The sequence below is a fragment of the Roseovarius nubinhibens ISM genome (genome assembly GCF_000152625.1).
GTDB classification, from domain to species: domain Bacteria; phylum Pseudomonadota; class Alphaproteobacteria; order Rhodobacterales; family Rhodobacteraceae; genus Roseovarius; species Roseovarius nubinhibens.
On sequence record NZ_CH724156.1, the window covers coordinates 1473369 to 1529289 of the forward strand.

Here is a 55921-nt window from a genome sequence, read left to right on the forward strand (position 1 = left end):
GGCGCCGCCGGATCGGTGGGATCGTCCGCGCGCGCCCCGGTTGAAATCACCTGCCAGATCGCAGGGATCGTTCGGGAAATTCTGTCGCGGCTCAGGCCGCGATGCGCGGGCTGCCCGAGGGCAGGCTCAGCGTGCCGCTGGCGAGGATCTGGGCCACGCGGGTCTGGTACTCGGCGCTGGTGGTGGCGCGGCGCGAGCGCATGGCGGGCAGGTTGTCGCTATGGGCGCGGGCCGCCGCATCATGCAGGCGGCGCACCACCACGTCATATTCAGCGGTCAGCGGCGCGGTGGCCTGTGTCGGATAGCTGTAGGTGATCCCGTCTTCGTGGATTTTGACCAGGGCTTCGAATGCGCCGGTTTCCGGGTTGTAGCGCACCTGATCGAATTGGATTTTTTCGATCTGCATTGCCTAATTCCTTCTGCTCTAGGCCGGGGGATTTCCCCTGTGGATAACTTGGGAACGGCCAGTGAAATTTAAACGGGGAAACGGCTTTTTTGTTCCCCTCTGGGCAAATTCAGGGTCTGATCGCTTGAAGATCGGCGGGATGCTGCCCATCTGTCAGGTCGAGGTTCCCGACCGCCGTATGCCTAATGCTGGGTGCGGCACCGGGGGTACGCTTATAGAGGAGAGTTGGGATGGACTTTGAAAAGTTCACCGAGCGGTCGCGTGGCTTTGTTCAGGCAGCGCAGACGATCGCCATGCGGGAAAGCCATCAGAAGCTGGCGCCCGAACATATACTGAAAGCATTGATGGATGATGACCAGGGGCTTGCGAGCAACCTGATCAAACGCGCGGGCGGCGAGCCGGCACGGGTGGTTCAGGCCTTGGATATCGCCATCTCGAAAATCCCTGTCGTCACCGGCGACGCGGGCCAGACCTATATGGATCAGCAGACCGGCAAGGTCCTTGCCGAGGCCGAAAAGCTCGCCAAGAAGGCGGGTGACAGTTTCGTGCCGGTCGAGCGCATTCTGACGGCGCTTGCCATGGTCAAGAGCCCGGCGAAAGAGGCGCTCGAGGCCGGCGGCATCAGCGCGCAGAAGCTCAATGAAGCGATCAATGATGTCCGCAAGGGGCGCACCGCCGACAGTGCCAGCGCCGAGGACACCTATGAGGCGCTCGAGAAATATGCGCGCGACCTGACGCGGGCCGCCGACGAGGGCAAGATCGATCCGATCATTGGCCGCGACGATGAAATTCGCCGCGCCATGCAGGTTCTGTCGCGCCGCACCAAGAACAACCCGGTGCTCATCGGCGAGCCGGGGGTCGGCAAGACCGCCATCGCCGAGGGGCTGGCGCTGCGCATCGTCAATGGCGATGTGCCCGAGAGCCTCGCCGACAAGCGGCTGTTGTCGCTCGACATGGGGGCGCTCATCGCTGGGGCGAAATACCGTGGCGAATTCGAAGAGCGGCTCAAATCCGTGCTCAACGAGGTGACGGATGCGGCGGGCGAGATCATTCTCTTTATCGACGAGATGCACACGCTCATCGGGGCCGGGAAATCGGATGGCGCGATGGATGCGGCCAATCTGATCAAGCCGGCGCTGGCGCGCGGCGAGCTGCATTGTATCGGGGCCACCACGCTCGATGAATATCGCAAGCATGTGGAGAAGGACGCGGCGCTGGCGCGGCGGTTCCAGCCCATCGTGGTGCAGGAGCCGACGGTCGAGGACACGATCAGCATCCTGCGCGGCATCAAGGAGAAATACGAGCTGCACCATGGGGTGCGGATTTCGGACAGCGCCCTGGTGACCGCCGCGACGCTCAGCCATCGCTATATCACCGACCGGTTCCTGCCGGACAAGGCGATCGACCTGATGGACGAGGCCGCCAGCCGGTTGCGGATGGAGGTGGACAGCAAGCCCGAAGAGCTTGACGCGCTCGACCGTGAGATCCTGCAAAAGCAGATCGAAGCGGAGGCGCTCAAGAAAGAGGATGATGTCGCGTCGAAGGACCGTCTCGAGAAGCTCGAGAAAGAGCTGTCGGATCTGCAGGAGCGATCGCGCGAGATGACCGCGCAATGGCAGGCCGAGCGGGACAAGCTCGCCGGGGCGCGGGACCTCAAGGAACAGCTCGACCGGGCGCGGATAGAGCTCGACCATGCCAAGCGCGAGGGTGATCTCGCCAAGGCGGGTGAGCTCAGCTATGGCGTGATTCCGGGGCTGGAAAAGCAGCTGGCGCAGGCCGAGAGTGCCGAGGCCGATGGCGTCATGGTCGAAGAGGCGGTGCGGCCCGAGCAGATCGCGCAGGTGGTCGAACGCTGGACCGGGATTCCGACGGCAAAGATGCTCGAGGGCGAGCGCGAGAAGCTTCTGGGGATGGAAGAGAACCTGCATCGTCGGGTGATCGGCCAGAACCAGGCGGTGAAGGCCGTGGCCAATGCGGTGCGCCGGGCGCGCGCCGGGCTCAATGACGAGAACCGGCCGCTGGGCTCGTTCCTGTTCCTCGGGCCGACCGGTGTCGGCAAGACCGAGCTCACCAAGGCGGTGGCCGAGTTCCTCTTTGACGACGACAGCGCCATGGTGCGCATCGACATGTCGGAGTTCATGGAGAAACATTCGGTGGCCCGTCTGATCGGCGCGCCTCCGGGCTATGTCGGCTATGACGAGGGCGGTGTCCTCACCGAGGCGGTGCGGCGCAGACCCTATCAGGTGGTGCTGTTCGACGAGGTGGAAAAGGCCCACCCGGATGTGTTCAACGTGCTGTTGCAAGTGCTCGATGATGGCGTGCTGACCGATGGTCAGGGCCGCACCGTGGATTTCAAGCAGACGCTGATCATCCTGACTTCGAACCTTGGGGCGCAGGCGCTGAGCCAGCTGCCCGACGGGGCCGATGCCAGCGACGCCAAGCGCGACGTGATGGATGCGGTGCGGGCGCATTTCCGGCCCGAGTTCCTCAACCGGCTCGACGAGACGATCATCTTTGACCGGCTCAAGCGCGAGGATATGGCCGGGATCGTCACGATCCAGATGGGGCGTCTGCTCAAACGGCTGGCGGCGCGGAAGATCACGCTCGATCTCGACGATGCGGCGCGCAAATGGCTGGCCGATGAGGGCTATGACCCGGTGTTCGGGGCGCGGCCTCTCAAGCGGGTGATCCAGCGTGCGCTGCAGGATCCGCTGGCCGAGGCCTTGCTGGCCGGGGATATCCTCGACGGCAGCACGGTGCCGGTGAGCGCCGGGACCGAGGGCCTGATCATCGGCGATCGGGTCGGCAGCACCAAGCGCCAGCCGCCCGAGGATGCCGTGGTGCATTAAGGGTGCATTAAGAGCTGTGAGGCGCAAATCACCCCGGTAGCGGGCCTCTGACGGGGCTGCGCACGGGATGCCAAGAGATTGGGCCGCGGGACACACCCGCGGCCCATTTTTTCCGCGAAGCTATGATGATTCTTGGGTGGAAAGCCCATCCCGGCGGGTCTATATAAGGGGCAGGGAGGAGTTCACTTACTCAGAAAGGTGACCTCCAATGGCATTTCTAACTCAACGTCTGGTTTCTCTCCCCGATCTTGCGGGTGCCGTGCATCGTGGCTTTGCAGCCTTTGGTGACGCGCTGGTGTCGATCGTCGAGCACAACGGCCGTCTGCGCCGGATGCAGATGCTTCAGGATATGAGCGATGACGAGCTCGCGGCCTGCGGCATCAAGCGCGAAGACATCGTGCGCATCGTCTTTGACGCCTGAACCGGGACGCAAGACCCGGGGCCTCATCGAGGGGCAAATGACCGGGGCTTTTGACCCATGCCACCTGCCCGGCAAAGGCCGGGCAGTGGCCTGAAAACCGAAAACTGAGAGCTGAGGCCTGCGACCTCAGAGCCCTGACATGGCTTGGCCCGGGTCAGATGACGCGGATCACATCCTTGTCGATGGCCAGCACATAGCCCTTGCGGGCGATGTTCTTGACCAACAGCTCGCTCACCATCTGATTGCCCAGCGTGTCGCGCAGCCGCTTGATGCGGGTGGCGCCGGCGGCCTCTTCGCAGTCCGAGGCGTCGCGCCCGGAAATCATCGCCTCGATTTCAGAACCCGAAAGAATGTCGCCATCCATCCGTGCCTCGGCCAGGATCGACAGGGTTTCCATCGCCGCATCGGTGAGCTTGAACCCCATATTGTTGAGATAGACCGATTTCTCGGCCCGGCTGATCAGGAGTGAACTCACCTGAATGCCCGAGCGTTCGATCTGCGCCATGCGCCGGTTGAGCGCCACCAGCATAATGAGAAAGACCACCGCCGCGATGAGCAGCGCCGCGGCAAAGACCAGCAGCACGAAAATCACCATCCGGTAGCTGGTGAGCGTCTCGGAAAAGGCGGTGCCGGAGAGGGCGAGAATTTCCAGAAGCTTGATCTCGCCATCGCTGGTCAGCGTGTCGTTTTCGACAAAGATCCGTTCGACGCGGGCGTTGAAGGCATTGGCGTCGGGCAGCGAGACAAAGAGAAAGATCGCCGCGAGGGTGAGGATCACCACGATGGCGGCCACCCCCAGCGTGACGACGAGATTGCCCGAACGCCGTGCCTCGGTGACGGTGGTGTCAGCCGGTTGCATACTCGCCCTCCCCCGGGATCAGGATTCCTTGACGGACAGAACCTTGAGCAGGGTCAGCCCGGCCGCGGCGAGCCGCGCGCGCAGCTCGACCGTGGCGGCGGGCACCGTACAGGGCCCGCTGATCTGGGCAACATCATAAAAGAGCTCAAGCGGATTGTCGCGCTTGGCCTTGTATTCGGCCTGACATCCGGCATGGGCGGCAGAGGCGCCGAGCGCGAGGATGAGGCTGGAGATGAGAGCGATCTGTTTCATGGCGCCACCTTGCGCGGAAATGCGGGCGCTATTCAATATCTCTTGGGCATCCGGGGGCGGGGCGGCGCGTGTTATCGGATAACAGGCGGGTGTTATTGCGTGGCGCAGAGGCTCGGGGTGAGGCTGATCCTGTCACTGCCGTGCCTTGCTGTCCTTGTTGGGTGCAGCGGGCGGGGCATCCGTAAAATGTAAGCTGCTCAAGAAAGGATACAAGCCATGTCCAGACGTTTCATCACCCTGATCTCGGCCGCGGCCATCGCGCTCTCTGGTCTGTCGTTTTCGGCCTCGACGGCCCGCGCCGACGACCGCAAGACCGCGCAATGGATCGCCGGCATCGCCGCCGCCGCCATCGTCGGTGCGGTGATCATCGACCAGAAGAAAGACCGCGAACGCCGCAAGCGCGAGGCGGTGCAACGCCAGCGCTATTACGACCAATACGGTCATGGACAGTATCGCAACGACCAGCGCCGCGCCCATAAATATCATGAGAAGCAGCGCAAGGAACGGATCAAGCAGCACCGCAAGGCGCATAAGCACGGCCATAAACATGGTCACGCCCATGGCCATCAGCACCGGGATCATCAGACCCATCGTCAGAGCACCCGCAACGATCCTTATAACCGCTACGACAATTCGCACCTGGCCCGGCCTCTGCCGCGATCGGTGCGCAACAGCCAGCACGCCAAGTAAGATCTGGGCACCAGCGTAACGAGTGCCGAGCAGCGAGATCGAGCAGATCAGGAGAGGGGGGCCAAGCGCCCCCCTCTTTCATATGCCCGGGGTGGCCCGCGTCAGAGAGGGAGGGCGCGGGTGTTTTTATATTCGTGGAGCAAGACGCTCGATTGGATTTCCTGCACGCCGGGGAGCATGACGAGCTTGTTGTTCATCAGCTGATGATAATGTTCGAGGTCGCGGACGATGATCCGGAGGCGAAAGTCGATGTCGCCGAGCAGCAGCTGGACGACCTGGACCTCGGGGATCTTCGAGGCTTGGGCGGCGAAGTCTTCGAGGGATTTGCGGCCGTGTTCCGAGAGTTTGATGCGGACAAAGACGACGGTCTCATAGCCCAGCTTCTTTGGGTCCAGCACGACGACGCGGTCCTGGATGATGCCCTCTTCTTCCATGCGCGACAGCCGTCGCCAGACGGGCGATTGCGACAGGCCCACGCGTTTCGCGAGCTCGGCGGCGTTCAGGTTTCCTTCGCTTTGCAGGACGCGGAGGATTCGGAGATCGGTATCATCGAGAGACTGCATTCTTATTCCTCATAAATGGCCATGTCGGCATTAGTAATGCAGGCGCGGGCCGCGGTCCACGCAAAATAGGCCAAAAAATCCTCAAACCTCTAATTATAAGACTGTCCAACGCGGATAAATGGCGATGACGGGCAAGACCATGCGCCCAGCCAGAGTTCGCTGCATGATCCATGCGCTTATTTGGAGGGGAGACTATGCCTTTGACAGACCCATGGCAGACGGGTCGTGTGCGCACCTTGCAGCATCCGGGTCGCTTTGACCCGGTGCGCATCAAGAGCAAGCATTCGGACAGCGCGCGTCACTTCAGGGTGACGTTGCAGCCGGGGAAATCGCTCTATGATGGGCTGGTCGAACCGATGCGGGCGGCGAATATCGAAGCGGCCTCCACCACCATTCTGGGGGGCTGGTATGCGGAGCTGAACTATTGCGTCGCGCCGCCGGACCCGCAGAAAGAGGCCATCGTGCGCTATTCAGCGCCGATCTATGGCGGCGAAAGCTATATGGTGTTCGGCAATGCGACGCTGGGCGTGAGCATGAAGGGCACCCCGATGGTGCATTGTCATGCCGCCTTTGTCCGCGAGGACGGGGCGCTCAAGGGTGGGCACATCATCCCGGAGACGACCATTGTCGGGCGTGACGGCATCTCGGTGCTGGTGACGGCGATGGACGATTTCGTGCTGCGTCAGGCCTATGACCCCGAGACCAAAATCCCCCTTTTCCAACCATTTGCGAGAACATGACATGACCATTGTTGAACATGGCGCCATGGGCCGCGTCGCCTATGCGCGGATCGCCCCGAATGAAGACCTCGTGCAGGGCATCGAGAAAACCTGTCTGGCCGAGGGCATTCGCAATGCGTTCGTGCGCGGCGCGCTGGGAAGCCTCGTCGATGCGACGCTGGTCACCAAATCCGACGGCACGCGTGTGCTGGTCAATGGCCCGGCGGTCGAAGTGGTGAGCATCGCCGGCGAAGTCCGGGCGGGGCCGGACAACACGATTGCCGCCGCCCTCTCGGGGGTTGTGGCGGACACCGACGGACAGGTCTTTGGCGGGTTTTTCGTCCCCGGGGGCAACACCGTCTGCATGACCTTTGAAGTGACCTTGGAAGAATGGCTGCCCGCCGACGCAAGCGCGTAAGGCCCGGCACCGAACATGACAAAAAGGGATATCTAAAATGACCTCAGCAATCGTGGGTTGGGCCCACACGAAATTTGGCAAATCAGAGGCTCCGGATGTGGAGGCCTTGATCGGTGAAGTCGCAGGCGCGGCGCTCGAACATGCGCAGATCGATGCGGCGGATGTCGACGGCATCTTTGTCGGCGTCATGAACAATGGCTTTTCCAAGCAGGGGCTGGAAGGGGCGCTGGTGGCGCTGAACCAGCCGGAGCTCAGCTATACGCCGTCGGTGCATCTGGAAAACGCCTGCGCGACGGGGTCGGCGGCGCTCTATGCGGCGATGGATTTCATCGCAGCGGGCCGTGGCAAGGTGGCGCTGGTGGTGGGTGCGGAGAAGATGACCGCGACGCCGCTGAACGAGGTGGGCGATATCCTTCTCGGGGCCTCCTATCGCAAGGAAGAGGCCCATGCGGGCGGCGGCTTTGCCGGCATCTTTGGCCAGATTGCCCAGACCTATTTTCAGCAACATGGCGACAAGTCGCGCGAGCTTGGCATGATCGCGGCCAAGAACCATGCCAATGGCGTCGGCAATCCTTATGCGCATCTGCAAAAGGATCTGGGCGTCGCCTTCTGCACCACGGTGTCGGACAAGAACCCCTATGTCGCGGCCCCGCTGCGGCGCACCGATTGTTCGCTGATCTCGGACGGGGCGGCGGCGATCGTGCTGGTGCATTCCGATCTGGTGCCGGAGGCGGCGCGCGCGGTGACCTTCAAGGCGCGGGTGCAGACCAATGACATCCTGCCGCTGTCGCGGCGTGATCCCACCGCCTTTGAGGGCGCGCGGCGGGCCTGGCAAAAGGCCCGCGAGGTCTCGGGGCTCGAGATGGAGGATCTGGATCTCGTGGAGACCCATGACTGTTTCACCATCGCCGAGCTGATCGAATACGAGGCCATGGGGCTTGCCGAGCCGGGTGAGGGCTATCGGCTGGTTCAGGAGGGGTACACCCAGAAGGATGGCAAGCTCCCGGTGAACCCGTCGGGCGGGCTCAAGGCCAAGGGCCATCCGGTCGGTGCCACGGGCGTGTCGCAGCATGTGATGGCCTGTCTGCAGCTCATGGATGAGGGCGGCGACATGCAGATCGCCGGGGCCGAAACCGTTGGTGTCTTCAACATGGGGGGAGCGGCGGTCACCAATTACGTCTCGATCATGGAGCGCGCGAAATGAGCACCGTGGCACCAAAGGGCGGCGTTGCGCCCTATTCTAAACGGGTGATGAACCTGTCGCATGTCCTGCGCCAGTCGGCGCGTCGCTTTGGCGATGAGATCGGCTTTGTCTGGGGCGACAAGACCTGGACCTGGAAAGAGGTCGACGCCCGTGTCGACGCGCTCTGCCATGTGCTCGCGGCGCAAGGCGTGACCAAGGGCGACCGGGTTCTCGTGCAATCGCCGAATTGCAACCAGATGTTCGAGACCATGTTCGCCTGTTTCCGGATGGGGGCGGTGTGGGTTCCGACGAATTTCCGCCAGACCCCGCCGGAGGTGGCCTATCTCGCCCAGTCGAGCGGCGCGGTGGCGATCATCTGTCACAAGGATTTCGGCGCGCATTACGCGGCCTGCCGGGAGGAGGCGCGCCAGCTGCGGGTCGCGCTCGCCATCGGCGAGGCGAGCTGGGCCGAGGATCTCGATGATCTGGTGGCAGAGCACATGGGCCAGCCCTTTGCGGCGGCGGATGTCGAACATGACGACCCGTGCTGGTTCTTCTACACCTCGGGGACCACGGGCCGCCCCAAGGCAGGCGTTCTGACCCATGGGCAGATGGGCTTTGTGATCACCAATCACCTCTGTGATCTGATGCCCGGCACCTCGCAAAAGGATGCCTCTATCGTGGTGGCACCGCTGTCGCATGGCGCGGGCATTCATCAGCTGGTGAACACCGCGCGGTCGGTGAAAACCGTGCTGCCGCAGAGCCCGGGGTTTGACGGGGATGAAATCTGGTCGCTTGTTGAAAAGTGGCAAGCGAGCAACCTTTTCACCGTGCCGACCATCGTCAACATGCTGGTCGATGACAAGGCGGTGGACCGCTATGACCGCAGCTCGCTGCGCTACATGATCTATGCCGGTGCTCCGATGTATCGCGAAGATCAGAAACGCGCCCTGCGCACGCTCGGGCCGGTTCTGGTGCAATATTACGGGCTGGGCGAAGTCACCGGCAATATCACCGTGCTGCCGCCGATGCTGCATTCGCTCGAGGATGGCGAGAATGCCAAGATCGGGTCCTGTGGCTTTGAGCGCACCGGGATGCAGGTCTCTATTCAGGATGCGGCGGGCCAAGAGCGCGCCCCCGGAGAGACGGGCGAGATTGCGGTTTGTGGGCCGGCGGTCTTTGCTGGCTATTACAACAATGACGAGGCCAATCAGAAATCCTTTCGCAACGGTTGGTTCCTGACCGGGGATCTGGGCCATCTCGATGACGAGGGGTTCCTCTATATCACCGGGCGGGCCTCGGACATGTATATCTCGGGCGGGTCGAACGTCTATCCCCGCGAGATCGAGGAGAAGATCCTCGAGCATCCGGCGGTGGACGAGGTGGCGATCCTCGGCGTGCCCGATCCGAAATGGGGCGAAGTGGGCCTCGCGATCTGCACCCTCAATGCCGAGCTCGATCAGGAAACGCTGTTGAGCTGGCTTGAGGGGAAAGTGTCCCGCTACAAGCTTCCGAAAACCGTGCTGTTCTGGCCGGAGCTTCCGAAATCGGCCTATGGCAAGATTTCCAAGAAGATCATCAAGGAAAAGCTCGACGCGCTTGCGCTGATGGAGGACGCGTCATGAGTGAGACGGTTCTTGTCACCGGCGGCCCTTCGGGGATCGGGCGGGCGATCAGCGAACGCTGTCTCGCCCGGGGCTGGACGGTCATAGCGGCGGATGTGTCGGAGCAGGTGCTCGCAGAGTTTCAAAGCGAAATGTCCGGGTTTGGCGATCGGCTGATCTGTCGGCAGTTGGATGTCTCGGATGAGGCGGCGGTCAACGCGCTGGTCGATGGTCTCGAGGCCGAGGGGCATGAGATCACCGGGCTGGTCAACTCGGCGGGGATCGGCACCGATATTCCGGCGACCGAAACCAGCGTCGAGCTGTTTCGCAAGGTGTTGGACGTCAATCTGATCGGTAGTTTCATGGTGGCCCGGGCGGTGGCGCGGCACATGATCCCGCGCGGGCGTGGCTCTATCGTCAACATCTCGTCGATCTCGGGCATGACCGGCAACAAGGGGCGCGTCGCCTATGGCTCGTCCAAGGCCGGGGTGCTGCAGATGACCCGGGTGCTGTCGACGGAATGGGCGCCGCATGGTCTGCGGGTCAATGCGGTCTCGCCGGGGCCGGTCGAGACGCCGCTGGTCGAGCGCATGCATGAGACAAGTTCGCGCAAGCTCTGGACCGACCGGCTGCCGATGCATCGCTATGCGAGCCCGTCAGAGCTCTCGGGGGGGGTGGTGTTCCTGCTCGACGGCGACATGTCGTCCTTTGTCACCGGCCAGAACATCGCCATCGACGGCGGCTTTACCACTTCGGGCATCTTGAACCCGCAGCCTGCGGAATGAGCGCGCAGGCCCTCTGCCGCGCCCCAATCGGACGAAAAAGGAAACCAACCGGGTCTCGGCCACTGCTTGGCCGATCCCATTCTCAGTCTCTTCAAACATAGAGGCAACTCAAGTCATCAAAGGGAGGAACCTATGACTTTCAAACCCCTAACGGCGGGTGTATCCGCCATTGCCATCTCTTTCGCAGCCACTGCGGGACAGGCGGAAACCATTGATATGCAGGCCTATGTGCCGCAATCCCTGCCGGTGCTCGGCACCGCGGGTGTTGACCTCGGCGAGCGGGTGGCCCGGCTCACCGGGGGCGAGGTGGAGATCGTCTATCATGATCCGGGGGCCTTGGTGCCGTCGAATGAAATCTGGGACTCGGTGTCGACCGGCGCGATCTCGGCCGGTTGGTTCACCCCCGGCTCGGCGCAGAATGTGATCCCCGCAGCGCCGCTGTTCACCGCCTTTCCCTTTGGCCCCGATGCGGTCGAATACACCGCCTGGTGGTATGAGGGTGGCGGCGAAGAGCTTTGGGCCGAATTGTCGGCGCCGTTCAACATCCATTCCGAGCTCTGCGCCGTGCTCGCACCCGAGGCCTCGGGCTGGTTCTCGAAAGAGATCAACTCGCCGGAGGATCTGGTCGGGCTCAAGATGCGGATCTTTGGCCTCGGCGCGAATGTGCTCGAGAAACTCGGGGCGCAGGCGCAATCCCTCGGCACGGGCGACACGATCACCGGGCTCAACCTCGGCACGCTCGACGCCGCCGAGATCAGCTTTCCGGCGCTCGATCTTCAGCTTGGGATGAACGAGCACGCCTCGCATTACTATTTCCCCGGCTGGCATCAGCAATCGTCGCTGATCACCTTCATCATCAACCAGGATGTCTGGGACGGTCTCGAAGAGACCGAGCGCGCGGCCATCGAAGAGGTCTGCGCCGCCAATGTGGTCAAATCCATCGCGCAGGGCGAATCCATTCAGCTCGGCCCGCTCGAAGAGCTCAAGGCGCAGGGCACGACGATCCACCAGTGGTCGGACGAGATGCTGGCCGCCTTCCAAGGGGGCTGGGACGAGGTTCTGGCCGAGCGGTCACAGGATGCCGATTTCGCCCGTGTCTGGAAGAGCGTGTCGGAGTTCCGGACGCGCTATGCCGAATGGGCGACGCTTGGCTACATCGACTGAATTCAGCTCGACCGCCTGAATTTTGTCCCGACGGGGGGCGTGATGCCCCTCGTACCATCCAGAAAGGTCAAACATGCTTAGATTAGCGCACATCATGGAGCGCATCTGCACCTATGCCGCACGTGTGGCTGGGCTGTTGCTCTTCGCTCTGACGGCGGTGATCCTCTACGAGATCATCGGACGACAATTCTACAACACGAACTCGGTGGCCCTGGGGGAGCTGCAATGGCACCTTCACGGGATCATCGCCCTGCTGGGATTTGGCTACGCCTACACCCGCGACGCCCATGTCCGGATTGACCTCGTCTCGCAGAATTTCAGCCAGCCCTTCCGCATGAAGTTGGAAATCCTCGGGATCATCCTGTTTCTGACCCCGTTCATGATCCTGATCATTCAGCACGGGTCAGATTTTGCCTACCGCTCCTACATCCGTTCTGAGGGCTCGAACGGCGGGCTCGGGCTTGATCATCGCTTCATCATTAAATCGATCATTCCTATCTCGGCGATCCTCGCCTTGATGGGCGCGTATTCTGTTGTGTTGCGTATGATCGTCGTCCTTCGCGGCAACCTGAAGGACCCCTACGAGAGTAAAGAGTTATGGAAATCCTGATCGAACTACTTCCGGGGCTCATGTTCGGGGCCCTTGTCATCGGGCTGTTCAGCGGCCTTCCAGTCGCCGTTGTGTTAGGGGGCATTACAATCGCCTTTGCGATGATTGCAATTGCCCTCGGAGAGATGCGGCTTGTGCAAATCTCGCTCATTCCGAACCGGATCTATGGCGGCTCTATCGAGAACCAGGTTCTGGTGGCCGCGCCAATGTTCATCTTTATGGGCGTGGTCCTCGAGAAAAGCCGGATCGCCGAAGATCTTCTCGTCACCTTGCAAAAACTCATGAGCTCGGTGCCCGGTGGGCTGGCTCTGGCGGTGACGGCGATGGGCACGATCCTCGCGGCGGCGACCGGCATTGTCGGGGCCTCTGTCGTCATGCTCACCTTCATGGCGCTGCCGACCATGCTCAAACGCGGCTATTCCCCGGAACTGGCCAGCGGCACCATCGCCTCGGCCGGGACACTCGGCATTTTGATCCCGCCGTCGGTCATGCTGGTGTTCATGGGGGATATCCTGTCGATCAACCTCGCGCGGCTGTTCGTGGCGGCGCTGATGCCGGGGCTTCTCTTGGCGGCGATCTACATGATCTATATCGTCGTCTCGACCCTCTTGAACCCCAAGAAGGCACCGCCCTCGCCGCCCTTGAGCGAGGCGGAAAAGGCCGGGCTCTGGAAAGAGGCGGCGCTGTCTTTCGCGCTTCCTTGCGTCTTGATCCTCGCGGTGCTCGGCTCGATCCTTGGCGGCATTGCCACCCCCACCGAAGCGGCGGGCATCGGCGCCTTTGGCGCGATCCTTCTTGGCGTGCTGCGCGGGCGGCTCAACCTCACCACATTGGCCGAGGCGACCGATGGCTCGATCCGCACGCTGGCGATGCTCTTTTTCATCTTCATGGCGGCGACTGCCTTTGCCTATGTGTTCCGTCTCAACGGCGGCGAGCATTTCATCGTCTCGCTCGCGGAGAGCCTGAACATGGGCGATTGGGGCATTCTTGCGATGCTCATGCTGATGATCTTTATCCTCGGCTTCTTTTTCGACTGGGTGGAGATCACGCTCATCATGCTGCCCATCGTGTCGCCGATCGTCGGGCTGATGGATCTGGGAGAACATGTCGCCAAGACCGACCTGATCTATTGGTTCGCCGTGCTGATGGCGGTGAACCTGCAGACTTCGTTCCTGACGCCGCCCTTCGGCTTTGCGCTGTTCTTTTTGAAAGGCGCGGCGGGGGATCTCGTCACCATTGGGCAGATCTACCGGGGCATCATCCCCTTTGTGCTGCTCCAGATCGGCGTGCTGGCCCTGATCACCTGGCAGCCCTGGATCGTGATGTGGCTGCCCAACACGCTGTTGCAATAGCGGCCTCTCCGCATGGCTTGCCCCCCGCGCGCCTCGGCTGTGCCGGGTCAGGGGGGCAAGCGCCCTCAAAGCCCTCTCACCTTAGGAAAGACTGACATGACGATATACGCACTCAAAGACACAGCGCCGCAGCTTGCCGAGGATGTCTGGATCGCGCCGAGCGCCGAGTTGATCGGGAAGATCGTGCTGGAAGAGAAAACCAGCATCTGGTTCGGGGCGATCCTGCGCGGCGACAATGAAGAGATCGTCGTCGGCGCCGGGTCGAACCTGCAAGAGCAGGTCATGTGCCACACCGACCCGGGCTATCCGCTCCGGATCGGGGCCAATTGCACCATCGGCCACAAGGCCATGCTGCACGGCTGCACGATTGGCGAAAATTCCCTGGTCGGCATGGGGGCCACGGTGCTCAACGGGGCGCAGATCGGCAAGAACTGCCTGATCGGCGCTGGCGCGCTCGTGCCGGAGGGCCGGATCATCCCCGACGGCAGCCTCGTCGTCGGCGTGCCGGGCAAGGTCATCCGCGAACTCGACACAGCGGCCATCGACGGCCTCAAGGCCTCCGCCCTCAGCTATCAACGCAACGCCGCGCGGTTCCGCGAGGAGCTGAGGCGGCTGGGGTGAGGGGGCGCGCGTTCCCGTTTTTCTGGGTCAGCCTTTAGGCCACATGTCGGCAAAATTCTTTGCAATGCGCGGGGGGCTGTGATTTCTGGCGGCATGGGACCGGATTACAGATTTGAAGATGAGGCTATCGCGCAAGGGTTTGGCGTGGTGGCCGGGGTGGATGAGGTTGGGCGCGGGCCGTTGGCCGGGCCGGTGACGGCGGCGGCGGTGGTGCTGGATCCGGCGCGCATCCCGGCGGGGCTCAACGATTCCAAGGCGCTAACTCCGAAGCGGCGCGAGGCGCTCTTTGATGAGATCGCCGCGGTGGCGCATGTCTCGATCGCCCATGCCAGCGTCGAGGAAATCGACGAGATCAACATCTTGCGCGCCTCGCATCTGGCGATGGAGCGGGCGGTGGCGGGGCTGCCGGTCGCGGCGGGGTTCGCGCTTGTTGATGGCAATCTCTTGCCGCGCGATCTGCGCATCCCGGCGCGGGCGGTGATCAAGGGCGACGCATTATCTTTGTCGATTTCGGCGGCCTCAATTATGGCCAAAATATGTCGCGACCGGATCATGTGGGATTTGGCGCAACACTATCCGGGTTATGGCTGGGAGACCAACGCCGGATATCCGTCGAAAAGCCACAAGGAGGCGCTCCGAAATCTTGGTGTGACCCCTCATCATAGGCGTTCGTTCAAACCCGTCCACAATATCTTGTATCAAGACAATTTTGTAAGTGATTGATTCAAAAAGAATTTGACCGCGAATCAGCTTTGACTCATCCTTGTCCTCAATGACCAGAGCGCACAAAGCGCCGGCAACGAGGCAGTACAGATGACGACGAAAACCAAAGCAAAGAGCGCGCAAGCGCTCCCTCTCAACACGATTCTTTCCGGGGATTGCATCGAGGTGATGAATTCCCTGCCGGAGGCGTCGGTCGACCTGATTTTCGCTGATCCCCCTTATAATCTTCAGCTCAAGGGCGAGCTGCACCGGCCCGACAACAGCCAGGTGGATGCGGTCGACGATGCTTGGGACCAGTTTTCGTCCTTTGCCGCCTATGACAAATTCACCACCGAATGGCTGCGCGCCGCGCGCCGCCTGCTCAAGCCGAATGGCGCGATCTGGGTGATCGGGTCCTACCACAACATCTTCCGGGTTGGCGCGTCGCTGCAGAACGAAGGGTTTTGGATCCTCAATGATGTGGTCTGGCGCAAGTCGAACCCGATGCCGAATTTCCGTGGCAAGCGGCTCACCAATGCCCATGAGACGATGATCTGGGCGAGCAAGGAAGAGGGTGGCAAATACACCTTCAACTATGAGGCGCTCAAATCGCTCAATGAAGGGATCCAGATGCGCAGCGATTGGGTGCTGCCGATCTGCACCGGGCATGAGCGGCTCAAGGATGCCAATGGCGACAAGGCGCATCCGACGCAAAAACCCGAGAGCCTGTTGCACCGTATTCTGGTCGGGTCGACCAATCCCGGTGATGTGGTGCTCGACCCGTTCTTTGGCACTGGCACGACCGGCGCCGTGGCCAAGATGCTCGGCCGCGATTACATCGGGATCGAGCGCGAGGCGGCCTATCGCGAGGTGGCCGAGAAGCGGCTCGCGAAAGTGCGCAAATATGACCGCGAGGCGCTACAGGTGAGCCAGTCGAAACGGGCCGAGCCGCGCGTGCCCTTTGGTCAGCTCATCGAGCGGGGCATGCTGCGCCCGGGCGAGAACCTCTATTCGATGAACCTGCGCCACAAGGCCAAGGTGCGCGCCGATGGCACGCTCATCGGGGATGATATCAAGGGTTCGATCCATCAGGTCGGGGCCGCGCTCGAAGGCGCGCCGAGTTGCAATGGCTGGACCTACTGGTGCATCAAGCGCGATGGCAAACAGGTGCCGATCGACGTGTTCCGCCAGCAGATCCGCGCCGAGATGGCCGATCGCCCGAACTGAGCGACACCCCACACAAGAATACCAAGAACACCGCCGGTGCCTGTGGCCTGACACATGGCACTACCAACTGGCCCCGCCTCGATGGCGGGGCTTTTTTGTTCTGGGGTGTTGTTGAGGGCGGGGCCCGTCCGCGGGGGGGGCGTTCGGGACCTGGGGTGGGGCAGTTTATCTGGCCGCGTCACGCTGTGGCGGCCTTGGGGTGGGACGGGGTCAAAGCGCCCGCCCGGGGGGCGGACGGGCGCTGCCCGGGCCGCGAGGCGGCTGATCCGGACATTGAGTGACCTCGCGCGGGGTGGATCGCCGTACCTCGGCACGGCGAGGCGCGGCTTTTGGTGGGCTCAGGCCGTCTGGCTGGGGATCGGGAAGATCACGTCATAGAGCCAGTTAAAGACGAAGGCGAAGACGAGGTAGAACACCACAAAGGCCGCGTCCATGACGAGGGCGGTCCAGAGCGTGACGCCGAGCTGCCAGGCGATGAAGGGCACAAAGGCCAGCAACAGCCCCAGCTCGAAGAGGATGGCGTGCAGGACGCGGATCGTCAGCGTTTTCTGAACCGAGCCGCGCAGGCGGAGCATGGCCCGATCAAAGAGCAGGTTGTAGAGATAGTTCCACGCCATCGCGATGGTCGCGCAGACCACGGCGACGAGCCCCATGTCATGCAGCGGCTGGTCAAAGAGCCAGGCGCCGAGCGGCGCGCTCAGCGCGAGGCCGAAGAGCTCGAACAGGATGGCGTGGCGGATACGGTCGTTGCGGGTGCGCATGGCAGATCTCCTGTCACTCGGGCCGTCCCGAATCTAAAAACCCCGGGTTGCATGGGGCGGAGGTCGTCCTCGCATGGCGGGAATATATGTCTTGACGCGCGCAAGACAAGCCCGCGCGTGACGCGGGCCGCGCGGTCCTATACATCTCGGCCCATGACCCGGTTTTCCAACATCAACACGCTTTTGGCCTTTGTCACCGTGGCCCGCGAGGGCAGCGTGTCGCGGGCGGCGGAGCTGCTCAACCTGACCCAGCCGGCGGTGAGCCAACAGCTTCGGCGGCTCAGCGAGGAGGTTGGTCTGCCGCTGTTCGAGCGCGAGGCGGCGGGGCTGCGGCTCACCGGGGATGGCGCGGCGCTCTTGCCCAAGGCGGAGCAGGTGATCGAAGCGATGGGGGCCTTTCGGCAGGCGGCCTGTCAGCGGTCGGATGTGGTGACCGGGCCGCTCCGGATCGGGACGATCATCGACCCGGAATTCATCCGGCTGGGGCAGCTCTTGGGGCGGATGCGGGCCGAGTTTCCGGGCATCGAGACCGAGCTCTCGCATGGGATCAGCGGCGAGATCATGGCGCGGCTCTTGCGGGGGCAGATCGACGCGGGCTTTGTCCTTGGCCCGCCGGGAGACGAGGCGGGGGCGATGGTGGATGAGACGGTGCATCTGGTGACGCTGGCCGCGTTTTCCTATCGCGTGGTGGCGCCGGCGGGCTGGCAGGCGCAGGTCGAGACGGCGGACTGGCCGGCGCTCGCGGCACTGCCCTGGATCGGCACGCCCGAGATGTCGGCGCATTATCAGCTCTTGCGGCGGATTTTCGAGGCGCGCGGTCTTGAACAGAATGTCGTGGCCCGGGTCGATCAGGAGGCGTCGATGATGGAGATGGTGCGTTCGGGCGTCGGGCTCAGCCTGTGCCGCGATGCGATCGCTCTCTATCAAAAGCAATCCTATGGCGTGGCGCTGGCGGGGCGGGTCGCGGTGCCGGCCTGTCTCTATCTGGCGCTGCCGGCGCGGCAAATCGACAGCCCGGTGATGGCGGCGCTTCTCGGCCTCATGCGCGGCATCTGGCAGTTGCCGCGCGCTTAGCGCTCTTAGCGGGGCGGCGGGTTCGTCGCCTTGTTATAGGGTTTCCAGTCGCTGATTTCCGGGTAGTACATCTGCCGCCAGCGGCGCACCCGCGGGTTCATGCTGCGCCGCCAGAGCGGCGGCACCATCGCCACCATAGTCATCATCGGATAGCCATGCGGCAGCTGCGGCGCCTCGCTTGCGGCATAGTTTTGCAACAGCGGAAAGCGGCGGTCGGGCTTGTAATGATGGTCCGAATGGCGCTGCAGGTTGATCAAGAGCCAGTTCGACGCCTTATGCGCGGCGTTCCAGCTGTGACGCGGTTTGACATGTTCATAGCGGCCATCGCCCAGATGTTTCCGGGTCAGCCCGTAATGTTCGATGTAATTGACCAGCTCGAGCTGCCAGATGGCGACGAAGGCCTGCCACAGGAAGAGCCCGAGCCCGACCCAGCCGCCGAGGCCGATGGCCAGAAGCAGCAGATAGGCCTGCAGCCCCCAGTAGCGCAGGAACGGGTTCGACCGATGCCACCAGCCGTGGCCGCGCCGCGCCAGCATCGCCTGTTCCGCGCCGAGCGCCGAGGCATAGCATTCGCGCAGCACGCGCGGGAAGAAGCGGTGAAACCCCTCGTTATAGCGCGCGGTCACCGGGTCGCGGGGTGTGGCCACATAGCGGTGATGCACCAGAAGATGTTCCGAGCGGAAATGCGAATAGAGCACCATGGCGAGCAAAGCGTCGCCAAGGAATCGCTCGCCGCGCGGGCGCTGATGCATGAGCTCGTGGCTGTAGTTGATCCCCACCGTGCCGGTGATCACGCCGACGCCAAAAAAGAGCACGATCTTTTCCAGCGCGCTCAGGTGATCGGCCCCCGAGACATACCAGATCATCCAGAACAGCAGGATGAACTGCACCGGCGGCCAGATCAGCGTGATGGCGCGATACCATGTCAGCGCGTCTTCGGGCGTGTCGGGATCGGCGTTCTCGAGGTTGAGCCCGGTGAGCGCGTCGAGAAAGGAAAAGAGATACCAGGTCGCCAGCGGCAAGAGCACCACGGTCCAGCCCCCGGCCATGGCCCCCCAGAGCGCCAGCGGTACGAGCGCCAGCGACGACCAGAAGGGCAGGGCAGCGTGGAACTGTTGGCGGAGCGGGGTCACGGACATGGGCAACTCTCGGGCAAATAATCGCTGTCGCGGGCCACGTTACAGCATTTCGCGCAATCTGCCATGGGCGAGGTCATGGACTTTGCGCATGACGGTGGGGAGGCTCGCCGGGCGGTAGCTGTGGCGCGGGTGGAACGCGCCGCGCCGGGGGGCGGCATTGCCGCCGACCTGCGCCACCATGATGCGCAGGCGCAGGTGGAAATGGGTGAAGGTGTGGCGCGCCTCTTCACCGAGATCCTGCCACTCGGCCTCGAGCGGCGGATCGGGCTCCGGCGTCTCGGACCAGTCGGAGCCGGGAAAGCCGAGCATACCGCCCAAGAGGCCCTTGTCGGGGCGGGTTTCGAGCAGGATCGCGCCATCGTCGCGTTGCGCCACATAGGCGATGCCGAGCCGCGTGGGTTTCGGCTTTTTCGGGCTTTTGCGGGGCAGATCGGCCATGGTCCCCGCCGCGCGGGCGGCGCAGGGGGCGCGCCAGGGGCAGATGCCGCAGGCCGGGCTGCGCGGGGTGCAGATCGTCGCGCCGAGATCCATCACCGCCTGGGCATAATCGCCGGGGCGGGTCTGCGGCGTCAGCGCATCGGCGAGCGCGGTCAGCGCCGGTTTTGCCTCGGGCAGCGGCGTGTGCAGATCGTGGAGCCGCGCCATCACCCGTTCGACATTGCCGTCGACCACGGTTTCCGGCAGGTCATAAGCGATGGCCGAGATCGCCGCCGAGGTATAGGGGCCGATGCCGGGCAGCGCCTGCAGGCCGGCGCGGGTCTGCGGAAAACGCCCGCCATGATCGGCGACCACAGCCCGCGCGCATTTGAGCAGGTTGCGGGCGCGCGCGTAATAGCCGAGCCCCGCCCATTCGGCCATGACATCGGCATCCTCGGCCGCGGCCAGCGCCGCCACATCGGGCCAGAGCGTGGTGAACCTCTCGAAATAGGATTTCACGGCGGCGACGGTCGTTTGCTGCAGCATGATCTCGGAGAGCCAGATGCGATAGGGATCGGGGCGCACCCCTGCGGAGCGGTCGGCGGGCGACACCCGCCATGGCAGATCGCGGGCATGGGCATCATACCAGTCGAGCAGATCCCCCGGCTGAGCGGTTTCACGCATGTTTGACCTCGGCTTTGTCACTATGGGGTGGCACCCCTGCGGTTCTTGCCTAGTATATGGCCCGAGATCAGGGGAGCGTCCATGACCGGAGGCAAATCGACCACACGCGGGTTCAAACGGACCTCGACGCTGTTGCAGGCGCGTATACAGCGCGCCTCGGAAAGCCGTGGCTTTGCCCAATCGCGCCTCCTGACCCGCTGGGCCGAGATCGCTGGCGAAGAGGTGGCGCGGATCGCGCGGCCTGTCGAAGTGTCCTATGGGCGGCAAGGGTTTGGCGCGACGCTGACCCTGCTGACCACCGGGGCGCAGGCGCCGATGCTCGAGATGCAAAAAGAGCAGCTTCGCGAGAAGGTCAACGCGGTCTATGGCTATAACGCCATTGCCCGCATCCGCATCACCCAGACCGCGCCCACCGGCTTTGCCGAGGGGCAGGTCGCCTTTGAGCCCGCCCCCAAGCCCGACAAGCCGCAGCCCGGACCGGAGCAGCGCGCAGAAGCGGCGACATTGGTGGGCGAGATCGGTGACAGCGCCCTCAAACAGGCGCTGGACGCGCTGGGGGCCAATATCCTATCCAAACGCAAAACGTGATCCGAAAGGGATTTTCATGAACAAGACGAGCGCAATCGGGGCAACCGCCCTTGTTATCGGGCTGGGCGCTGCCTTTGTCGGCGGCACGAACGGAGTGGCACAGGCCGCTGAAGAGGTGAGCAGCACAAGTGAAGCGACCGCTGAAGCAACGGCTGAGACCTCGACGGAAAGCACCGTCGAGGCGGTGACCGGCGCGGTGGTTGAGGCCGCAGAGAGCGCGACCGAGACCGTGACCGAAGCCGCCAGCGAGGCCGCCGAGGCGGCGGGCGACGCGGTGGAGAGCGCCGTAGAGGCAGTGACCGGGACCGAGGCGGAGGCCACGACAGAGGAAGCTGCGACCGAAGAGGCGGCGTCCGAAGAAGCGACCACAGAGGGTGCCACCGCCGAGGCAGAGGCGAGCGCAGAGGCCAGCACTGAGGCGAGCACAGAGGCCAGCACCGAGACCGAAGCCACCGCCACGGCGGACGAGGCCGAGACCGATGAGAACGGCATCGTCGAAATGGTGCTTGGCAATGAAGACGCCAAGGTGACGGTGATGGAATACGCCTCCTTCACCTGCCCGCATTGCGCCAGCTTCCACGAAAACCAGTTCAAGCAGCTCAAGGCCGATTACATCGACACCGGCAAGATCCGTTTCGTCTATCGGGACGTCTATTTCGACCGCTACGGTCTCTGGGCCGCGATGGTCGCGCGCTGTGAAGGGCCGTCGAAATTCTTTGGCATTTCCAATCTTCTCTACGAGCAGCAGCGCGAGTGGATGGACACGCAAGACCCGGTCAAGACCTCGGAGAACCTGCGCCGTCTGGGCCGGATTGCCGGGCTTGATGGCGACAAGCTCACCGCCTGTCTCGAAGATGAGGACAAGGCGCGGGCGCTGGTGTCCTGGTGGCAGGAAAACAGCGAGGCGGATGACATCAGCTCGACCCCGACGCTGCTCATCAATGGCGAGTCGCATGGCAACATGAACTATGCCGACCTCAAAGAGCTCATCGAGGCGGAGCTGGCCGAATGACCAGCCCGCTGGATGGTTTGAAAGTCATTGAACTGGCACGCATTCTGGCCGGCCCCTGGGCCGGTCAGACGCTGTCGGATCTGGGCGCGGATGTGATCAAGGTCGAGAGCCCGGCGGGGGATGACACCCGCAATTGGGGCCCGCCCTTTATCGAGCGTGAGGACGACCGCAGCGCCGCCTATTTCCACGGCTGCAACCGGGGCAAGACCAGCGTTGCGGTGGATTTCCGCACCGAAGAGGGCCAGGCTCAGGTCCGCGAGATGGTCCGCGACGCCGATATTCTCATCGAGAATTTCAAGGTCGGCGGGCTCGAGAAATACGGGCTCGACTATGCCAGCCTGCGCGAAATCAACCCGCGGCTGATCTATTGTTCGATCACCGGCTTTGGGCAGGATGGGCCTTATGCGCATCGTGCGGGCTATGATTACATCATTCAGGGCATGTCTGGGCTGATGTCGATCACCGGCGATCCGGCGGGGCAGCCGCAGAAGGTTGGCGTGGCGATCACCGATGTCTTTACCGGGGTCTATGCCACCACCGCGATCCTTGCCGCGCTGCATCAGCGTGAGCGCACCGGCGAGGGGCAACAGATCGATATGGCGCTGCTCGATGTGGCGGTGGCGGTCACGGCCAATCAGGCGATGAACTACCTGTCCACCGGCGATGCGCCGCAGCGGATGGGCAATTATCATCCCAACCTGTCGCCCTATCAGGTGTTCGACTGCTCGGACGGGCATATCATCATCGCCACCGGAAATGACCCGCAATATCAACGGCTTTGCGACCTTTTGGGCCTGCCCGAGCTGGCGCAGGCGCCGGAATACCTCACCAATGCCGACCGGGTGAAGAACCGCGAGGCGCTGACCGCGCGGCTCAATGCCGCCTCGGCGCGCTATAGCAAGGCGGCGCTTCTGGCGGCCTGCGAGGCGCAGGGCGTGCCGGCGGGGCCGATCAACGATATGGACGAGGTGTTTGCCGACCCGCAAGTGCAGGCCCGTGGCATGCGCATCGACCCCGAAGGGGTGCCCGGCGTGCGGGCGCCGATGAGCTTTTCGGCGGCCGAGCTCAAGCTCGACCGGGCGTCGCCGAAGCTCGGCAAATAACAGAGACTAATTCAGCCGAAAACGTGCAAAAAAGGGGCGGGAGGACCGCCCCTTTTCATATGTTCGGTATCGCGTCGGTAAAGCGACGGTATCGCGTCAGTCCAGCAAATCCTTGATCACCGAGAGCAGCTGGGCCACTTCGGCCTCGGTGTTGTAGTGGCAGAGCGAGATGCGGATCGCGTCGGGCAGGCCGAGCGGGTCGAGCACATTGCCGCTGTAATGGTCGGCCTTGCGGGTGTGGGTGCGAATGCCGTTCTCGTTGAGCCGGGTCACCACCTCGGGCGAGGGGATGCCGTCGATGGCGATGCAGACCAGCCCTTCGCGGGCGGCGTTGTCGGCGCCGCCGATGATCGTCACGCGCTCCATCTCGGCGAGGCCGGGCAGGTTGCCGGTGCCGTGGATCATCGCGTTGGTGAGATGGGTTTCATAGTCGTGGATGGCGCGGCCGGCGGCCTCGATCCGGGCGCGGGGGTCGGTCTCGTCCGAGACCTCGCCGCCGAGCCAGTCGAAATAGGCCACCACATCGGACATGGTCGCATAGGAGCCGGTGTCGCGGGTGCCGAACTCCCACCCCGTGGCGGGCGCGTCGATCAGCATGTCATGCGGCATGGTCGACAGCCGATCGGAAATCCAGGCGATGCCATAGCCGTGACGGGCAAAGACCTTGTAGGGCGAGATCGCATAGCCATCGACGCCATAGCTGTCGATGTCGAGCTGACCATGGGCGGCGTGTTGAATGCCGTCGACGATGATGATCGCCTCGGGGGCCACATCGCGGATCGCGGCGGCGATACCGGCCACATCCATGCCCATGCCGGTGACCGGCGAGGCGTGCAGGATGGTGGCGACGCGCACGTCGGGGGTCAGGTGTTCGCGATAGGCCTCGGCGGTGACGATGCCAGTGGCGTCATCATGGGGCACGTTGACATAGTCGAGACCGGCAATCTCGGCCCAGCGCCGGGCGGCGCTGCGCGAGGCGGGGTGTTCGATGGAGGAGCCGATGATCTTGGCGCCTTTGGGCGCGTTGACACAGGCGGTGCGGATCATCCGAAACAAAAGCTCGGTGCCGGATTCGCCGGCAAAGAACTGACCCGAAGAGGTGTTCATCAGCACCGACATATCGGCGCGGGCGCGGTTGATCACATCGACGAGCGCGTGGCTTGCCGGGTTGTCGCGGCCCTGGTTGTCGGGGATGGCGGCAAAGCGTGCCGACGTGTCCACCACCGATTTGAGGGTCAGCGCCCCGCCGGCGTTTTCAAAAAAGACGCGCGGGCCCTGAAACGGGCAGCTGTCGACATGGGCAAAGCGATCGCGGATCGCGGCAAGAAGCTCGGGGCGGGTCTGGATCATTCGGTACACCATTGTATGCAATGAAGGTTAGGGACGGGTTACGCCCGGATTTGGATTGGCGCAATGGCCAAAGTGTTACTGTTACAATCCGAGCCGGTCGAGGGCGGCAAGGAGCGGCGCGCTGTCGGCGATCTCGAGCCGCACGGGCAGGGTGATCACCTTTTGCCGGAACTCGCGCGGAAGGCGCACGGCGTCTTTTTCCGTGGTGACAAGCTGGGCGCCGAGCATCCGCGCCTCGCCTTCGAGCCGCGACATCAGCGCGGGCGTCAGCGGCTGGTGATCGGCGAGCGCCTCGGCCCGGACCAGATCGGCCCCGGCGGCGCGCAGCGTGTTGAAGAATTTCTCCGGGTTGCCGATCCCGGCAAAGGCGAGCGCCCGTGTGTCCGACCAATCCATCCCGGTCTGCAGCGGGGTGAGCGCGCCGGTGAGATGCGGCAGGGCGAGGACATGACCCCAGTCGTGGGCGAACTGCGCCTGCGCCTTTTGCGGCCCGATGGAGAGCAGAAGATCGGCGCGGGCGAGACCGGTCGTCACCGGTTCGCGCAGAGGCCCGGCGGGCAGGCAGCGGCCATTGCCGAAACCGCGCGTCGCATCGACCACGATGAGCGACAGATCCTTGGCGAGATCGGGGTTTTGAAACCCGTCATCCATCACGATGGCCTCGGCCCCGGCGGCGACGGCGGCGCGCGCCCCTTCGGCGCGGTCGCGGGCGACCCAGGTGGGGGCAAAGGCCGCGATCAAGAGCGGCTCGTCCCCGGTGTCCTCGGCGCTGTGGCCGCGTTCATCGACGGCGACCGGCCCGGTGAGCCGCCCGCCATGGCCGCGCGACACCACATGGGCGGTGATGCCTCGGGCGGTGAGCATCTGCACCAGCGCGATCACGGTCGGCGTCTTGCCGGTGCCGCCCGCGTTGAGATTGCCGACGCAGATCACCGGCACCGGCGCGCGGTAGGCGGCGGGACGGGCGACGCGCCGCGCGGTGGCGCGGGCATAGAGCGCGCCCAAGGGCGACAGGAGCCGCGCGGTGAGACCGGGGGCCTCGGGCGGATGGGTCCAGAAGCCCGGCGCGCGCATCAGACCGCCTCGAGCACGTCGAGCGTGTCCTGCACCAGATCGAGAATGCGGTCGGTGACCTCGGCCCCGAGCGAGGCCACGTCCCAGGCGGCATGGGCCATGGCGGCGGATTGATCCGGTGCGATGAGCCGTTTCAGCGCGGCGGCGAGCGTGTCCTCGTCGCGCACGATCCGCGCCGCGCCCGCCCCGGCATAGCGTTTGTAGGAGGTGAGGTAGCGGCTCACATTCGGGCCATAGAGAATGGCGGAGCCATGGGCGGCGGGTTCATTCGGGTCCTGGCCGCCATAGCCGGGCTTGAGCGAGCTGCACATCATCGACACCGACGCCAGCCGATACCAGAGCCCCATGTCGCCATGGGTGTCGCCAAGGAGGATCTGGGTGGTTTCCTCGGGGAGCGTGCCTTCGGACCAGCGGGTGAACTCGTAGCCCTCGGAGTGCAGACGGGCGGCGAATTCGGGCCCGTCGGCCTCTTTGTCGGGCACCAGGATCAGCAAGAGCCGGTGGGTCATCCGGCTCACCTGACGGTGGGCGGCGAGGATGATGTCGAGCTCTTCGGCCTGCGCCATGGCGGCGAGCCAGACCGGGCGGGTCTTGAGCAGGTCGGAGAGCTCTTGCCGCTCTTCCTCGTTGCAGGGCAGCGGCAGCGTGCCCTCCTGAAAGATGCCGGTGACGGCGATCTCCGTGTCGCGCACCCCGAGGCGGCGCAGCGCGGTCACGGTTTCAGTATTCTGCACGAGGATCATCGAAAAGCTGTTGAGCAGGGCGCGCGGCATGTCCGGGAACCAGCGCCAGCCGGGTTTGACGATGCCCTCTTCATTGGCGTCGACGAGAAACATCGGCAGATCGGCATTGGCGGCGCAATTCAGGATCGCCGGTTGCAGATCGCCGCCGGTCCAGAGGCAGAGCTCGGGCATCCAATGGTCGATGAAGGCCTCGCCATTGGCCACCGTATCCTCGGGCAGCACCTCGCGGATGAGGCAGGAGGCGGAGAGCGGGATATCGGCCATCGAGGCGGGCGTCGTCAGCAGGAGCGTGAGATCGGGGCGCATCTGGGCCAGCCGCGCCGCCAGTTGCACAAGCGCATGGGCGTGGTCGATATTGCTGGCGTGACCCCAGATCAATTCCCCCGCCGGCCGTTCGGCCTCGGTGGCATAGACCGGCTGGCCATTGCCGCGCCGGGTGAGCGCGAGATAGGCCGACAGGCTCAGGGATCGGGGCGCCATCGCGCGCGCCTTAGCCGAGTTCCTCGGTGGGCGAGGCGGGGGTGGTTTCATCCCGCAGCCGGTGCAGATGGGCGATGAAATAGCGCATATGGGCGTTGTCGACGGTGCGCTGGGCCTCGGATTTCCAGGCGTTATAGGCGGTCTCGTAATTCGGGAAGATGCCGACGATATGCAGGTCGTTCACATCCTTGAAAACGGTCTTGGTCGGGTCGGACAGCTCACCGCCGAAAACGAGGTGCAGGCGTTGTGTCATGGTCGTGATCCACTCATGGTTCTGGTCGTGTTTGAGGTCGCGCGCACCCTATTCCTTTGCGGGGCTGCGTCAAGCATGGCACGGTTGCGGGCGATTTCCCATTGGAACCCGGGGCCCATTCGGGGCATTTTGGATGGCATTCGACCCAGATCAGGACCGACCCGATGACCAAGCCCTTTCTCATCTTGCAGCTGCGCCCCGAAACCGAGGCGTCGGATGATGAGTTCGCGGCCTTTCTTGCCAAGGGCGGGCTGGAGCCGGGCGAGGTGCGGCGCATCCGGCTCGATCAGGAGGCGATCCCCGAGGATCTGACGCTCGACGATCTGAGCGGGGTGATCGTCGGTGGCGGCCCCGGCTGTGTGAGCGATGCGCCCGAGGAGAAAACGGCGCAGGAGGCGCGGATCGAGGCGGCGGTGCTGGGGCTGATGCCGCAGGTGACGGCGCGGGATTTTCCCTTTCTTGGCTGCTGCTATGGCATCGGTATCTTGGGCGCGCATCTCGGGGCCGAGGTCGGCAAGGGCCGCTATGGCGAGCCGGTGGGCACCGCCGATTGTCGGGTGACGGAGGCCGGGCAAGACGATCCGCTGCTCGATCAGGTGCCCGAGAGCTTTGCCGCCTTTGTCGGCCACAAGGAGGCGCTGCATGTGTTGCCCGAGGGCTGTACCCATCTGGTGGCCTCGGACAGCTGCCCCTATCAGATGGTGCGCCATGGGCAACATGTCTATGCGACCCAATTCCACCCCGAAGCCGATGGCGCGGGGTTCGAGACGCGGATCCGGATTTACCGCAACAAGGGCTATTTCCCGCCCGAGACGGCGGAGGATCTGATCGCCATGTGCCGCGCCGCTGAGGTGCGCGCGCCGGAGGTGATCTTGCGCAATTTCGTCAATCGCTACCGGCGTTAAGCCCCGATCGCTGCGCCCTAGCCTGTAAGCCATGGGAAGAGCTCGACGCTCGGTTTGCGCCAGCTGAGATGGGTCTGGCGCTGAAATTCGGGCGAGCCGGGGATCTCAAAGAGCGTGCGGCGGTCGAGATAGGGCCGGGCCAGCGCCTCGGGCAGATAGGCGGAGCCGCCATGGTCGATGAGCTGGGCGAGCGCCCGAGACGGGGTGTTGAAGCTCAGATTGGCGGTGTTGTCCTGTGGCCAGGCCTCGGTGTGGCGGGCGCGAAAGCCGGGGCCGTAATCGACAAAGACGTAATCCGGGTCCCAGTCGCAGGTGTCGCGCGGCTGGCTTGCCACCTGGATCAGCCGTTCACTGGCAAAGAGCCGCGTGCCGAGATCGCCGCCGCTCAGCGGTTCGGGCAAGAGCGCCGCATCCGACAGCCCGCTTTGCAGCCAGCGCGCGGCATCCGAGGCAAGGCCTGACCAGATTTCAAACGCGGTGCCGGGATGGGCGGCGCGCAGATCGGCGACCCAAGGTGCCGCCAGCCCTTGCCAGAGACCGGGGCCCACGACCAGCGAGCAGAGCCGCGACATGCCGCGCGGCAGGCTGACGCGGGCGCGCGCCACCTCCCAGCTTTGCCAGATCAGTTCTGCCTGTTTGAGAAAGGCAAACCCGGCCTTGGTCAGTTCGGCCCCTTTGCGCGAGCGGATGAGAACCCGCGCGCCAAGCTGCGCCTCGAGCGCGTCGAGACGGGCCGTCACCGCCGATTGCGTCACGTTGAGCTCTTCGGCGGCGCGGTTGAGATTGCCGCAGCGATACACGGCAAGGAAGGTCTGAATTGCGGCGATGTTCATGGGATATAGATGCAAGATTTTTGAATTATTGCATAGAATAAATCCGTTATCCGAATGCAAAATTCTGTGCCAGAGTGACCGGGACAGAGCCGCAAGACCGCGCATTCAGACAGAGCACTCGGGGGACGACCCATGAAATTCAGCATTCAGCTTTCGGCGGATTACCCGGACAAGAGCTATGGCGGCGACCGGGTCTATGCCGATATGCTCGAGCAGGCGGTGCTTGCCGATCGGCTGGGGTTCGATGCGGTGTCGGTGACGGAACACCACCTGATCAACAGCCTGATGATGCCTGCGCCGCTCACCTTTGCGACCAAGATCGCGGCGATGACCGAGCGCGTCAAAATCATGACCTCGGTGGTGGTGCTGCCGCTGCATGACATGCGGGTTTACGCGGGCGAAGTGGTGGTGGCGGATATTTTCACCGAAGGGCGGCTCATGCTTGGGGTGGGGCGCGGCGCCTTTGCCTATGAGATGGACCGGATGGGCGTGCCGATGGCCGAGACCCGCGCCCGGTTCGACGAATCCCTCGATGTGCTGCAGGCGCTGTTGAGCCGCGAAGAGGTGTCCTGGGATGGCGAGTATTACCAGTTCGAGCCGATCACCATCATGCCGCGCCCGGTGCGTGACATTCAGATGATGATGGCGGTGCTCAACCCCGAGGGCATTTACCATTGCACGAAACGCGGCTTTCACATCCAGACGACGCCGCTCTCGGGCGATGCCCAATTGCTGCGCGATCAGGTGTCGGGATTCACCCGCGCCCGCGACGAGATGGGCGAGGCCGGGGCGCATCTCACGCTCACCCTGTCGCGGGTCGGGCAGGTGGCGCGCAGTGCGGATGAGGCGCGGCGCAAGCTCGAGGCGGCGCATCGCTATTACGGGCGGTTCGACAATGTCTTTACCGGGCCGGGCGAGGTTAGCCATGGCATGATCCGCGAGCTGCCCTGCAAGACGCCCATCGCAGAATTGGGCGAGGCGCTCATTATCTGTAGCCCGCAGGAAATGGTCGATAAACTCGGCCCTTATGCCGAAATGGGGGTCGATCGGGTGATCCTGAACCCCAATTTCGGGCTTGAGGCCCGTGAAGCACTGGACACGATAGCCTGTTTCGCCGAAGAAGTGATGCCTCATTTCACCACGGGCGAAACAGGAGCGCAGGCAGCAGAATGAGCGATCATCGACAGAATTTCATCGACGCCATGCGGCAGGTCGCCTCGACCGTGACCGTTGTGACCACCGATGGCCCGGCGGGCCAGATGGGGGCCACCGTCAGCGCCTTCAGCTCGCTTTCGGCCGATCCGCCTTCGGTTCTGGTCTGTCTCAAGGCGGATTCGCGGATTGCCCAGGCGGTGCGCGACAATGGCACGTTTTGCGTCAATATCCTGTCGGAAGGGGCGGTCGAGATTGCCCAGCGCTTTGCCGGGGCGTTTGACCGCGACAATCCCGACCGGTTTGACGGGCTCGACGTGAATATCACCGAGTTCGGCCCGACCCTGCCGCGCGCGACCTCGTTCACCTGCACCCTGCGGCACCGCCATGTGCATGGCAGCCATGCCATCTGCATCGGCGATGTGACCGGAATTTCCAACGCGGGCGAAAAGCCCCTGACCTATCTGAGCGGCGCCTTTCATATCGTGCGCCCGCAATCCGAGGAGTGACCCAATGCCGATGATCCGTGTCGAAATGTACAAGGGCCGCACGCCCGAGCAGAAACGCGCGCTCGCCAAGGAATTGACCGAGGCCTTTGTCCGCGCCGGGGGCAGCACGCCGGACTCCGTGCAGATCGTCTTTACCGATGTCGATCAGGGCGATTGGGCCAATGGCGGGGTTCTCGCCTCGGACCGGGCCGCCGCCCCGGCCAAAGCGTAAGCCGTCCCATGGCGACGCCGGTTGACTGCGCCTATTCGGTCGAAGGGGCGGGGCCGCCGCTTTTCCTCATCCATGGGATCGGCGCGGCGCGCAACACCTGGGCCAAGGCCCTGCCGGTGCTGCTGCCGCATTTCACCGTGATTACCTATGATCTGCGCGGCCATGGCGCGTCGCCGCGATCCGAGGGGGTGTTTGGCCTCGACGAGCTGGTGGCCGATCTCGAACGGCTGCGCGAGCGGACCGGGTTCGAGCAGGCGCATTTTGCCGGGCATTCGCTCGGCGGGATGATCGGCCCGGCCTATGCGCATCGCTATCCCGACCGGGTGCTGTCGCTCGGCCTGCTGTCGACCGCGGCGTTTCGCACCGAGGATGACGGCGCCAAGGTGCGGGCCGTGGTGCAGGCGATGCGCGACAAGGGGATCGCGCAGGTGCTCGGCACGCTGACCGACCGCTGGTTCACCGATGCGTTCATCGAGCGCCATGCCGATGTGGTCGAAGCGCGGCTCAAGCAGGTGGTCGCGACCGATCCTGAGGTGTTTCTCAACGTGTTCGACATCTATGCGACCACGGAAATGGCGCCCTGGCTGCATGAGGTCACCGCGCCGTCGCTGGTGCTCACTGGAGAGAATGACGGCGGCTGCAACCCGCGGCTCAACCGGGCCATCCACGCGGCGCTGCCCCGGTCCGAGCTGGTGATCCTCGACGGCTATAAACATTCGCTGTTGCTGGAGGCGGGCGATGTGGTCGCCGGCCATATCAAGCGGTTTATCGAGGGGCTGGGTTAGAGGCTGAACTCGCAGCTGCCGGGGCTGATCAGCGCGGCGGTCAACCGGCCGCTGTGATAGGCGCCGGTGTCGATGGAAATCCGCGTGTCGCCCAGCGTCGGTTCGGCCATGATCGTGTGGCCATGCACGACCGTCTGACCATCGGCGCGCGGGGTGGTCAGGAAATCGCGATGCCCCCACAGCAGGGTGCGGCGGTTCTGGGCCTCCGGCGGTTTGGACGGGTCCATCGCGGCATGGACACAGTGGATATTGCCATTCGACCAGATCAGCGGCAGATCGCGCAGCCAGGCCTCGAGCCCGTCGGGCAGCGCCGCCTCAAAGGCGTCGGCGGCATCGGCGGCGTCATCGGCGGTGACCTGCCCCGGCGGCAGGGTGATGCCATAGCTCGCCAGCGTTTCGCGGCCGCCATTGACCAGCCAGCGCAGCCCCTTGCCCGCCGGGTCGTCGATAAATTCGAGCAGCATTTTCTCATGATTGCCCATCAGGCAGATCACGGTGTCGGGGCTGGCGCTCTGCCAGGCGAAAAGCTGTTCCAGAACCTGGGCCGATTGCGGGCCACGGTCGGCGTAATCGCCGAGAAACACCACCTCGATCGCCTCGCCAAGCTCGGCGCGCACTGTTGTGTAATGCCGCTGCATGAGGTCGAAACAGCCGTGGATATCGCCGATCGCCACGAAGGGCCGCTCTGGGGCGAGCCGTGTTTCGACACGCGGCTCCGGGGCCACGCGCCCCTGTGGCCGGGACGGGGCGGAGCGACCCGACACCAGCGATTTCAACCGTTTCAGCACCATCTTTTCGTCTCTTTCACATGGCGCGATAGGACCCGATCCTCTCGGACCCGAACGCGCCGCAACAGCCACCCATAACCGTGGCGTCTGTTACGCGGGATCGGTGCCCAAGTCCATATCCTCAGCCCATGAGGTCAAAGACATTGCCCGCGATCCGGATGTTGATCTGATCCTGTGCCGCGCCATCGACCAGCGCCCAGATGATCTGATCCGTGGGCAGGTAGATGACAAAGGCCTCGGCCACGCCGGAGGTGCCGGCATTGGGGGTTTCGGCGAAATTCACCTGAAAATTCTGTGGTGAATCCGGCCCGCCGCCCCAGAGCAGACTGTCGCCTTCGGTGCTCGTGTAATCCTGAATCCAGTCCGATCCATGGTCGGGAATGCCCAGATGATAGAAGCGATCCGCCCCCGTCCCGCCATTGACCCGATCCGAGCCAAAGCCACCATTGATGAAATCATTGCCCTCGCCGCCATAGATCAGATCGGACCAGGCCGAGCCGGTGATCACATCATCGCCGAGCTGGCCCAAAAGCTCGTCCGCGCCGGCGCCGCCTTCGATACTGTCATTGTCATTGCCGCCATAGACGATGTCATTGCCCGCGCCGCCATAGATCCGGTCATGGCCATTGCCGCCGTAGATCACATCGCTGATGTCAGCGTCGGTGGTGCCGCCATAGATCACGTCATTGCCGTCGCCGCCGTTGAGCGTATCGCCGCCATCGCCGCCAAAGAGCCAGTCATGCCCGTCATGACCGCGCAGGATGTCCGGCCCGTCGCGGCCGCGCAGGAGATCATTGCCCGCCCCGCCGGTGAGCACATCGCCCGTCGCGCCACCTTCGAGCACCGCGCCGGTGACCGGCACCGCGCCTGGCAGCGCCCCGTCGCGCATCTCGAACTGCCAGGTGACAGCCTGGCCGGTGTTGCCGAGGCTTTCGTGCAAGAGCGCCGGATCGCTGCCGATCAGCAGCGGCAGGGGCAGACGCAGCCCGGCGATCTGGGCGCTGGCCCCGGCGTCGCCCTCGGCGGTGCCATAGGTCCATTCGATCCGCTCATAGCGAAAGCTGATGTCGAAATCGCCGCCGCCCCGATCCGTCAGCGTGACCTGGAAGAGATTGGTGTCATCCGCCTGCCGCCGGTAAGAGCCGACGCTGTCCCAGGTGATCGTCACCCGGTCGAGCGCGCTGTCGATATCGACCCAGATCTGCCCGCTCTCGGCGCCTTCGCCGTCGATCCGCGTGTCGACATCGGCCCAGAAGGGCGCGATCACATCCTGCGCCAGCGGGCCGGTCGTCTCGGTCCGGTAGCCGTCGAGCGGGCCGCCAAAGCTCAGCGCGCCATTGGTGTTGACCCAAAGCGCCGTGCCCGCATGGCTGCGCCCGAAGATATGGAACCCGGCGTCGAAGACCGCGCTCAGATCCAGTTGAAAACTGTCGTCATCGCCGCGCGCCAGCGCCGTTTCGCCAAAGCCCTGCGGCCCGCCCAGCCCGCGCAACACCTGTCCTGTCTGTGGCATGACACACCCCCATTCACCCGTTTCCCGGATGGCAGGATAGCAAGCGCGAATTTACATCCGTTCAAGAAATCCGCCGCAATTTGAACGGTCTGGCCTGTCACGCCGGGCTGTCAAACCCCGCCGGTCAGAAGATGAAATCGCCGCTGCTGAAATCCGTGCTGTAGAGCTGCGCCCCGCCATCGTCATAGAGCCGTGCGGCAAAGTCGCCATAGCGCAGTTCGGCCCCGTAGGAGCGGCTGATGATGGTCAGCGCGTCGAGCGATTGCACGCCCCAGCGGCTGATGTCGATCCGGTCCTCGCCGAGGTTGAAATCGAGCACCCGGTCGACCGGCAGATCATCGTCGAGGCAGAAGATATCGGCCCCCGCGCCGCCGGTCATCCGGTCATAGCCGGCACCGCCCATCAGCACGTCGTCGCCCGCGCCGCCGAACAGCTGATCATCGCCCGCGCCGCCCCAGATCAGGTCTTGTCGGGCGCTGCCGGTCAGGCTGTTGGCCGCCGCCGTGCCGATCATCGGCGCGGCAATATCGGCGCTGTCGAGCGTGGCGAGGGTCAGCCCCGGCTGACCCGCCGCGATCACCTGCACCTCGGTGCCGAGGGTCACGGTGGTCAGCGCGGTGAGGTTGGAGAGCGCCCCGCCCGGCGTGTTGAGCAGGCTGCCATGCGCGAGGAGCTGATAATCGGGGAGGATTTCCATCAAGCCGATGCCATCGTCGCCGCCCCCGGTCAGCACAAAGCCCCGGTCGCCTATGGAGAGGGTCGCCAGCGCGTCGATTCGCGAAAACCTTGTGGCGAGGCTGTCGATCACGTGATCCTCGAGATAGAGCACCCCCATCGGGTTGACCCGCATCAGGCTCAGCGTGGAAGAGCCGGTCGCACCGACGACGGCAAATTCGGTGCCATGGGCCGACACGCTGGCGATGCTGTCGAGCCCCGAGACATAGAGCCCGTCCTTGATCCCGAAACTGTCGATCAGCGTGGCGCTGCCATCGGCGGCGATGTGAAAGCTGCTGATCGCGTTGTCCTGCGCCGAGGCGGTGAGCAGGAAGGGCGTGCCATCGACCGTGATCGTAGCGATATCGCTCACGTTGCCGAGGGCGACCTTGGCGTGATCCGTGACGCTGTCGCGCAGCGCGGGCTGTCCCGAGGCCTGCCATTCATAGATCTGCATCCCGGGCGCGTCGCGGGTGCCGGTGATCAGGAAATCGCGCGCGCCGATGGTGATCGTGGCGATCTGGGTCACCGGGGCGGCGAGGGCGGAGATGGCCTGTGTCTGACCGCTGAGCGCGCCGGTGCTGCCGATGTCGAAACTGTTGATCTGCTGGGTGTGGACGCGGCTCGCGAGGAGCTCTGCGCCGCTGCCATCGCCGATGAGGGCGAGATCGCTGACCCGGAACACCGAGCCATTGCCCGAGAGCTCGACCGTGGTGGGAGAGCCGAGCCCGCTGCCCTGCGAGAGGGCGAAGCGGGTGATCGTGCCGGTGGCCTGCGATCCGGCGTAAAGCCAAGTGGCGCTGCCCTCGGACTGGCCGAGAAGCGCCTCGACCCCGCTCAGGTAGAACGGGTCTTCGCTGAGATAGGTGTTGCGGAATGTAAGTGCGACCATGATGCCCCCAACGGTCTGATAGGTTTGTCGGGGGAGTGGACCCTGTCATCGCGGCATCAGCGGCGAAAGATTGTGGCCAAGCCATGACGATTGATTAGACTTGTAACCGCCTGCGGGGGGGCGGTGGCGGTTTGGCGGTCAGAGAAGCCGCAGCCGCGCGGCGGTGCAGAGCGCCGCCTGTTGGGCGCGGCTCTGCCGGCGGATGCCGAGCGCCTCGGGATGCCAGCCGCCCTGATGGAGCCCGATCGAGAAGCGCTGCAAGAGCGCCTGCGCCTCGGGGTCAAGGAGGTCGCGCACCCGCCAGAGCGCCTGCGTCTGCGCCCGAAGCCACATCCCATAACGGCCGCCGAGAAGATAGCGCAGCCGGCGGAGGCAGGCCGCCGTCCCATGCGCCGCGCCGAGCGTATTGGCCCCGTGCTGGCGATAGAGGACCGAGGCGCCGTCCTGACAGAGCACGGCCCCGGCGGCGCCCGTGGTCAGCGCGTAGATCCACCAATCGGGAAAGGGCGGCATCAGATCGGCGGGGGGCAGGGCGAGGCGGACCAGCTCTGTGGCGCGCGAAGAGAGCATCGTCGCATTGGCGGGGGCAATGTTCTGCACCAGCGCATTGGCAAAGCCGGGGCGCGGGTGATGCGCCAGTTGCCGGCGTCGTCGCAGCTGCGGATCGGTGACGATGCGCCCGGTCACATGCAGCGCCGGATGGGCCAGCCTTTCGAGTGCGCGGTGACCTTGGGCGATGCGGTCCGGCAGCCAGACATCGTCCTGATCGCTGAACCCAATGATGCCCTTGGGCGCGGCACGCAGCAGGCAATGGATGTTCTGGGCATAGCCGCGCCCTGGCCCGCGCAGCACGGTGACGTGAAACGGGGCCATGCGGGCAAAGCGGTGCAGGATCTCGAGGCTGTCATCCTCGGACCCGTCATCCGAGACGATGAGTCGGGTGGGCCGATGGCTCTGCCGGGCGAGGCTCTGGAGCTGGTCCCAGAGATGCGCCTGACCGTTGAGAACCAGCATGAGCAGGGTGATCTCCTCGCGCATCGGCCCCCGCTATCGCAGCCAGGGCGGCAGCTGGCCGCGCATCAGGTGATCGTGATGTTCGATGGCCCGCGCCACCCGCGCATAGTAGAAAAGCCGCCCGTTTTCGAGCACCGCCCCCGAGGTGCAGAGCCGCGCCAGAAGATCGGTCGAATGCGACACGACGATGGCGCTCGCCCGTGTGAGCCGGTCGCGCAAAATCGCCTCGCTCTTGCGGCGAAAGGCGGCGTCGCCGACCGATGTCACCTCGTCGATGAGATAGGTGTCGAACGGTACGGCCATCGAGATGGCAAAGCCGAGCCGCGCCCGCATCCCGGCGGAATAGCTCCGCACGGGGAGGTGAAAATGCGCGCCGAGATTGGTGAAATCGGCAACGAATCGCGTCATTTCATCGGTATCGACCCCATAAACCCGGGCGACAAATCGCGCGTTTTCGAGCCCCGAGAGATCGGGGTGAAAACTGCCCTGAAAGCCGACGGGCCAGGACACGCTGCCCCGGCGCAGGATGCGTCCCTGATCGGGGCGGGAAATGCCGGAGATGAGCTGTAACAGGCTCGATTTTCCGGCGCCATTGCGCCCAAGAAGGGCCATCGCCTGCCCGGTGGGAAAGCGAAAGCAGAGATCGCGGGCGACGCATTTCTGCACGCCGCGGCTCTTGTGGGTTTTCCAGACATGGCTCAGCAGGATCACCGCTGCCCTCCTAGTTCGCCCCACGCCGCGCCGCTCATGCCCGGTCCCGCAGGCTATAGGCACCGAGCACCATCACCGACCACAAGAGCAGCGCCCCGGCGGCCACCGCCAGGAGCCACATGATCCGGTCCGGATAGAGCGCCCGTTCGGGCCGCGTCGGCTGGCTGAAGGTGGCGAGATAGCGCATCTGCCGGTCGCTTTCGGCGCGCGCGGTCTCATAGCTCGCCAGGCTGAGAACATAGGCCTCCTGCGCCACATCCACATCGACCTTGAGCCGCTCAAACTCGCCCATCAGCCGCGCATAATTGCGATCCCCGGCGGCGTCGCCGAATTTGCGCCGCTCGCTGGCGATCCGGTCGCGGATGACCTCGATGCGCCGCTGGCTCTGGGTGATCCGGGCATCGGTGATCTCGCCCTTGCGGGTGGCCTTGCCGCCCTGACCCGTGGTCGCCTGCAACATGTCGAGCGTCACCAGCTCTTCGGCGAGGCTTTGCTGCAGCCGCTGGATGACCCCCATTTCGCCCTCGAGATCGGCCAGCGGATCGACGATGCGATGGGTGGCGCGATAGCCGGTGAGCGCCTGCCGCGCCGTGCCGAGCCTTTCCTCGGCGCGGCTCAGCTCGCGGCGCGCATGCGACAGCCTGTCCTCGCGCGCGATGGCGCTCAGCCGGTTGATGAGCGCGGCGCAGGCCGCCTCGATCTGTTGCGCGAGGGCGAGCGCATCGCCCGCGTCAAAGGCGCGGGCCTCGACCGTGAGAATGCCGGGCCCCGCGTCATAGTCGACATGCACCATGCGCGCCCAATAGCGGGTCAGGTCCTCGATCGAACCCTCGGGATCGAAGGCAAAGACCGGATCGCGCACGGGACCGGACCAGACCGACCGGAGATCGAGCGCGGCATCCACCTGTGCCACGAGATCGGGCGCGCGGAGATATTGAAAGAGGATGTCACTGTCTGGCGAGGCGCTTCCGGTGAGCGCCGAAAGCCCCGGCATCGCCTGCAGCAGCCCGCCAGTCGATTCGGCCTCGCTATGGATGGTGAAGGCGAAGCTGGCGGCATATTGATCCGCCGCCCGCTGATAGAGATACCAGCCCGCGATGCCGGTCTGCCCCAGCACCAGGCACAGAAAGCTCAGCAGCACGAGCAGATGCCGCCGCCGCGCCCGCGCCGGGCGGGCCGGGGCGAGCTGTCCTTCGACCAGACTGCCGGGTGGCACCAGCGCCGGAAATTCCGGCCGCGCATCGGGTTTGGGCACGGTGCTGGCGCGCCGCATCAGGGAATGTGACATGGGCCCGGTCCTTTGGCCGCTAAGGGTTTCTTCATCCCCAAGGGCTAAACCGGAAACCTCAAGATTTGCCTAACCGGAGACCACATGACTGCCCTTGTCGCGGGCCGCGCCACGCTGGCCCTTATCCTGCGCGAAATGTCGACGAGCTATGGCCGCACGCCCGGCGGCTATCTCTGGGCCGTGGCCGAACCGGTGGCGGCGGTGGCGCTGTTGACCGTGGTGTTCGCGTTGGCCTTTGACCACCCGCCCATTGGGCGCGATTTCGCGCTGTTTTATGCGAGCGGCTATCTGCCCTTCGCCTATTACAGCGATCTGGTGCAGAAAATCGGCGTGGCGCTGCGGTTTTCGCGGCCCCTCATGGCCTATCCAAAGGTGAGCTGGTGGGACGCGCTCATGGCGCGGTTCCTGCTCAATTCGCTGACCAATCTCGTGGTGATCGGGCTGGTGCTCGGCGCGATTGTCGCCCTGTCCCGCACGCCGCTGCGGCCCGACGCGGGCGCGCTTGCGGCGGGCTTGGGGCTGGCGGCGGCGCTGGGGGCGGGGCTTGGCGTTCTCAACGCCTTTTTATTCGAGGCCTTCCCGATCTGGGAACGGGCCTGGGCGATCCTCAACCGGCCGCTTTTCATCCTCTCGGGTGTGTTGTTTTTGCCCGATGCGGTGCCGCGCCCCTATGATGATTGGATCTGGCTCAACCCGCTGGTGCATGTGATCGCGCAGATGCGGGCGGGGCTCTATTCCGGCTATGCGCCGGACGCCCTGTCGCCTGGATATGTGCTTGGGATCGCGGCGCTTTCTCTGCTGTTGGGATTGCTGCTCTTGCGCCGCCACGCGCGGCAATTGCTCGACCGGTTCTAGGGAAAAGGACGCGCTTTCAGTGTTGGTTAACCGCTCTGACCTAGCATGGGGCGAGTTCGGAGGATTGCGAGGTTGACGATGGGACGATTCGAGATGTGGCGCAGACGTATCGGCAAGGCGCTGCGCCTGATGTTCCCGCCCCGGCCCCTGCGCCGCTATGCCCGCCTGATCGCCAAACGCGGGGCGTTCGACGTCCGATTCTATCGCCGCGAACATAAGGATCTGCATTGGTCCTGCCGGCTCTGGGCGCGTCATCACTATGTCACCTGGGGCGAGAAGATGGGGCTTCGGCCCCGGGCCGATTTCGCGCCCGAAGAGTATCTGCGGCTCAACCCGGATGTGGCGGGCTCGGGCATCCCGCCCTTGATGCATTATCTGACCTCTGGTCAGGGCGAGGGGCGCAGCGGGCAACCGCGCTATGCCACGCGACCGCTGCCCAGCTGTCCCCTACCGCGATTGCGCTTTGATCCGGGCCGGCCCAAGGCGCGGTTCGCGCTGCATGCCCATATTTACTATCCCGATCTCTGGCCCGAGTTTGCCACCCGGTTTGACGAGATCGGCGACGGGATCGACCTCTATATCACGCTGACCTGGCGCGGCGAGGAAACCCGCTGGCTCGCCGATGAGATCACCGAACGCTTTCCCCGCGCCTTTGTCACGCCGGTGCCGAACCGGGGCCGCGACATCCTGCCGTTTCTGCTCTTGGCCAATGCCGGGGCCTTTGATGGTTATGACGCGCTGTGCAAGATCCATACCAAGAAATCGCCGCATCGCGACGATGGCGATCAATGGCGCAGGCATCTGATCGATGGCGTGCTGCCCGCCACCGGGTTGCAAGAAAGGCTGCAGCACTTCCTTGCCGATGACGCGGCCGCCTTCTGGGTCGCCGATGGGCAGGCCTATGCGGCGCGTGATTGGTGGGGCATCAACCGGGACAAGACCGCCGCCGTGCTGCGCCGGGTCGAGCTCGATCCGCTGCTCGATGCGCTGCGTTTTCCGGCCGGGTCGATCTATTGGATGAAGCCCTTGATGCTCGGCATGATCAAGGCGCTCGACCTCGATGCGCCGATGTTCGAACCCGAGAAAGGCCAAGTCGACGGCACGCTCGCCCATGCGGTCGAACGCGCCATCGGGGGGCTGGCCCTCGCCGCCGGGCAGGAGATTCGCGAAACCGCCGCTTTGATGCGCCCGCGCCGTGCGGGTCACAGTGGCGCCCCCGCCCTGCGCGCGCCGAGCTTTGTCTCGGCCTTCTACTTGCCGCAGTTTCATCCGATCGCCGAGAATGACGCCTGGTGGGGCCCGGGCTTTACCGAATGGCGCGGTGTGGTCGATGCGGCCTCGGCCTTTCCCGGCCATCTGCAGCCCCTGCGCCCGGCCGATCTCGGCTATTACGACCTGCGCGCCACCGAGGTCATGGGCGATCAGGCGGCTCTCGCGCGGGGCGCCGGGATCGATGCCTTTTGCGTCTATCACTATTGGTTCGGTGGGCGGCGCGTGCTGGAACAGCCGCTCGACCGGTTGCTCGCGCGCCCCGAGATCGATTTTCCCTTCTACCTCTGCTGGGCCAATGAAAGCTGGCGGCGCAATTGGGACGGGCTGAGCGGCGAGGTGCTGCTCGATCAGAGCTATGCGCCGGGGTTTGAGGCCGCACTCGTGGCCTCGACCCTGCCTTATATGCGCGACCCCCGCTATCAGCGGCCCGATGGCCGCCGCCCGCGCTTTGTCATCTACCGCCCCGAGGACATGCCCGCGCCGGAACAGAATATCGCCCGCATGCGCCGCGCCTGGGCCGAGGCGGGGATCGGCCCGGTCGAGCTTGGCGCGGTGTCCTTTCACGTGGCGGGCAAGAACGCGGTCGATCCGACCCTGTTCGATTTCTGGGTCGAAATGCCGCCGCATGGGCTCGTCAAAGGCGAGGATTTCCTCTTTGGCGGCAGCGCGGGCAATCGGATGGGCGCCGCGGCCCCGGCCCCGGGCTTTGCCGGGCTCATCTATGATTACCGCGCCATCGCCGCGCGCAGCCTGACGCCACAGTACCGTGACAGGTTGCCGCCCAACACCATCGCCGGAATCATGCCGAGCTGGGACAACACCGCCCGGCGCGGCCCCCGCGCCCATATCGCCCATGGTGCCACCCCGGCGAGCTTTCGCAACTGGTTGCGCGGGCTTTGTGGCGGCCCGCTGAGCCAGAGCTATCGCGGGGAGCTTTTCATCAACGCCTGGAACGAATGGGCGGAAAAAGCGATGCTCGAACCGAGCACGCGCTTTGGCAGGCTCTATCTCGATGTGCTCTCGGAAACCACTGCCTTGCGCGAGCAGCACCATGACGACCGGACGAGCGCTCATGGCTAGGCTCGTCCTCCATATCGGCACTCATAAAACCGGGACGACCTGGGTGCAGGACTGCCTTGCCGTCGCCCGCGCCGCCTTGGCGCAGGCGCAGGTGATCTATCCCGATCTGTCACCCCATAGCGGCCATCACGGCTTTCTGACCGACTGGATTGCGCTGCCCGCCGCCTATGCCACGCCCAGTGGGGGACGCGCCGGGCTCGCGCAGCTTGCGCGGCAATGGCGCGACAGCGAGGCCACTATTATGCTCTCGAGCGAAGAGCTGTCCCGGGCCGGCGGTCCCGGCGGATATGCCGACCTCGACGCGTTGCGCAGCCTCTTTGCAGGCTACGACATTCTCGTGCTCTGCGTGCTCCGCGATCAGCTGTCCTTCCTGCAATCGGTCTATGCGGAGATTGCCCGCGCCCGGCTGCCACCGCGCCCGCCCGATCTGGTCGGCGAAGCGGTAGAGACCGGGATGGTGGATGGTGTGTTCTGCGACTATGGCAGGCTCTACGACCGCCTCCGGCAGAGCTTTGCCGCGGATGAGATACGTCTGCTGGATTATCACGCCGCCTGCAACGCACCGGGCGGGGTGCTGGCGAGCCTCATGCGCTATGTCGCGCCGGGCCTCGCGCCGGATATTTACCTGCCCCATTCGCCGGTGGGTCAGGCCAATGTTTCGCCCCGGGCATTGACGATCTGGGCCGCGCTGGCGGTGGCGGGCAGCGCCCTGCCGGACGCCAGGCTGCGGGCGGCGGCCAACACGGCGTTCGATCTGGAATACGCTCCCACCCGCCGGGCCACGATCTTTACCCGCGCCGAACACCGTACCTTGGCAGGGCGGTTCGACCCCGCCAACGAAGCGCTTTGCGACCGGGTCCGCCGACTGCAACCGGGGTTTTCGCTCACATCCTTTGCCCCCGCGCCCGATCTTCTCTGGCGCGAGGACCTCGGCCCCGCCTATTGGGTGCGGCTGGCCCGGCGGCTCTGGCTCGATCCCGAGCGAGCCGCCGAACCCCCGCCGCTTACAGCGGCGCAAGGCTGAGCGCGGCGGGCACGAGGCTGATCTCCCCGGTGCTCACATCCCCCTGCGGCGCATGGAGCGTCCAAGAGCCAGCCAATTCCCCGCTCGTCACCGGCGCTGCGTGGCAGAGATCGTCGGGCCGCACCGACAGCCCGGCAAACCAGATGGCATGGGAGGCCCCGGTATCGGGATGCCCGGCATAGCCGCCCACCCGATTGGTATAATTGGCCAGCCAGAAAAGCCGCGCAAAGGCCGTGCCGGGCGCAAAATTGTTTTTTACATTCTGCCCGGACCGATCGACGCCGCCGATGTAATTCTGCGCCGCGTACCACCGATCCACCTCGGGCGCATAGGTCTTTTCCAACAGCGCATATTTATAGGCGCTGCCGCTCGAGGAATTCGCGATCACCGTGCCCACCGGCCAGACGCCGCCCGCGTCATCGGGATTGCCAAGACTGGCTGGCAGCGGCGCCTTGAGCGTGATGATATGATTGGTTTTGTCTACGCCCGTGAGCTCAAACAGATCGAACGCCGCCAGCCGGGTGTAATCCTCATAGAGATAGCCCGCCGAATTCCGGTAGCCAAAGATCGTGATCCCCCGTCGATAGGTCTCGCTATAGCTGTCGTTCCACCCAGTTGAATCGCTCAGATGCACCGCGGTATCACCGGGGGCCAGCGGTGCCGCCAAAGTGGTCCGGCTGTCCACTCCGGCCTGCTTGTGTCGCATGTGATGCATGGCCTGAATCGCAAGCCCGTCGCTGTCGAGACACATGATCCCGAGATACTGCCCGTGCCGCTCGCCATAGGTATAGCCAGACCAATCCCCGGCCAGCCCTTGCTGTCGCAGGTAACACCCCATGCGATAACAGCGGTTGGGATCGACCGCGAGCGCCTCATCGGTGATGAGCGTTGCCGAATAATGCCCTTCATACCGAAAGCTCCCGGGCAGGTTGGGCGAGACCACCGGGTCAAAGGTGAATTGCGTCGGGAAATTGTAGCTATTTCCCAAAAGCCCCGTGCCATTGGTCACCAGATCGAGCCCGCGCGACGCCACATAGGCGGTGTTGGCGAGATCACCGCCGCCAAAGGCATCGGGCACGAGCCCGGTCACACCCGACGGAAAGCTCACCGCGCCGGTCGTGGCCTCGGCCCGCAGCGCGGTGTTGAAGGCAGCGCCATCGCCGCTCACCTTGATTTCGAAATCATCGCCCCCCGGCGTCCCCATCTCGGCCCGGCCCGACCAGCCGGTCTGAAACAAAAGGCTCGCCGTATCCGACGCGCCGGCCTTGTTGAGCTTGAGCTGATGCCCGGCCCCGGCATGGGTGAGCAAAGTCGCCTGCGACGCCACGGCAAGCCGGTTCATGTCATCGGCGCTGGTATTGACGCCAAGATGGGTGAGATCCTGCAGGGCGGCGATGCCCGGCCCCCAGTCGCTGCCGTCAAAGACCTCTTGCCGCGCGCTGTCCTCGACCCAGGCGATCCAGCCCGGATTGGGCGCGTAAAACGCCCATCCCGTTTCCTCAAACACCGCAAGCGCACCCTCCTGGCCCGCCCAATCGCCACTGGCGCCCGCAGGCACGATATAGCGCTGCCCCGGTTCGGGCAGGGCGGGCGGCGTGGTCACACTGGCGCTACTCACCGCGAGCTGCACGACCGCATCGAGCTGCCGCAGCGCCTCGTTATGGGTCACATGTTTTTGCGCCTGCGATGGCTGAATATAGGGCAGTGAAAGATTGTCGGACCGGTCGGACATGAAGGCTCTCCCAAAGACAAAGTCCGGGAGAGCATTCGGGAAATCCTTTTCAAAACCTTTACGGCACCGGACGCAGCCCCGGAGAGAGCCTCGGGATCGGGCCCAAACGCCGCCCGATCCGCCTCTGATCAGCTGTTGTAATAGGCCTGATAGGCGCCATAGCTGTCGCCATAACCATAGCGTTTCATGCCGCGCTGATCGATCTGGCTGAGCACGAGACCGGTCACCTTGAGATTGACATTGGCGAGGCTCTTGAGCCCGTCATTGACCTGGCGATGGGTCGTGCTGTCCCATTTCACGGTGTAGAGGATCGCATCCACATGCTGCCCGATCACCCGCGCATCCGGCACCGCCAGAACCGGCGGCGTGTCGATGATCACATAATCATAGGCGTCGCGCAGCGTGCCGAGGAACTGGGCAAACGTGTCCGAGGAAAACAGATCCGCCGCGTTCACCTTGGAGGTCTCGCCCAGCAGGATATCCGCCTGCAGCTGCTCGTTGAAAGTCACCGCGCTCTGCAAGCTTGCCTCGCCCGCCAGCACCGACAGAAAGCCGGGCTTGTCGTGAATGTCGAAATATTCGCTGAACACGCGGCGGCGGATGTCGCCCTCGACCAGCAGCACTTTCTTGCCCAGCCCCGACAGGTTCTGCGCCAGTGAAATCGATTGCGTTGTCTTGCCTTCGCCGGGGATCGACGAGGTCGACATGATCACCCGTGGCGGCATGTCGATATTCGCGAGCAAGAGCGAGGTCCGCAGGTTGCGCACCGCCTCGGCCGCCGCCGAATTGGGCTTATCGGTGAGATATTGCAGCACATTGGCGCGGTTGCGGCTCGGGATCGTCGGGATCTGGCCGATCACGGTAAGCCCGGTGTTCCGCTCGAGCGCTTCGGCCACGCGATAGGTGTTCTGCGACATCTCGCGGATGAGCACCGCAGCGCCGCCGACCATCGCCCCAAGGATGAGCGACAGCGCGAGGATCATGGATTTCTTCGGCGCGGAGGGCGACAGCGGCACCACCGCCTGCGACAGGATGCGGCTGTCGGCCTGCTGAATGCCCTGCTGCACCGTGGTCTCCTTGAGGCGGCTCAGGAATGCCTCGTAGATGAGCCCATTGGCCTGCGCCTCGCGCTCAAGCTGCTGCAGCCGCACCAGCTCCGAGGATTGCGTCTCGATCCGCTCGGTCAGCTCGGCAATCGAGGTGTCGACCGCCTCGAACTGTGCCTCGAGCCGCAGAACCTCCTGCTGCGCCCGGGTGAGAAGCACCGCATATTGCGTCTCGAAACTCTCCGCCGCGCCCTCGACACCGTTCTGAATATCTTCGGCCAGACGCGCGAGGCTCGGATCATTCGCCCGCTGCGCCTTTTCCTCGGGGCTGAGCCCTTCGACCGTCTCGAGGTTCACCACCGCGGCCTTTTGCGCCGCAATCGCCTCGGTCAGGTTCGACTTGCGGTCGCGCAGATCCTTGAGCTGCCGGTTCAGCGCGAACAGGCCCTCGGGGCTGATCAGATCGGTGCTGCTGCTGAAAGATTTGAGCTCGGTCTCGGCATTCTCAAGGTCGAGCCGCAGCGTGCTCACCTGATCGCTGAGCCATTCGGTCGCCTGCGCGGTCTTCTCGAATTTCACCGAAATCTGGTCACGGATATAGGCCTCGGCCACCGTGTTGGCGATCAGGGCCGATTTGCGCGGCGCCTCCGTCGTCACCGTGATCCGGAACACATAGCTGTTGCGAATGTTGCTGATCGCCACCTTGTCCGACAGCACATCGATCACCGAATCGAGCGCCCGGCGCTCCGCCACCTCTTCATCGCTGCCGCTGCGCAACACCGACAAGAGCGCGCCCAGCGAAAACATCGACCGTTCCCGCAACGCGGCGTTGAACTCGGGGTCATTGGTCAGGTCGAGCCGCTCGACCACCTGTTCCAAGAGCCCGCGCGAGCGCAGAACTTCGACCTCGGTGTTGATGGTGGATTGATCGCCGCCAAGCCCGGTGACCACGCTTTCGATATCGACCACCTGATCCTGACGGCTCTCGAGCGCGACGGTCGCCGAAGAGGTATAGGTCGGCACCGCGCTGACAAAGGCGTAATAGCCCCCCAGAAGCAGCGCCACCGCCATCGCAATCGCGATCCAGAGCTTGCCCCGCCACAACGTGCCGAGAAGTTGGCCAAGATCGATTTCCTCGGCGCCGCGCGACAACAGGTTACGGGAAGACTCGGACTGCGAAATTTCGGCCATGGGTTCACTCGGTAAGGTTAGTGTCGTGCCTGCTTTTTCACACTCGAAAGGTGAAAGCAATTGTAACGTCCACCGCTTTGGCGGCCTGCCGCGCGCGGCGTTGCCGTTTTATGACATGTGCCCAAGGAGGTCGCGCTCCGATCCATTGGGATCAGAGCATATGCCGCGATTTCTGCGCCTTCGTGGCGAGATAGGCCCGGTTATGATCGTTCTCGCCAAGCTTGAGAGGCACCCGTTCTGCCACGGTGATGCCCATCTGCTCCATCATCTCGATCTTGCCGGGATTGTTGGTCATCAGCCGCACGCTCGAAAATCCGAGCTGCCGTAGAATGCTCGACCCGATGCGAAAATCGCGCTCGTCATCCTCGAAACCCAGCCGGTGATTGGCCTCCACCGTGTCGAACCCCTGATCCTGCAGCGCATAGGCCCGCATCTTGTTGGCGAGCCCGATGCCGCGCCCCTCTTGATTGAGATAGAGCAGCACCCCGGCCCCCTCGGACCCCATCTGCGCCAGCGCCCCGCGCAGTTGCGGCCCGCAATCGCATTTGAGCGAGCCGATCACATCGCCGGTGAAACAGGCCGAATGCAGCCGCGCCAGCACCGGTTTGTCACGGTCCGGGCGGCCAATCTCGACCGCGTAATGCTCTTCGCTGCCATCCTCGGGGCGAAACACATGCAGCCGTCCCGCCGTCGACACTTCCATCGGCAGCCGCGCGCTCGCCACCGGATCCATGGCCGAGGCCTGGGTCATCCGCAGGATTGCATCCGAGGCCGGAACCACGGTGAGAAAATTCTCGGCCGCGAGCCGCGCCGCGTGCTCGGTCTCGATCACGATGGCGGCGGGCAGGATGCGCGCCGATTTGGTCAGCGCCACCGCCAGCCGATGCAGATCGGCAGAGCCCTCGCGCAGCGTGTGAAACGGGCCTTTCATCGGTGTCGCCAGATCATCCGCCGGATCGGCCAGCGCCTGCAGCCAGACCATATCGGCCCGTTTCGGCAGACAGATCCGCGCGATATCTCCATCATAGGCCCGCGCCTTGATCGTCTCGGCCCGCCGCGCGGTGATCGCCACGCCAATCGTGCCCTCGAGCGCCCGCAAATCCGCCAGCCGCGCATCGCTCGCCGATTCCACCGCCAGCGCCAGCGCGCTGCCCGCCTCACCGATGAGGGCAATCGGCACCCCCATCCGCAGATCGGCACGGGCGCGGGCGAGGGTCTCGGAAATATCGGGGCGGAGGCTCATGGGCTATCCTGTAGGTCTCGTCATCATCTGAGGCAGCGATACGCTATCGCTCGGCAGAATGAAACAAAACACGCTTAGGTTACACTTGCCCGTGAACTCTTTGTAGCAGAACTTGCTCCCGGCGGGGGCTGGTCCCATCTGTGGTGTAACGGATGCGGCCCGCGCAATAAACAACGGGCCAAACACAACAGATGGGACATACGGATGGGACAGCTCAAGAAAATTCTGCTTGTCGACGATGACGAGGACCTGCGCGAAGCGCTGAGCGAACAGCTCGTGATGACCGAAGATTTCGACGTGTTCGAGGCCGGCAACGGCTCCGAGGCGCTGAGCCGGGTGAAAGAGGGGATTTTCGATCTGGTGATCCTCGATGTCGGCTTGCCCGACACCGATGGCCGCGAGCTGTGCCGCCTGATGCGCAAACAGGGCGTCAAAAGCCCCATCGTCATGCTGACCGGTCACGATGGCGATGCCGACACGATCCTTGGCCTCGATGCGGGCGCCAATGATTACGTCTCGAAACCGTTCAAATTCCCGGTGCTCCTCGCCCGGCTCCGCGCCCAGCTGCGCCAGCATGAACAATCCGAGGACGCCGTGTTTCAGCTCGGGCCCTATACCTTCCGCCCGGCGGTCAAGATGCTGGTCGACGAGGACGATCGCAAGATCCGCCTCACCGAGAAGGAAACCAACATCCTCAAATTCCTCTACCGTGCCCCCGATGGCGTGGTGGCCCGCGATGTGCTCTTGCATGAGGTCTGGGGTTACAACGCCGGCGTCACCACCCATACGCTCGAAACCCATATCTACCGCCTGCGCCAAAAGATCGAACCCGATCCCTCCAACGCGCGGCTTCTGGTCACCGAATCGGGCGGCTATCGCCTGTTGATGTGACGGGCTGACCGGCCCCGCACCGGCAAACGTAAAAAAATCACACGCGGGCGGGAACCTTTCCCGCCCTTTTGCGTTCTACATAATTACCCGGTCCTTACATGCGGTTAAGCGCATGAATATTCGTGTGCTTTTGGGGGAATGATCGTTTGTAGGGGAGACCATGGTTCTATATTGTCCGCACGGTCACGCACCGGGGAAATATCAATGAAAGCACAGTGTCATCCGCGTCAGGCGGAACGTCTGGCCGCTCTGAGAAGCTATGGCATTCTCGATACCGCCCGCGAAGAAGATTTCGACGAGGTCGTCGCCCTCGCAGCCCAGATCTGCGACGTGCCGATCTCGGTGATCAACTTCATCGACGCCGACCGGCAGTGGTTCAAGGCCGAGGTCGGGCTTGGCGTGCGCGAAACGCCGATCGACACCTCGATCTGTTCCCATGTCATCCTCGAAGAGGATTTCGTGCTGATCCCCAACACGCTCGAAGATCCCCGGATGCAGGACAATCCGCTCTGCCTCGACGAGCCGGGGCTGCGCTTCTACGCCGGTGCCCTGCTCAAATCCAAGGACGGGCTGCCGCTCGGCACGCTCTGCGTGCTCGACAATAGCCCGCGGACCCTGACCGAGGCCCAGATCACCGCCCTGCGCGTCCTCGCCAATCAGGTCATGGCCCAACTCAACCTGCGCAAATCCCTGCGCGAGGCCGACATGCTGCGCCGCGAGGTCGATCACCGGGTCAAGAACTCGCTGCAATCCATCGGCGCGCTGGCGCGGATTTCCTCGCGCGCCGCCCCCAATGATCACGCCCGTCAGGCCATCGACGAAATGCGCGGCCGTATCGAAAGCGTCGCCCGCGTCCACGAACAGCTCTACCGAAGCGGCAGCGGCTCTGAAATCGACCTCGCCGAATATGTCGAAAACCTCGCCCATAGTTTCCGCGAATTCGCCCCCGACACCATCGCCATCGAAACCGAGATTGGCCCGGTCAGCATCGGCTCACAGCAGGCCGCCTCGCTGGGCCTCTTGATCAATGAATTCTTCAGCAATTCGGTCAAACACGGCTTTCCCGAAGGCACCTCCGGCGCCGTGCGCATCGAGGCCGGGCCTGCCCCCTCGGGCCGCGTCTGGGTGCGGATCTCGGACAAGGGCATCGGCATGGATGACGACAAGGGGCCGGGCGGGCTTGGCATGCAGATCGTCGAACTGGCCTGTGCGCAACTGGACACCGTGCTGACCTTTGATAAGGTGCCGCACGGCGTCGCCTTGTCCTTTGATTTCGCGGCTGGCATCTCCGACGCTGACACGACCCAGCCCGACTGATCCCAAGCACGAGACCTGCCCATGTCCTTTTCGCTCGCCACCTGGAACATCAACTCTGTCCGCCTGCGCGAGCCGATCGTTTGCAAATTGCTGGCCGAAGAAGGGCCCGATGTGCTCTGCCTGCAGGAATGCAAAAGCCCGGTCGAGAAAATCCCCACCGCCGCCTTTCAGGAACTCGGCTATCACCACATGATCGCCCGCGGCCAAAAGGGCTATAACGGCGTGGCGATCCTGTCGAAACTGCCGATCGAGGATGTGGGCGACCGCGATTTCGCCGCGCTGGGGCATGCCCGCCATGTCGCGGGCCGGCTCGAAAACGGGGTCACCATCCATAATTTCTACGTCCCCGCCGGTGGCGATGTGCCCGACCGCGCGGTGAACGAGAAATTCGGCCAGAAGCTCGACTATCTCACCGAGATGCGCGACTGGTTCCACGCCGAGCGCCCCGAGAAATCCATTCTCGTCGGCGATCTCAACATCGCCCCGCGCGAAGATGACGTCTGGAATCACAAGCAACTGCTCAAAGTGGTGAGCCACACCCCCGTCGAGGTCGAACATTTCAACGAGGTGATGGACGCGGGCCAATGGTCCGACGTGACCCGCGCCGACATCCCCGAGGGCCTGCTCTACAGCTGGTGGAGCTACCGCGCCCGCGATTGGGACGTGGCCGACAAGGGCCGCCGCCTCGATCACGTCTGGGCCACCCCCGACATCCGCAACGCCGCCCATTCGAGCCGGGTGCTCCGCGATGCACGCGGCTGGGAAAAACCGTCGGATCACGCCCCGGTCTTCGCCCATTTCGACCTCTGAGGCCCAAGCCTGTCGGCCCGCGCCCCTTGCAACCAAGGGGGCGCTGCGCCATGTAGTCACCAAACGCGACAGCCACCCAAGGCAAGAGGCATGATATGATCGAACTTGGCACAACCCCTCCCGCGGATGATCTGATCAAGGACGTCTCCGAGGCCGATTTCATGGCCGAAGTCGTCGAGATGTCGCAGACCGTCCCCGTCATCGTCGATTTCTGGGCGCCCTGGTGTGGCCCTTGCAAGACGCTCGGCCCGGCGCTCGAGGCGGCGGTGACAAAGGCGCGCGGCGCGGTCCGCATGGCCAAGGTCAATGTCGACGAAAACCAGATGATCGCCGGTCAGCTCCGGGTGCAATCGATCCCCACCGTCTATGCCTTCTGGCAGGGCCAGCCGGTCGACGGCTTCCAAGGCGCGGTGCCGCCCTCCGAAATCGACGCTTTCGTCGAACGTGTGGTGAAAACCGCCGGTGGCGATGCCAGCGGCGGGCTCGATGACGCCATCGCCGCCGCCGAAGAGATGCTCGACGCCGGGGCAGCCAGCGACGCGGCCCAGACCTTTGCCGCCATTCTCGAAGAAGATCCGCAAAACGCCGCCGCCTACGGTGGCATGGCCCGCGCCTATATCGCGCTCGACGATGCCGATCAGGCCGAGGCGGTGCTCAACGGCGTCCCCGCCGAGCTGAGCAACAGCCCCGAGATCGAGGCCGCCCATGCCCAGCTCGCCCTCTTGCGCCAGGCCGCCGACGCGGGCCCCGTGGCCGAGCTGCGCGCCGCGGTCGAGGCCAACCCCGAGGACAATCAGGCCCGGTTCGATCTCGCCCAGGCGCTGCATGCCTCCGGCGATGCCGAGGCCGCCGTCGAGGAACTTCTGACCCTGTTCCGCCGCGACCGCGAATGGAATGACGGCGCCGCGAAACAGCAGCTCTTCACCATTTTCGACGCGCTCAAGCCCAACGATCCGGTGGTGCTCAATGGTCGTCGGAAACTGAGCTCGATGATATTTGCCTGAGCCCCGGTTCGGGCTAGGTCCATCGGTATGATCCAGAACCCAGACCTTCCCGAAGTGATCCCGGTCTTTCCGCTTCCGGGGGCGCTGCTGTTGCCGCGCGCCCGGCTGCCCCTGCATCTGTTCGAGCCGCGCTATCTGCAGATGCTCGACGATTGCCTGAAAACGCCGGGCCGTCTTATCGGCATGATCCAGCCCCAGCCGCAGCCACGCGCCGACGGGGCGGAGGCAGAGGCCACTGACACGCCGCCCGCGCTGCAACGGATCGGCTGCGTTGGCCGGGTCACGCAATTCTCGGAAACCGAGGACGGGCGCTATATGATCACGCTGGCGGGCCTGTCGCGCTTTCGCCTGATCGAAGAGGTCGAGGGCTTTACCCCCTACCGCCGCGCCAAGGTGAGCTGGGAGGGCTTTGGCCGCGATCTCGGCCCGACCGAAACCGACCCCGAATTTGACCGCGCGAGCTTTCTCAACCTGCTGTCGCAATTCTTCGCCGCCGAAGAGCTGCAGACCGACTGGGATTCTCTCAAAGAGGCCGATGACGAGCTGTTGATCAACTCGCTCTCGATGCTGCTCGGCTTTGATCCCGAGGACAAACAGGCGCTGCTCGAGGCGCCGTCGCTCTCGACCCGGCGCGAAACCTTGGTCACCTTGATGGAATTCACGCTGCGTGGCGGCTCCAATGACGAGATGTTGCAATGACCGATGACACCACCCCCGACAGTTTCGACCGCCGCATGCTCGAGGCGCTGATCTGCCCGCGCAGCCATGCCGTCCTTGAATATGACGCCGAGGCGCAGGAACTGATCAGCCGTCAATCCGGCCTTGCCTACCCGATCCGCAACGGCATCCCGGTGCTCTTGGTGGACGAGGCGCGGGTTCTCGACGCCTGATTGCCAAACCGCAGGAATCGGGTCGCCGGGGCAGGGGGCTTGGGCTAGACCACTGCCATGACACCGATGGCCACCCCCCGAATTGATCTCACCGCCGCCGCGATGCTCTTGGGCCTTGCCGCCGTCTGGGGTGGCAGCTTTGTCTTTGCCGAGATCGCCCTGCGCGAACTTGGCCCCATGACCATTACCCTGCACCGTGTCGGCTGGGCCGCGCCGCTGCTCTTTGTGCTGGTCCGGCTCAAGCGGCTGGCCCTGCCGCGCGGCTGGCGCATCTGGGGCAGCTATCTGGTCATGGGCGCGCTCAACAACGCCATCCCCTTCACCCTGATCTTCTGGGGGCAGACCGCGCTCGAAGGCGGGCTCGCCTCGATCCTCAACGCTACCACGGCGGTCTTTGGCGCGGTGGTCGCCGGGCTATTGCTGCGCGACGAGCCGCTCTTGCCGCGCAAACTCATCGGCGCGGCGCTCGGCGTCTTGGGCGTCGCGGTGGTGGTCGGCGCCGATGCGCTCGGCACGCTGTCGCTGCGCAACCTGGCCCAGCTCGCGGTGCTCGCCGCTGCGCTCTCCTATGCGCTGGCGAGCGTCTGGGCCCGCGTCCGCCTCGGGGATCAGCCGCCTCTGGTCAACGCTTTCGGCATGATCGCGGGCAGCACGGTCCTGATGATCCCGGCGGCGCTCTGGTCCGACGGGCTGCCCGATCTCGGCCTCGCGCCTGTCACATGGGCTGCGCTGGCGGGGCTGTCGCTGCTCTCCACCGTGCTCGCCTATCTGCTCTATTTCGCCATCCTGCGCCGGGCGGGGGCGGCCAACCTGACCTTGGTGACCCTGCTCATCCCGCCCTTTGCCATCTTCCTCGGCTGGCTGGTGCTGGGCGAAGCCCTGCCCGCCTCGGCCTGGATCGGCTTTGCGGTGATCGCCCTCGGCCTTCTGGTCACCGACGGGCGCGCCGCACGGGCCCTCGCGGCGCGGTATTTTCTACACACAGTAACCAAAGAATAATCTCCTTCGGCCTAGTCTGTTGCGTGAAGGAAGCGCGCAATCCTATACTGACCCCAAAGAAAAGCGCGAAACGCGCAGCAGTGTATCAAGAGCAGGCCGTTCCAATATGACGTCAGATGTAGCAGACGAAGCCCCCAAACCGCCCCGTTGGCTGGACGATATCCGCCCGGGCGCCAGCGGCGAGGGGTTCTTGGAAAAGAACCTGCGCAACAGCCTGCTCTTCGTCAAACGGCCGAGCGATCGGCTTTTGATCACCTTCGACAATCTCTCCAATGTCGGCGACGAAAGCCCCGAACGCGAACCTTGGGGGTTCAAATTCGCCAGCGACGAGGGGCTCTCGCATCTCGGCGTCATGGCGCATGTCTCGGACTGGTATCGCGACGAGGCGCTGATCAACCGGTTCACATCGCTGGCCCGCGACGGGTTTTTCGACGGCTACGAACGGGTGGTGCTGGCCGGGGTCTCGATGGGCGGCTATGCCGCGCTGGTCTTTTCCTCGCTGATCCCCGGCGCCCATGTCATCGCGATCAACCCCCAATCGACGCTCAACCCCGAACTCGTGCCGTGGGAAACCCGCTATGAAAACGGCCGTCGTCAGGACTGGACCCTACCGCTCGCCGATGCGGCCGAACTGACCGCCACGGCGGGCCGGGTCAACGTCTTCTACGACCCCTATCACGAGCTTGATCAACAGCATGTCGACCGCCTCTCAGGCGACAATATCCACATCTACAAATGCTGGTTCTCGAGCCATAAGACTGCCGTCTTCCTGCGCAAGATCGACGCGCTCAAACCGGTGATGCGCCACGCCATCTTTGACGAGCTGGAAGAGCGTGAATTCTACCGGCTCTACCGCAAACGGCGCAACCTGCCGTGGTATCGCGGCTCGGTCTCCGGCTATTTCCGCGAAACCGGCCGGGAAGAGCTGGCCATCCACTTCGACAAGACGTTCCGCCGCCGCCTGCGCCGCAAGAAGCGCAAGGAAGAAGAGGCCGCGCAGCTGGCCGGGACCGCCGTCCCCCCCGCCACAGACACAGCCGCCGCCAAGGCACCCGCGGCCCCGCCCGCACAGCGCAGCGCCCCGGCCCAAGCCGAGCCCAAGCAAAAGCCCGATCACAATTGCCGCATCATCGCGCCGCTGAACGCAGGTGGCAAAGCCCCCGCCAAACAGGGCAAGGGCAGCCGCCTCATCGTCACCACGATGAAGAACGAAGGCCCGTTCATGCTCGAATGGGTGGCCTTCAACCGCGCCATCGGCTTCACCGATTTCCTGATCTACACCAATGATTGCGACGACGGCACCGACGCCATCGCCCAGCGGCTGCAAGACATGGGGCTGGCCCAGCATCGGCTAAACCCTTTCAAAAAGGGCGGCAGCCCGCAGCGCAGCGCGCTCCGGGCGGCGCAGAGCGAAGACATCTACCAAAACGCCGATTGGCTGATCTGCGCGGATTGCGACGAATTTCTCAACATCCGGGTCGGCAAGGGCCGTCTCGACGATCTCTTTGCCGCCGTGGGCGATGCCGACGGCATCTCGATCTGCTGGAAACTCTTCGGCAACAGCGGCCGCGTCACCTATGAAGAAGGCTTTGTGATCGATCAATTCGACCGCTGCTGTGACGAGTTCGAATTTCCCAACTACCGCGCCCTCGGCATGAAAACCCTGGCCCGCAACACCGAACGCTTCGACCGGCTCAAGATCCACCGCCCGGCCTATCACCTCGACCGGGGCGATGTGGCCTGGGTCGATGGCGGCGGCAAGCCGATGGCCGATGGCTATCTCGACGCCGGCTGGAAGGCCCATGGCGGCTTTAGCCATGATTTCGCGCGGCTCCACCATTACGCCGTGCGCTCGGTCGACAGCTTTCTGGTCAAACGGGACCGGGGCCGCACCAATCACGTCAATGACGACCAAGGCGTGACCTATTGGGAAAACATGAACTTCAATACGGTGCAGGACGTGTCGCTGCGCGCGCAGCTTCCCGCTCTGAAAAAGGAATTCGCCCGGCTGATGAAGGACAAGGAACTCGCGCAGCTGCATGAAACCGCCTGCGCCTGGCATCGCGACAAGATCGCCGAGCTGCGCAAGCGCGACGGCTGGGATGCGTTCCGCGACCGGATCATCACCATCAACGCCGCGCCCGAACCG

Annotated in this window: 55 protein-coding genes (1 of these 55 running past the window's edge); 34 read left to right on the forward strand and 21 right to left on the reverse strand. The window is 64.3% G+C overall.

Features of this window, described 5'->3' with window-relative positions:
* Positions 1 to 91: 91 nt before the first annotated feature.
* Positions 92 to 406, reverse strand: coding sequence for a hypothetical protein (locus ISM_RS07125; RefSeq protein ID WP_009813459.1), 315 nt, complete (start codon positions 404 to 406; stop codon positions 92 to 94).
* Positions 407 to 636: 230 nt separating this feature from the next.
* Here ISM_RS07125 and clpB point away from each other — a divergent pair, with 230 nt between their 5' ends.
* Both clpB and ISM_RS07135 read left to right on the forward strand, forming a co-directional pair.
* Entirely contained in the window at positions 637 to 3255 is a 2619-nt protein-coding gene (clpB, locus tag ISM_RS07130; RefSeq protein ID WP_009813461.1) for an ATP-dependent chaperone ClpB, read from the forward strand.
* 208 nt (positions 3256 to 3463) lie between these two features.
* Complete coding sequence (locus ISM_RS07135) at positions 3464 to 3676, forward strand: hypothetical protein (RefSeq protein WP_040617929.1); 213 nt, start codon at positions 3464 to 3466, stop codon at positions 3674 to 3676.
* Positions 3677 to 3830: 154 nt separating this feature from the next.
* Here ISM_RS07135 and ISM_RS07140 read toward each other — a convergent pair whose 3' ends face one another.
* Together ISM_RS07140 and ISM_RS07145 are read right to left on the reverse strand one after the other, a co-directional pair.
* Positions 3831 to 4535 carry a winged helix-turn-helix domain-containing protein gene (locus ISM_RS07140; protein ID WP_009813463.1) on the reverse strand — a complete coding sequence of 235 codons (705 nt, stop codon included), beginning with the start codon at positions 4533 to 4535 and terminating at the stop codon, positions 3831 to 3833.
* 18 nt (positions 4536 to 4553) lie between these two features.
* The gene (locus ISM_RS07145) at positions 4554 to 4787 is read right to left on the reverse strand and encodes a hypothetical protein (protein WP_009813464.1); all 234 of its coding nucleotides are present in this window, start codon (positions 4785 to 4787) and stop codon (positions 4554 to 4556) included.
* Positions 4788 to 5003: 216 nt separating this feature from the next.
* Here ISM_RS07145 and ISM_RS17700 point away from each other — a divergent pair, with 216 nt between their 5' ends.
* Positions 5004 to 5477, forward strand: a complete 474-nt coding sequence (locus ISM_RS17700) for a hypothetical protein (RefSeq protein ID WP_009813465.1) — start codon at positions 5004 to 5006, stop codon at positions 5475 to 5477.
* A gap of 101 nt (positions 5478 to 5578) precedes the next feature.
* On the opposite strand, the gene ISM_RS07155 is transcribed toward ISM_RS17700, so the two are convergent.
* Complete coding sequence (locus tag ISM_RS07155) at positions 5579 to 6040, reverse strand: Lrp/AsnC family transcriptional regulator (RefSeq protein WP_009813466.1); 462 nt, start codon at positions 6038 to 6040, stop codon at positions 5579 to 5581.
* A 194-nt stretch (positions 6041 to 6234) separates the two neighbouring features.
* On the opposite strand from ISM_RS07155, the gene ISM_RS07160 reads away from it, so the two are divergent.
* From ISM_RS07160 to ISM_RS07210, 11 genes are all read left to right on the forward strand, one after another.
* Positions 6235 to 6780: a PPC domain-containing DNA-binding protein gene (locus ISM_RS07160; protein WP_040617930.1), complete on the forward strand. Its 546-nt coding sequence runs from the start codon at positions 6235 to 6237 to the stop codon at positions 6778 to 6780.
* Between the two features lies 1 nt (position 6781).
* Positions 6782 to 7177 carry a PPC domain-containing DNA-binding protein gene (locus ISM_RS07165; RefSeq protein ID WP_009813468.1) on the forward strand — a complete coding sequence of 132 codons (396 nt, stop codon included), beginning with the start codon at positions 6782 to 6784 and terminating at the stop codon, positions 7175 to 7177.
* A 37-nt stretch (positions 7178 to 7214) separates the two neighbouring features.
* Positions 7215 to 8381, forward strand: coding sequence for an acetyl-CoA acetyltransferase (locus tag ISM_RS07170; protein WP_040617931.1), 1167 nt, complete (start codon positions 7215 to 7217; stop codon positions 8379 to 8381).
* Positions 8378 to 9985, forward strand: a complete 1608-nt coding sequence (locus tag ISM_RS07175; RefSeq protein WP_040617932.1) for an acyl-CoA synthetase — start codon at positions 8378 to 8380, stop codon at positions 9983 to 9985. The genes ISM_RS07170 and ISM_RS07175 overlap by 4 nt, the downstream gene beginning before the upstream one ends.
* Positions 9982 to 10749, forward strand: a complete 768-nt coding sequence (locus ISM_RS07180) for an SDR family NAD(P)-dependent oxidoreductase (RefSeq protein ID WP_009813471.1) — start codon at positions 9982 to 9984, stop codon at positions 10747 to 10749. Before ISM_RS07175 ends, ISM_RS07180 begins: the two co-directional genes overlap by 4 nt.
* Before the next feature lie 132 nt (positions 10750 to 10881).
* On the forward strand, positions 10882 to 11913 hold the full coding sequence (locus ISM_RS07185) for a TRAP transporter substrate-binding protein (RefSeq protein ID WP_040617933.1): 1032 nt from the start codon (positions 10882 to 10884) through the stop codon (positions 11911 to 11913).
* 94 nt (positions 11914 to 12007) lie between these two features.
* Positions 12008 to 12523 (forward strand): TRAP transporter small permease subunit, encoded by a 516-nt coding sequence (locus ISM_RS07190; RefSeq protein ID WP_050754124.1) that lies wholly within the window; start codon positions 12008 to 12010, stop codon positions 12521 to 12523.
* A 20-nt stretch (positions 12524 to 12543) separates the two neighbouring features.
* Entirely contained in the window at positions 12544 to 13875 is a 1332-nt protein-coding gene (locus ISM_RS07195) for a TRAP transporter large permease (protein WP_254655660.1), read from the forward strand.
* Positions 13876 to 13971: 96 nt separating this feature from the next.
* Positions 13972 to 14496, forward strand: coding sequence for a gamma carbonic anhydrase family protein (locus tag ISM_RS07200; protein WP_009813475.1), 525 nt, complete (start codon positions 13972 to 13974; stop codon positions 14494 to 14496).
* Positions 14497 to 14589: 93 nt separating this feature from the next.
* Positions 14590 to 15219, forward strand: a complete 630-nt coding sequence (locus ISM_RS07205) for a ribonuclease HII (RefSeq protein WP_009813476.1) — start codon at positions 14590 to 14592, stop codon at positions 15217 to 15219.
* A 90-nt stretch (positions 15220 to 15309) separates the two neighbouring features.
* On the forward strand, positions 15310 to 16425 hold the full coding sequence (locus ISM_RS07210; protein ID WP_009813477.1) for a site-specific DNA-methyltransferase: 1116 nt from the start codon (positions 15310 to 15312) through the stop codon (positions 16423 to 16425).
* Between the two features lie 338 nt (positions 16426 to 16763).
* Here ISM_RS07210 and ISM_RS07220 read toward each other — a convergent pair whose 3' ends face one another.
* Positions 16764 to 17186, reverse strand: a complete 423-nt coding sequence (locus ISM_RS07220; RefSeq protein ID WP_009813478.1) for a PACE efflux transporter — start codon at positions 17184 to 17186, stop codon at positions 16764 to 16766.
* A gap of 153 nt (positions 17187 to 17339) precedes the next feature.
* Here ISM_RS07220 and ISM_RS07225 point away from each other — a divergent pair, with 153 nt between their 5' ends.
* Entirely contained in the window at positions 17340 to 18260 is a 921-nt protein-coding gene (locus ISM_RS07225) for a LysR family transcriptional regulator (protein WP_009813479.1), read from the forward strand.
* Positions 18261 to 18265: 5 nt separating this feature from the next.
* Here the strand turns inward: ISM_RS07225 and ISM_RS07230 are convergent, their stop codons facing one another.
* Together ISM_RS07230 and mutY are read right to left on the reverse strand one after the other, a co-directional pair.
* Complete coding sequence (locus tag ISM_RS07230) at positions 18266 to 19399, reverse strand: alkane 1-monooxygenase (protein ID WP_009813480.1); 1134 nt, start codon at positions 19397 to 19399, stop codon at positions 18266 to 18268.
* A gap of 39 nt (positions 19400 to 19438) precedes the next feature.
* The gene (gene mutY, locus ISM_RS07235; protein WP_009813481.1) at positions 19439 to 20500 is read right to left on the reverse strand and encodes an A/G-specific adenine glycosylase; all 1062 of its coding nucleotides are present in this window, start codon (positions 20498 to 20500) and stop codon (positions 19439 to 19441) included.
* 81 nt (positions 20501 to 20581) lie between these two features.
* Between mutY and ISM_RS07240 the strand changes: the two genes are divergently transcribed.
* Genes ISM_RS07240 through ISM_RS07250 form a run of 3 tightly spaced genes read left to right on the forward strand, consistent with a single transcriptional unit; the run spans position 20582 to position 23203 of the window.
* Complete coding sequence (locus tag ISM_RS07240) at positions 20582 to 21088, forward strand: DUF721 domain-containing protein (protein WP_009813482.1); 507 nt, start codon at positions 20582 to 20584, stop codon at positions 21086 to 21088.
* A 16-nt stretch (positions 21089 to 21104) separates the two neighbouring features.
* Complete coding sequence (locus tag ISM_RS18515; protein ID WP_009813483.1) at positions 21105 to 22100, forward strand: DsbA family protein; 996 nt, start codon at positions 21105 to 21107, stop codon at positions 22098 to 22100.
* A complete protein-coding gene (locus ISM_RS07250; protein ID WP_009813484.1) occupies positions 22097 to 23203 on the forward strand; it encodes a CaiB/BaiF CoA transferase family protein in 1107 nt (368 codons plus the stop codon). The genes ISM_RS18515 and ISM_RS07250 overlap by 4 nt, the downstream gene beginning before the upstream one ends.
* 96 nt (positions 23204 to 23299) lie before the next feature.
* Here the strand turns inward: ISM_RS07250 and ISM_RS07255 are convergent, their stop codons facing one another.
* The 4 genes from ISM_RS07255 to ISM_RS07270 form a co-directional block, all read right to left on the reverse strand.
* Entirely contained in the window at positions 23300 to 24553 is a 1254-nt protein-coding gene (locus ISM_RS07255; protein WP_009813485.1) for an aminotransferase class V-fold PLP-dependent enzyme, read from the reverse strand.
* Positions 24554 to 24634: 81 nt separating this feature from the next.
* Entirely contained in the window at positions 24635 to 25627 is a 993-nt protein-coding gene (lpxK, locus tag ISM_RS07260) for a tetraacyldisaccharide 4'-kinase (protein ID WP_009813486.1), read from the reverse strand.
* On the reverse strand, positions 25627 to 26850 hold the full coding sequence (locus ISM_RS07265; protein ID WP_009813487.1) for a 3-deoxy-D-manno-octulosonic acid transferase: 1224 nt from the start codon (positions 26848 to 26850) through the stop codon (positions 25627 to 25629). Before ISM_RS07265 ends, lpxK begins: the two co-directional genes overlap by 1 nt.
* Before the next feature lie 10 nt (positions 26851 to 26860).
* Positions 26861 to 27103 carry a DUF4170 domain-containing protein gene (locus ISM_RS07270; RefSeq protein ID WP_009813488.1) on the reverse strand — a complete coding sequence of 81 codons (243 nt, stop codon included), beginning with the start codon at positions 27101 to 27103 and terminating at the stop codon, positions 26861 to 26863.
* A 164-nt stretch (positions 27104 to 27267) separates the two neighbouring features.
* On the opposite strand from ISM_RS07270, the gene ISM_RS07275 reads away from it, so the two are divergent.
* Positions 27268 to 28008, forward strand: a complete 741-nt coding sequence (locus ISM_RS07275; protein WP_040618375.1) for a glutamine amidotransferase — start codon at positions 27268 to 27270, stop codon at positions 28006 to 28008.
* Between the two features lie 17 nt (positions 28009 to 28025).
* Here ISM_RS07275 and ISM_RS07280 read toward each other — a convergent pair whose 3' ends face one another.
* A complete protein-coding gene (locus ISM_RS07280; protein ID WP_009813490.1) occupies positions 28026 to 28841 on the reverse strand; it encodes a LysR family transcriptional regulator in 816 nt (271 codons plus the stop codon).
* Positions 28842 to 28973: 132 nt separating this feature from the next.
* Between ISM_RS07280 and ISM_RS07285 the strand changes: the two genes are divergently transcribed.
* From ISM_RS07285 to ISM_RS07300, 4 genes are read left to right on the forward strand one after another with little or no spacing between them, the layout of a single operon-like run.
* On the forward strand, positions 28974 to 30014 hold the full coding sequence (locus tag ISM_RS07285; protein WP_009813491.1) for an LLM class flavin-dependent oxidoreductase: 1041 nt from the start codon (positions 28974 to 28976) through the stop codon (positions 30012 to 30014).
* Positions 30011 to 30502, forward strand: coding sequence for a flavin reductase family protein (locus ISM_RS07290; RefSeq protein WP_009813492.1), 492 nt, complete (start codon positions 30011 to 30013; stop codon positions 30500 to 30502). Before ISM_RS07285 ends, ISM_RS07290 begins: the two co-directional genes overlap by 4 nt.
* A gap of 4 nt (positions 30503 to 30506) precedes the next feature.
* Positions 30507 to 30713 carry a tautomerase family protein gene (locus ISM_RS07295; RefSeq protein ID WP_009813493.1) on the forward strand — a complete coding sequence of 69 codons (207 nt, stop codon included), beginning with the start codon at positions 30507 to 30509 and terminating at the stop codon, positions 30711 to 30713.
* An 8-nt stretch (positions 30714 to 30721) separates the two neighbouring features.
* Positions 30722 to 31498, forward strand: a complete 777-nt coding sequence (locus ISM_RS07300; RefSeq protein WP_009813494.1) for an alpha/beta fold hydrolase — start codon at positions 30722 to 30724, stop codon at positions 31496 to 31498.
* On the opposite strand, the gene ISM_RS07305 is transcribed toward ISM_RS07300, so the two are convergent.
* The 6 genes from ISM_RS07305 to ISM_RS07330 all read right to left on the reverse strand — a co-directional run bounded on the left by ISM_RS07305 (position 31495) and on the right by ISM_RS07330 (position 38418).
* Positions 31495 to 32289, reverse strand: coding sequence for a metallophosphoesterase family protein (locus tag ISM_RS07305; protein WP_009813495.1), 795 nt, complete (start codon positions 32287 to 32289; stop codon positions 31495 to 31497). The genes ISM_RS07300 and ISM_RS07305 overlap by 4 nt on opposite strands.
* 118 nt (positions 32290 to 32407) lie before the next feature.
* A complete protein-coding gene (locus ISM_RS07310; RefSeq protein WP_009813496.1) occupies positions 32408 to 33799 on the reverse strand; it encodes a nidogen-like domain-containing protein in 1392 nt (463 codons plus the stop codon).
* A 124-nt stretch (positions 33800 to 33923) separates the two neighbouring features.
* A complete protein-coding gene (locus ISM_RS07315; RefSeq protein WP_009813497.1) occupies positions 33924 to 35405 on the reverse strand; it encodes a calcium-binding protein in 1482 nt (493 codons plus the stop codon).
* 138 nt (positions 35406 to 35543) lie between these two features.
* Complete coding sequence (locus ISM_RS07320; protein ID WP_009813498.1) at positions 35544 to 36443, reverse strand: glycosyltransferase; 900 nt, start codon at positions 36441 to 36443, stop codon at positions 35544 to 35546.
* Positions 36444 to 36452: 9 nt separating this feature from the next.
* Positions 36453 to 37130 carry an ABC transporter ATP-binding protein gene (locus ISM_RS07325; RefSeq protein WP_009813499.1) on the reverse strand — a complete coding sequence of 226 codons (678 nt, stop codon included), beginning with the start codon at positions 37128 to 37130 and terminating at the stop codon, positions 36453 to 36455.
* Positions 37131 to 37164: 34 nt separating this feature from the next.
* Positions 37165 to 38418, reverse strand: coding sequence for a KpsE/RkpR family capsule polysaccharide export protein (locus ISM_RS07330; RefSeq protein ID WP_254655661.1), 1254 nt, complete (start codon positions 38416 to 38418; stop codon positions 37165 to 37167).
* 84 nt (positions 38419 to 38502) lie between these two features.
* Between ISM_RS07330 and ISM_RS07335 the strand changes: the two genes are divergently transcribed.
* The 3 genes from ISM_RS07335 (at position 38503) to ISM_RS07345 (ending at position 42649) form a co-directional block, all read left to right on the forward strand.
* Positions 38503 to 39273: an ABC transporter permease gene (locus tag ISM_RS07335; protein ID WP_009813501.1), complete on the forward strand. Its 771-nt coding sequence runs from the start codon at positions 38503 to 38505 to the stop codon at positions 39271 to 39273.
* Positions 39274 to 39351: 78 nt separating this feature from the next.
* The gene (locus tag ISM_RS07340) at positions 39352 to 41625 is read left to right on the forward strand and encodes a glycoside hydrolase family 99-like domain-containing protein (protein ID WP_338053138.1); all 2274 of its coding nucleotides are present in this window, start codon (positions 39352 to 39354) and stop codon (positions 41623 to 41625) included.
* Positions 41618 to 42649 (forward strand): hypothetical protein, encoded by a 1032-nt coding sequence (locus tag ISM_RS07345; protein WP_156783333.1) that lies wholly within the window; start codon positions 41618 to 41620, stop codon positions 42647 to 42649. The genes ISM_RS07340 and ISM_RS07345 overlap by 8 nt, the downstream gene beginning before the upstream one ends.
* Here the strand turns inward: ISM_RS07345 and ISM_RS07350 are convergent.
* The 3 genes from ISM_RS07350 to ribA form a co-directional block, all read right to left on the reverse strand.
* On the reverse strand, positions 42630 to 44381 hold the full coding sequence (locus ISM_RS07350; RefSeq protein WP_009813504.1) for a DUF2793 domain-containing protein: 1752 nt from the start codon (positions 44379 to 44381) through the stop codon (positions 42630 to 42632). The genes ISM_RS07345 and ISM_RS07350 overlap by 20 nt on opposite strands.
* A gap of 128 nt (positions 44382 to 44509) precedes the next feature.
* Positions 44510 to 46618 (reverse strand): polysaccharide biosynthesis tyrosine autokinase, encoded by a 2109-nt coding sequence (locus ISM_RS07355; RefSeq protein WP_040617936.1) that lies wholly within the window; start codon positions 46616 to 46618, stop codon positions 44510 to 44512.
* 151 nt (positions 46619 to 46769) lie between these two features.
* Positions 46770 to 47861, reverse strand: a complete 1092-nt coding sequence (gene ribA / locus ISM_RS07360; protein WP_009813506.1) for a GTP cyclohydrolase II — start codon at positions 47859 to 47861, stop codon at positions 46770 to 46772.
* Between the two features lie 204 nt (positions 47862 to 48065).
* On the opposite strand from ribA, the gene ISM_RS07365 reads away from it, so the two are divergent.
* The 8 genes from ISM_RS07365 to ISM_RS18395 form a co-directional block, all read left to right on the forward strand.
* A complete protein-coding gene (locus ISM_RS07365; protein ID WP_009813507.1) occupies positions 48066 to 48752 on the forward strand; it encodes a response regulator transcription factor in 687 nt (228 codons plus the stop codon).
* Positions 48753 to 48956: 204 nt separating this feature from the next.
* Positions 48957 to 50069, forward strand: a complete 1113-nt coding sequence (locus ISM_RS07370) for a sensor histidine kinase (RefSeq protein ID WP_009813508.1) — start codon at positions 48957 to 48959, stop codon at positions 50067 to 50069.
* Positions 50070 to 50090: 21 nt separating this feature from the next.
* Positions 50091 to 50879, forward strand: coding sequence for an exodeoxyribonuclease III (locus tag ISM_RS07375; RefSeq protein WP_009813509.1), 789 nt, complete (start codon positions 50091 to 50093; stop codon positions 50877 to 50879).
* A 95-nt stretch (positions 50880 to 50974) separates the two neighbouring features.
* On the forward strand, positions 50975 to 51883 hold the full coding sequence (locus tag ISM_RS07380; RefSeq protein WP_009813510.1) for a thioredoxin family protein: 909 nt from the start codon (positions 50975 to 50977) through the stop codon (positions 51881 to 51883).
* A gap of 27 nt (positions 51884 to 51910) precedes the next feature.
* Positions 51911 to 52582: an LON peptidase substrate-binding domain-containing protein gene (locus ISM_RS07385; protein WP_009813511.1), complete on the forward strand. Its 672-nt coding sequence runs from the start codon at positions 51911 to 51913 to the stop codon at positions 52580 to 52582.
* On the forward strand, positions 52579 to 52773 hold the full coding sequence (locus ISM_RS07390; RefSeq protein ID WP_009813512.1) for a Trm112 family protein: 195 nt from the start codon (positions 52579 to 52581) through the stop codon (positions 52771 to 52773). The genes ISM_RS07385 and ISM_RS07390 overlap by 4 nt, the downstream gene beginning before the upstream one ends.
* 66 nt (positions 52774 to 52839) lie before the next feature.
* Positions 52840 to 53772, forward strand: coding sequence for a DMT family transporter (locus ISM_RS07395; protein ID WP_009813513.1), 933 nt, complete (start codon positions 52840 to 52842; stop codon positions 53770 to 53772).
* Between the two features lie 106 nt (positions 53773 to 53878).
* Positions 53879 to 55921 carry the 5' portion of a glycosyltransferase family 2 protein gene (locus tag ISM_RS18395; RefSeq protein ID WP_009813514.1) on the forward strand. 54 nt of this gene lie beyond the right edge of the window, so 2043 of the gene's 2097 nt are visible here — the first part of the coding sequence; it begins with the start codon at positions 53879 to 53881; its stop codon lies off the right edge, out of view.

Excerpts from the sequence above, each read along its gene's own strand:
- ISM_RS07275 (WP_040618375.1), top strand. The coding sequence starts at position 27,268 with ATGACCAAGCCCTTTCTCATCTTGCAGCTGCGCCCCGAAACCGAGGCG.
- ISM_RS07160 (WP_040617930.1), top strand. The coding sequence starts at position 6,235 with ATGCCTTTGACAGACCCATGGCAGACGGGTCGTGTGCGCACCTTGCAG.
- ISM_RS07230 (WP_009813480.1), bottom strand. The coding sequence starts at position 19,399 with ATGTCCGTGACCCCGCTCCGCCAACAGTTCCACGCTGCCCTGCCCTTC.
- ISM_RS07220 (WP_009813478.1), bottom strand. The coding sequence starts at position 17,186 with ATGCGCACCCGCAACGACCGTATCCGCCACGCCATCCTGTTCGAGCTC.
- ISM_RS07375 (WP_009813509.1), top strand. The coding sequence starts at position 50,091 with ATGTCCTTTTCGCTCGCCACCTGGAACATCAACTCTGTCCGCCTGCGC.
- ISM_RS07290 (WP_009813492.1), top strand. The coding sequence starts at position 30,011 with ATGAGCGATCATCGACAGAATTTCATCGACGCCATGCGGCAGGTCGCC.
- ISM_RS07240 (WP_009813482.1), top strand. The coding sequence starts at position 20,582 with ATGACCGGAGGCAAATCGACCACACGCGGGTTCAAACGGACCTCGACG.
- ribA (WP_009813506.1), bottom strand. The coding sequence starts at position 47,861 with ATGAGCCTCCGCCCCGATATTTCCGAGACCCTCGCCCGCGCCCGTGCC.
- ISM_RS07185 (WP_040617933.1), top strand. The coding sequence starts at position 10,882 with ATGACTTTCAAACCCCTAACGGCGGGTGTATCCGCCATTGCCATCTCT.
- ISM_RS07320 (WP_009813498.1), bottom strand. The coding sequence starts at position 36,443 with ATGCGCGAGGAGATCACCCTGCTCATGCTGGTTCTCAACGGTCAGGCG.
- ISM_RS07385 (WP_009813511.1), top strand. The coding sequence starts at position 51,911 with ATGATCCAGAACCCAGACCTTCCCGAAGTGATCCCGGTCTTTCCGCTT.
- ISM_RS07310 (WP_009813496.1), bottom strand. The coding sequence starts at position 33,799 with ATGCCACAGACAGGACAGGTGTTGCGCGGGCTGGGCGGGCCGCAGGGC.
- ISM_RS07340 (WP_338053138.1), top strand. The coding sequence starts at position 39,352 with ATGGGACGATTCGAGATGTGGCGCAGACGTATCGGCAAGGCGCTGCGC.
- ISM_RS07345 (WP_156783333.1), top strand. The coding sequence starts at position 41,618 with ATGGCTAGGCTCGTCCTCCATATCGGCACTCATAAAACCGGGACGACC.
- ISM_RS18515 (WP_009813483.1), top strand. The coding sequence starts at position 21,105 with ATGAACAAGACGAGCGCAATCGGGGCAACCGCCCTTGTTATCGGGCTG.
- ISM_RS07125 (WP_009813459.1), bottom strand. The coding sequence starts at position 406 with ATGCAGATCGAAAAAATCCAATTCGATCAGGTGCGCTACAACCCGGAA.
- ISM_RS07280 (WP_009813490.1), bottom strand. The coding sequence starts at position 28,841 with ATGAACATCGCCGCAATTCAGACCTTCCTTGCCGTGTATCGCTGCGGC.
- ISM_RS07195 (WP_254655660.1), top strand. The coding sequence starts at position 12,544 with ATGTTCGGGGCCCTTGTCATCGGGCTGTTCAGCGGCCTTCCAGTCGCC.
- ISM_RS07205 (WP_009813476.1), top strand. The coding sequence starts at position 14,590 with ATGGGACCGGATTACAGATTTGAAGATGAGGCTATCGCGCAAGGGTTT.
- ISM_RS07135 (WP_040617929.1), top strand. The coding sequence starts at position 3,464 with ATGGCATTTCTAACTCAACGTCTGGTTTCTCTCCCCGATCTTGCGGGT.
- ISM_RS07285 (WP_009813491.1), top strand. The coding sequence starts at position 28,974 with ATGAAATTCAGCATTCAGCTTTCGGCGGATTACCCGGACAAGAGCTAT.
- ISM_RS07175 (WP_040617932.1), top strand. The coding sequence starts at position 8,378 with ATGAGCACCGTGGCACCAAAGGGCGGCGTTGCGCCCTATTCTAAACGG.
- lpxK (WP_009813486.1), bottom strand. The coding sequence starts at position 25,627 with ATGCGCGCGCCGGGCTTCTGGACCCATCCGCCCGAGGCCCCCGGTCTC.
- ISM_RS07350 (WP_009813504.1), bottom strand. The coding sequence starts at position 44,381 with ATGTCCGACCGGTCCGACAATCTTTCACTGCCCTATATTCAGCCATCG.
- ISM_RS07370 (WP_009813508.1), top strand. The coding sequence starts at position 48,957 with ATGAAAGCACAGTGTCATCCGCGTCAGGCGGAACGTCTGGCCGCTCTG.
- ISM_RS07170 (WP_040617931.1), top strand. The coding sequence starts at position 7,215 with ATGACCTCAGCAATCGTGGGTTGGGCCCACACGAAATTTGGCAAATCA.
- mutY (WP_009813481.1), bottom strand. The coding sequence starts at position 20,500 with ATGCGTGAAACCGCTCAGCCGGGGGATCTGCTCGACTGGTATGATGCC.
- ISM_RS07300 (WP_009813494.1), top strand. The coding sequence starts at position 30,722 with ATGGCGACGCCGGTTGACTGCGCCTATTCGGTCGAAGGGGCGGGGCCG.
- ISM_RS07250 (WP_009813484.1), top strand. The coding sequence starts at position 22,097 with ATGACCAGCCCGCTGGATGGTTTGAAAGTCATTGAACTGGCACGCATT.
- ISM_RS07270 (WP_009813488.1), bottom strand. The coding sequence starts at position 27,103 with ATGACACAACGCCTGCACCTCGTTTTCGGCGGTGAGCTGTCCGACCCG.
- ISM_RS07190 (WP_050754124.1), top strand. The coding sequence starts at position 12,008 with ATGGAGCGCATCTGCACCTATGCCGCACGTGTGGCTGGGCTGTTGCTC.
- ISM_RS07165 (WP_009813468.1), top strand. The coding sequence starts at position 6,782 with ATGACCATTGTTGAACATGGCGCCATGGGCCGCGTCGCCTATGCGCGG.
- ISM_RS07255 (WP_009813485.1), bottom strand. The coding sequence starts at position 24,553 with ATGATCCAGACCCGCCCCGAGCTTCTTGCCGCGATCCGCGATCGCTTT.
- ISM_RS07200 (WP_009813475.1), top strand. The coding sequence starts at position 13,972 with ATGACGATATACGCACTCAAAGACACAGCGCCGCAGCTTGCCGAGGAT.
- ISM_RS07140 (WP_009813463.1), bottom strand. The coding sequence starts at position 4,535 with ATGCAACCGGCTGACACCACCGTCACCGAGGCACGGCGTTCGGGCAAT.
- ISM_RS07225 (WP_009813479.1), top strand. The coding sequence starts at position 17,340 with ATGACCCGGTTTTCCAACATCAACACGCTTTTGGCCTTTGTCACCGTG.
- ISM_RS07335 (WP_009813501.1), top strand. The coding sequence starts at position 38,503 with ATGACTGCCCTTGTCGCGGGCCGCGCCACGCTGGCCCTTATCCTGCGC.
- ISM_RS07380 (WP_009813510.1), top strand. The coding sequence starts at position 50,975 with ATGATCGAACTTGGCACAACCCCTCCCGCGGATGATCTGATCAAGGAC.
- ISM_RS07395 (WP_009813513.1), top strand. The coding sequence starts at position 52,840 with ATGGCCACCCCCCGAATTGATCTCACCGCCGCCGCGATGCTCTTGGGC.
- ISM_RS07145 (WP_009813464.1), bottom strand. The coding sequence starts at position 4,787 with ATGAAACAGATCGCTCTCATCTCCAGCCTCATCCTCGCGCTCGGCGCC.
- ISM_RS07295 (WP_009813493.1), top strand. The coding sequence starts at position 30,507 with ATGCCGATGATCCGTGTCGAAATGTACAAGGGCCGCACGCCCGAGCAG.
- ISM_RS07315 (WP_009813497.1), bottom strand. The coding sequence starts at position 35,405 with ATGGTCGCACTTACATTCCGCAACACCTATCTCAGCGAAGACCCGTTC.
- ISM_RS07365 (WP_009813507.1), top strand. The coding sequence starts at position 48,066 with ATGGGACAGCTCAAGAAAATTCTGCTTGTCGACGATGACGAGGACCTG.
- ISM_RS07355 (WP_040617936.1), bottom strand. The coding sequence starts at position 46,618 with ATGGCCGAAATTTCGCAGTCCGAGTCTTCCCGTAACCTGTTGTCGCGC.
- ISM_RS07155 (WP_009813466.1), bottom strand. The coding sequence starts at position 6,040 with ATGCAGTCTCTCGATGATACCGATCTCCGAATCCTCCGCGTCCTGCAA.
- ISM_RS07390 (WP_009813512.1), top strand. The coding sequence starts at position 52,579 with ATGACCGATGACACCACCCCCGACAGTTTCGACCGCCGCATGCTCGAG.
- ISM_RS17700 (WP_009813465.1), top strand. The coding sequence starts at position 5,004 with ATGTCCAGACGTTTCATCACCCTGATCTCGGCCGCGGCCATCGCGCTC.
- ISM_RS07180 (WP_009813471.1), top strand. The coding sequence starts at position 9,982 with ATGAGTGAGACGGTTCTTGTCACCGGCGGCCCTTCGGGGATCGGGCGG.
- ISM_RS07305 (WP_009813495.1), bottom strand. The coding sequence starts at position 32,289 with ATGGTGCTGAAACGGTTGAAATCGCTGGTGTCGGGTCGCTCCGCCCCG.
- ISM_RS07210 (WP_009813477.1), top strand. The coding sequence starts at position 15,310 with ATGACGACGAAAACCAAAGCAAAGAGCGCGCAAGCGCTCCCTCTCAAC.
- ISM_RS07330 (WP_254655661.1), bottom strand. The coding sequence starts at position 38,418 with ATGTCACATTCCCTGATGCGGCGCGCCAGCACCGTGCCCAAACCCGAT.
- ISM_RS07265 (WP_009813487.1), bottom strand. The coding sequence starts at position 26,850 with ATGGCGCCCCGATCCCTGAGCCTGTCGGCCTATCTCGCGCTCACCCGG.
- clpB (WP_009813461.1), top strand. The coding sequence starts at position 637 with ATGGACTTTGAAAAGTTCACCGAGCGGTCGCGTGGCTTTGTTCAGGCA.